Raw genomic sequence first — 54,969 nt, forward strand, 5'->3', positions numbered from 1 at the left:
ACGCTTAGGATCGGTGGAGAGGGTGGTCTTGCCGGTACCGGACAGGCCAAAGAACACCGCCACGTCGCCTTTCTCGCCCACGTTGGCCGAGCAGTGCATCGAGGCGATGCCTTTCAGCGGCAGCAGGTAGTTCATCATCGAGAACATGCCTTTCTTCATTTCGCCGCCGTACCAGGTGCCGCCGATCAGCTGCATGCGCTCGGTCAGGTTGAAGGCGACGAAGTTCTCCGAGTTCAGGCCTTGCTGCTGCCAGTTCGGATTGGTGCATTTGGCGCCGTTCATCACCACGAAGTCCGGCTCGAAGTCAGCCAGCTCGTCGTCGCTTGGGCGGATGAACATGTTTTTCACGAAGTGCGCCTGCCAGGCCACCTCGGTGATGAAGCGCACTTTCAGGCGCGAGTCGGCATTGGCGCCGCAGAAGGTATCCACCACGAACAGGCGTTTGCCGGAAAGCTGCTCGGTGACCAGGTGTTTCAGATCGGCCCACACTTCCGGGCTGAGGGGTTTGTTGTCGTTTTTGCCTTTGCCCTGATCGGCCCACCACACGGTATCGCGGGTGATGTCGTCGCGGACGATGTATTTGTCTTTCGGCGAACGGCCGGTGAAGATGCCGGTATCGACGGAGACGGCACCCAGCTTGGTGACTACCCCACGCTCAAAACCTTCCAGAGATGGGTCTGTTTCTTCCTTAAACAGCAGTTCATAGCTCGGGTTGTGAACGATTTCGCTAACGTCGTGAATGCCGTAAGCGGCCAGATCCTGAGGGGTTATACCTTTAACGCGCATGTTACTACTCCTTGGTCACAGAATTTCTGGCGGCAATTGTAGGGATCTAACGGTGCGTAACCGCGATGGGTATCAAATATTTAACGTTTTAGGCGGTATTTCGTTACGATCTGAGAGATAGCACACGGAAAAAAGCAAACGTGCAAACGGCGGGCGTTGGCGGGCGCTGGGCGCGCCCGCCGAGGGAGTGTAACTTAGTGCAACTGGTCGCTTTCGCCGGTATTACCCGCATACAAAGCGGCAACATCAACCGGGTCAAAGACATAGTGGCTGCCACAGTAGTCGCAGTGCATGTCGATATTACCGTCCTGCTCCAGCATGTCCGCCACTTCGTCGGTCGGCAGGGTCATCAGCGCGTCGGCGCAACGCTGGCGCGAACAGGTGCAACGGAACTGCACGTCCTGCGGTTCGTACAAGGTGACCTCTTCCTGATGGTACAGGCGGTACAACACTTCGTTGGCCGGCAGGCCGAACAGCTCTTCGCTTTTGACCGTGTTGGTCAGTTGCACCAGATGATCGAAATTATCGAGGTTGCCGTCCTGCGCCGGCAGCACTTGCAGCAGCATACCGGCTGCCGCGGCATTGCCTTGCGCTTCGCTGGTGCGGATGAATAGACGGGTTGGCAGCTGCTCGGACTGGCGGAAGTAGGCTTCCAGGCATTCGGCCAGGGTTTCACCTTCCAGGCCGACCACGCCCTGATAGCGCTCGCCTTCCGTCGGCGAAATGGTGATGACCATGACGCCGTTGCCGATCATCTGATGCAGGGTGCTGTCGTCGGCGATAGGCGCCTGGGTGCGCGCAACGCCACGCATCTCCTGGCGGTTGTTGCCGTTGATCACTGCCAGCTTCAGCGGGCCGTCGCCCTGCAGCTGCACGGTGATGTCGCCGTCGAACTTCAGGGTTGCGGTCAACAGGCTGGTGGCGACCAGCAGCTCGCCCAGCAGCTTTTGCACCGGCGCCGGGTAGTCGTGGTTATTCAGGATCTGCTGATAGGTTTCGCTGACGGTAACCAGCTCGCCGCGCACCGCGTAGTTTTCAAACAGGTAACGGTGCAATTGGTCATGGTTGGACATAATCTTCTCTCATTGCGGTGAGGGGTTATTCCGGCTCACCAAATTTAAATTTCATCAGGTCGCGCCGCTCCTTTTTGTCCGGACGGCGGTCCGGATGCGGCATGGTCAACGCGTTCATCTTGCGCGCCAGCGCCATTTTTTCGCGATTGGCGATGCTGGCTTCGGTTTCCTGATACATTTGCTGCGCCTCGTTGGCGCCGCGGCGTTGGCTGGTCAGCGCCAGCACGATCACCGTACGTTCTTCGTTGCCCTGCCGCAGCTTGAGCTCGGCGTTGAGTTCGACAATCTTGCTCGGCTTGCCGCGCTGGCCGTTGTAATGCACCTTGCCGCCGTCGATCATTTCGCGCGCCAGCGCGCGGGTCTTATAGAAGCGTGCGGCCCAGAGCCACTTATCCAGCCGGATCGCGTCGTCGCGCGTCGCTTTTTCCTTCATGCTTCCCCCTTGGCCAGCGCCGGTATCAGCAGGCGATAGTCGCGCATCGACGGATGGCGCTGGAAGCTTTTTTCCGCCGTGCTGGAGTCCGGGTTTTGCACGCCCAGGCAGTAACGAATGCCGAAAGTGCGCGCCGCGTCGAGGATCGGCTCACCGTCGTCGACAAACAGCGTGCGCTGCGGGTTGAACCCGGTGTGCTGTTGCACCGCCTGCCACAGACGCTGATCTTCTTTCGGATAACCAAATGTGTGGGTGGAAAACAATAAATCAAGGTGCCGATCGAGGCCGGTATGCTCGATTTTCACCGCCAGGCTGTGCGGATGGGCGTTGGTCAGCAAAATGGTTTGCAGACCGGCGTCGCGCAGCGCCCGTAAAAACGGCTCGGTGTCTTCGCGCAGCCGGGCGCGGCTGCCCACTTCGCTGGTCATGCGGTAGATATCCAGATCCAACCGCTCGCTCCAGTAATCGAAGCAATACCAGTTCATGGTGTGCTGCACCGCCTGATACTCCCGCTCAATGATATGACGGGCTTCGTCGAACGGAATGGCGCGCCTTTCGCTCAGCGCCTGCGGCACCAGGCTGAGCCAAAAGTGGCTGTCGAACTCCAGATCCAGCAAGGTGCCGTCCATATCCAGCAGCACGGTATCGATCTGCGGCCAATCAAACTCGGGAACCATAAAAACTCCACGGGCGGACCGACGGGCGGTCCGCAGATGAGAATAATAGCGTTAGCGTAGCATAAGCAGATGACAGGGCGGAGGCCCCGGCGTCAGGTTCAGGCCATCGGCCGCATCGACATCGGATTGAGCTGCGGATTGAAGCAGCTGTCGTAGTAACGCTGGATATCGGCAACGCGGTGCTGATTGATGCGCCGACGCTGCACCAGCCGCCAGGCGTTATAGCCCAGGCTGATGACGACCGCCAACAACAGCAGGCTGGTGCCGAGGTAACGCCAAAGGGTGATCATGTCCGGTTCGCTGTGCAGCGCCACATGGCGGGTGCCGTTGGCATCGACGCTGAGGCTGGTGATCACGCCCTGCGCCTGGAAGGGGGTATGCAGCAGCAGAGTGGAAAGGCGCTGCAACTCATTCCACTGGTCGAGGGCGTTGTATTCGCTCTGCGGCGCCGACGGCTGCGGATGGCTGACCAGCTGGCGGCCTTCGTCGCTGCTGATCAGGAAACCGCCCGGCGGCGGGCTGTTGAGCGCTGCGGCGGCCAAACGCGTTTCATTGAAGATGAACGACGACGTGGCCACTTTGGTCAGGCTTTCCAGCGACTCGGCGCTCACCGGGCGCAGCAGGACGTTGACGCCTTGCAGCGCGCCGGACCTGGCGCGTTTCACCAGGCCGCTCCAGTTTTTGGCGTTGCCCAGGTTGACCAGGGCGTTCTTCAACCGCACGCAGTCGTTTTCTGCCTGGCACAAATCCTGTGTTTTCAAAACGATATCAGAGAAGTCGTCCAACAGGATCATGCCGGATTTCTCGATGGCGCTGGCCAACTGAGGGTTGACCTTCTGATCGGCGCCGCTCGGATGCAGCTGGCTGTTGACCGTGGCCAGCAGGGCCGTCGCTTTGTCTATGACTTCCGATTCCGGCTGCGGCAGTGGGGCGGCGTTGTTCCAGTAGATGCCGGAGCAGTCGAACGGCGCAAAGTTGGCGCCGCCGGCGGCCGCCGGTGGGACATAACACATGCCGCTGCCGCGCACTTTCAGCGTGTCGCCGATGCGCAGCGGCGTGGCTTCCAGTGCCTGAACGCTGGTCACTTCCACTTTTTGCGCGCCCTGCAGCCAGGCCATGCTGAGGGTCAGCGGCAGGTTCAGCGGGATATAGATCAGCAGCAACAGCAGCACCAGCGCCGAGCTGGCGACCAGCACCGCGTTGCGGCCCCACTGCTGCAGCGGGAAGTTTTTCACTTCGTCATGCAGAGAGAGGAAGCGCCCCTGGCGCACCACCTGCCGATTGAGGTAAACGTCCACATTGGTGGTCTTGCCCAGGTCCTGCGTCAGGTAAGGCTGCCAATGCGGCGGGTAGATAAGATCGATGATGCCGAGTGAAATATTGCTGATCTGCCCCTGGCCGGATTCGCCGAACAGGCCCCAGCGTTTCGGCGTGCCGCGCAGACAATGGATCTCTTTCAGCTCGCGTGATGCCGGACGGCGAAACAGGTTCCAGCATCCCCAGGCGATCATCAGCACCGCCACGAAAATCATCCAGGGGATCACCAGCACCGGGCTTATCAGGCTGAAGAACAGCAGCAGCAGCGCGGCGGAGATGATGACGGCTTCACGGATGCCGTTCGGCCGGTTCAACGCATGCTCTTCCGGCGTTTCCTTGCGAATATTTATCAGCTCGACATGCTCGCTCTCTTCTTTGCGGATAGAGGCGTTTTTGGTCGGCGCGGCGGTCACCACCGGCGGCTGTGGCCGGTCGTGGATATGATCTTTCAGCGAGTGCCCGTTGAGCGAAATCACCAGCGGCAGCGTCTGGGTTCGAATCACTTCCACATGGTTGTCAGCGGTGATATAGGGTTCCCAAAACGGCGGCAGGTGAACCTCTTCGGCATCGAGGTAATAGCGCCATTTATTGGGATCGTCGCTGGCCAACCCGTAGCGCGTGATGGCGTGCGTGACGGGATAAACGTTATCGCTTTGCGGGGTGAGCGCCAGTTTGGCTGCAGGCAAGGTAGCGCCGCCGCCGGGCAACAGTTTGTTGCTCAGCTTGTTTTGCTGATTGAGATAGAACTCGACCGCGGCGCGTTCTTCGTCGGTCAGCTTGCGGTGGGCTGGTTTGATAAACGGCAATGCGTGCGCCAGCGCCGACGGGTTGCGCGCCTTGAGCCACAGGTACAGGCCGGCGGTAATCAGGCAGACAAGCACTAAGGCCAATATCAACACTATTGTGCTCATGCAATCCCCATCTCACACCCGTGAATTTCGCCAACCTGATGAAAAGGTGAATATTATACGGAGTAAACCGCCAGGAGGCACCCAGAACTAATGAGGGAACAAACAGATTCTCGCTCTGGATCTCATTCCTTCATGACGCAAGGCCATTTTATCACTGATTCTTGCCTGCGTGATACTAGCAACCGGCCTCTGCCGTCGATATCGGTATTATCCTATTTTCATGCGTGCTGTTTGCTGAATCAGTACGGAAAATCGCCCGCCGCTGGCTACGCTTGTTAAAAGAAAGTAAATTACTGCTCATGCTCGTTGCGGCGGAGCTTAGCCTTAACGCACAATGTGATCAGGATCGAATTTGGTCAGCGTTTGAGCGCCAACGAGCTGTGCGTTACGCCAATCATTATTTCGGTTGCCCCGTCCGCGCCTGGGTAACCTCTTTGAGGCAATCATGGATAAACACCTGCAAAAACCTAAAATTCTGAAAGTGGAAACCGTCGCGCGTTCGCGTTTGTTCAACGTCGAGTCGGTCGATTTGGAATTCAGCAACGGTGTGCGGCGGGTGTATGAGCGCATGCGGCCTTCGGATCGCGAAGCGGTGATGATTGTGCCGGTGATTGGCGATGACCTGCTGCTGATCCGCGAATATGCGGTAGGCACCGAATCCTATGAGCTGGGGTTCCCGAAAGGGCTGATCGATCCCGGTGAGGGGGTGCTGGAGGCCGCCAACCGCGAGCTGATGGAAGAGGTGGGATACGGGGCGAAGCGCTTTGATTTTCTTAGCAAGCTGACGATGGCACCCTCTTACTTTTCCAGCAAAATGAATATCGTGCTGGCGCACGATCTCTATCCGCAGAGCCTGGAAGGGGACGAACCGGAGCCCCTGCCGCAGGTGCGCTGGCCGATCGCCGATATGATGGCGCTGCTGGCGGAACCGGATTTTCGTGAGGCGCGCAACGTCAGCGCGCTGTTCCTCTCCGAGGCATTTTTGCGCGCTTCGCGCTGATACGCTTCGCGCCGAATAAAAAAGGGCCAGATTTCTCTGGCCCTTTTCGATCAGAACAGCTCGTGGCTTTCGCCGCCCGGATCGGTCAACGTGGTGCCGGTATCGCGCGATGGGTAGTCCGTCGGCTGAGTTCCTTCGATGAAGTACTCGGAACGGCTACCGCCGCCACCGCCAGAGAGCTTGCCGCTGCTCTTGTCGATGGTGACGCTGATGATACCCGGCGGCGGCGTGACTTTCTGCTCCGGAATGCCTTCCAGCGCGGTCTTCATGAAGTCGTCCCACGCCGGCTGGGCGCTTTTGGCACCGCCTTCGCCGCCGGAAATCTGATCCGGGATGGCGCCGGATACCGTCGAACGGCCCAGGTCGCGGCGGTGATCGTCGAAACCGATCCACACCGACGTCACGGTATCCGGGCCATAGCCGGAGAACCAGGCGTCTTTGGAACTGTTGGTGGTACCGGTTTTGCCGCCGATATCATGGCGTTTCAGATCGCGCCCGGCACGCCAGGCCGTGCCCATCCAACCCGGTTCGCCGAAGATGTTGCTGTTCAGCGCATCGTGGATCAGGAAGGCCAGCGGCGTGCTGATCACGTGCGGCGCATACTGTTGGTCGCCGTCTTGCTGCACCTGAGCCGGGGTAACCTGCTCCAGCTGCGGCATCGGCACCGTGCTATTGCTGCCTTCCTGCGAGGTGGCGACGTTTTCGATGTTGTCGTCGGACAGCACCGCCGAACGGTGGGTGTCGCCGTAGATCACCGGCAGGTTGCAGCTGCTGCACACCACTTTCGGTTTGGCTTCGAACACCGTATTGCCGTTGTCGTCTTCAATTTTGGTGATGAAGTACGGGTCAACCAGGTAACCGCCGTTAGCCAGCACCGCGTAGCCGCGTACCAGCTGCATCGGGGTGAAGGAGGCGGAACCCAGCGCCAGCGACTCGGTATGCACGATGTTCTGTGCCGGGAAGCCGAAGCGCTGCAGATATTCCGCCGCGTAGTCGACGCCCATCGCACGCATTGCGCGCACCATCACCACGTTCTTCGATTGCCCCAGCCCCTGACGCAGGCGAATCGGGCCGTCGTAGGTCGGCGGCGAGTTCTTCGGCCGCCAGTCGGTGCCGGCGCCGGCATCCCAACGGGTAATCGGTAAGTCGTTCAGGATGGTGGCCAGCGTCAGGCCTTTATCCATCGCAGCGGTGTACAGGAACGGTTTGATGTTCGACCCCACCTGGCGCAGCGCCTGCGTGACGCGGTTGAACTTGCTCTGGTTGAAATCGAAGCCGCCGACCAGCGCTTTCACCGCGCCGTCGTTCGGGTTGATCGAGACCAGCGCCGAGTTGACGTCCGGCACCTGCGACAGCCACCAGGCTTCGTTCACTTTACGCACCCACACCTGCTGGCCGGCCTGCACCACGTCGGTGACGCGTTTCGGCGTTGGGCCTTGCTGCGTGTCTGAACGGTATGGGCGCGCCCAGCGCATGGTCGCCATCGGCAGGGCAATGCTGCTGCCGTCGGCCAGCATCGCCGTCGCTTCCTGCGGGTTGGCGGCGGTGATGACCGCCGGCGCCAGCGGGCCGTAGCTCGGCAGGTTTTTCAGCGAATCGACAATCTGCTTGCGATCCCAGGCCGCTTCGCCGACTTTCCACAACACGTTGGACGGGCCGCGATAGCCGTGACGCATGTCATAGGCCAGCACGTTGTTGCGCACCGACTCCTGCGCCGCCAGCTGCAGCCGTTTGGTGACGGTGGTGTAAACCTTGTAACCGTCGGTATAGGCGTTTTCACCGTAGCGCTTGATCATCTCCTGGCGCACCATCTCGGAGAGATACGGCGCGGAGAAGCTGATTTCCGGCGCATGGTAGTTGGCGACCAGATCTTCGGCGCGCGCCTGATCGTACTGCGCCTGCGTGATGTAGTGTTCGTCCAGCATGCGCGACAGCACTACGTTGCGACGGGCAACGGCGCGATCGTGCGAATAGAGCGGGTTGAAGGTGGACGGCGCTTTCGGCAGGCCGGCGATGGTCGCCATTTCGCTCAGGGTCAGCTGGCTGACGTCTTTGCCGAAATAGACCTGCGCGGCGGCGCCCACGCCGTAGGCGCGGTAACCCAGATAGATTTTGTTCAGATACAGCTCAAGGATTTCATCCTTGGTGAGCATCTGCTCGATGCGCACCGCCAGGAAGGCCTCCTTGATTTTACGCATCAGGGTGCGTTCCGGGCTTAAGAAGAAGTTACGCGCCAGCTGTTGGGTAATGGTACTGGCCCCCTGCGAAGCGTGGCCGGAGACCAACGCGATGGAGGCGGCGCGGAAGATGCCGACTGGATCGACGCCGTGGTGATCATAGAAGCGGCTGTCTTCGGTAGCGATAAATGCGTGCACCATCACCGGCGGAATTTGATCCAGCTTCAGCGGAATGCGGCGCTTCTCGCCGTATTGGGCGATCAGTTCGCCATCGGCGCTGTAAACCTGCATCGGTATCTGCAGCCGTACATCTTTCAGCGTTGCGACGTCGGGCAGCTGCGGCTCGACATATTTGTACAAGCCGAAAATCGAGGCTGCTCCCAGCACGATGCAACATACTGCAAGGATTAGTAAATACTTTACGAACTTCACCTGAGATTTCCCATTTCTAAGTCATTTGGGCAGTTTATAAACAACCGCGCGGTAGTATAAAGGCAAGCCTGCGACATGGATATGTTCTTTTATCATCTGATGTTATGGAGGCTTGCGAAACATGTTCCCTCAAGCATGGCAGGTGGGGCTGGATATACAAATCGACTGCGTGCGGGCGGTGGCGGTTCAACGTCGCCGCAACGGCTGGCAGTTGCGTCACTGGTGGCAACAGACGCTGCCGCAGGCAGTTTTACGCGATGGCTGCCTGGAACCTTCCGAATTTCTGATCCGGGCGCTGCGGCAATGGCGCGTTCAACTTCCGCGACATATTTCCTTACGCATTGCCCTGCCGGCACAGCGCGTGTTGCAGCAACGTATGGCACAGCCGGACGCGCGGCTGCGCGAGCCGGAACGCAGCGACTATATCGATGGCCACGGCCTAAAACAGTTTCCACTCGATGGCCAGACGCTGGCGCTCGACTATCGCGCAGCGCCGGCGGATGAAGCGGCGCTGCTGTTGACCACCGCGCGGCGGCAGGAGCTGCAGCAATGGCTGCATTGCCTGCGTCAGGCTGGCTTGCATCCGCAAGCGGTCGATATCACCCCCTGCGCGCTGCGGACGATGGCGACGGCGGCGGACGTGCCGCCCGCCTCGGGGCTGATGCACCGTCTCGAACGAGAATGGCTGTGGGTAGCGCCGGCCGACGGCGCGTTCGCCTTTGGTCTGGTGCCGGGCGACGATGGCGCCCAGGCGCTGCGGGCGCTGCAAGCCCAGATGCCGGCGGGCGACGATCGGCCGGTCTATGCCGGCAGCGTGCTGGCGGGAGCCCTGCCCGCCGGTTGCCTTGCCTGGTCTCCGCTCAGCGCCTTTACGCAGCTGCGTCCGCCGTTGCCTGTGCATCCCTCGGCGTTCGCGCTGGCCGGTGGTCTGGCGCTGCGCGAGGAGGATCGCTGATGTATCAGGTCAACTTTCTGCCCTGGCGCCAGCGCCGCGATCGGCGACGCGCCTATTTCTGGCTGGGCATGCTGCTGCTGCAGGTAACGGCGCTGCTGCTGGCATTGTTCCTGGCCGCCGGCCAGTTGCGTCACCAACAGGCGCAGCGGCAGGCGCGGCTGGTGATGCTGGGTGAGGAGCTGGCGGCATTGACGTTGCTCGCCCGTGAGCAACAACAAGATCGGGCGCAGCGAGCGCTGCACAGCGCCCGCGCCGAACGGCAGGCGCGCAATGCCCAACATAACCGGCGTTATTTGCAGCTGCTGCAGCAGTTGTCCTCCTGCATGCCCCCACCGCTGTGGCTTATGGCGTTGGACAGCGATGCGGCGAACGGCCTGCGGCTGCGTGGATTGAGCCGCTCTCCTGCGGCCATCACGCAGTTCGAACGGCGACTGGCGGGGATGCCTGCGTTGCCAAGGCTGCGTTTGGCTGAGGTAGTGCAACGCGAAGACGGCCTGTACGCCTTTCACCTGGCGGCGCAGTGGGGGCGTGATGGATAGCCGTTTGCCATCCGTGCTGCGCTTTTGGCTGAGCTTGCCGGGCTGGCTATTGCTGGCGGCGCAAGGGCTGGGCATCGGCACGCTGGCGCTGTTGGGCGGCGGTTGGCTGCTGCAAGACGAATGGCGTCAGCGGGAAAACGCGGCGGAGCGGCAACAGCGCCTGTTGCAACAGATAGCCATGGTACAGCGACAACTGGACGAGGCGCCGGAAGCCCTTATGCCGCCGACGCCGATCGGCCCGACCACCGCCGGCGATCTGGCGAACGTGCTGCAACAGGCGGGGAGCGCCTTGTTGCGCTGGCAGCGGCAGGAAAAACCGCTGCGGCAAACGCTGAGTTTGCGCATTGACTACGCCGGTTTATTGGCGCTGCTGGAGGCGCTGCCCGCCGATTTACGTCTCGAACAATTGAGCGTGGAGACACCGCCGCAAGGCATGACGGCGCGGTTGGTTTTACAGGATGCCGCCGAGGAGCAGGCCGATGAGTAAAAGACTCGGCCGTTGGTGGTGGCTGCTATGGCCGTGGGCCTTGTGTGCTGAACCGCGCGATCCGTTTGCGCCGCCTCCGCTGCCTGCTTGTGCCCAAACGGCGGCATCGCCGGCGGGCTGGCGCCTGAAAGGCGTCATCGGGCAACCGACGCTGCGCTATGGCTGGGTGGTGACGCCGGCGGGGCAATGGCTGCGCCTGCGGCCGCAGCAGCGGGTACTGGCCGATCGCTGGCAGGTGGCGCAGGTGCAGGCGCGCAGCCTGACGTTAATGGCGCTGGCGGCCGAGCCGGATTGCCCGGCGAGTCAGGGCGACATCTCGCTGATGATGGACAACAAGGATGGCAAACCATGAAAGGACGCGCGGGATTGGCGGTGGCGCTGTGGTGTCTGACGCTCGGCATCGCACAGGCGCAGGATAAACAGGTTATTTCGCTGGAGTTTCAGGATGCGCCGGTCACGGTCATCCTGCAGGCGCTGGCGGATTATCGGCAACTAAACCTGATCGCAGCGCCCGGCGTGAGCGGCAACCTGACGCTGCGGCTGGAGAATGTGCCTTGGCCTCAGGCGCTGGCGCTGACTCTGCGCATGGGCAAGCTGACGATGACGCGGGAGGGGAGCGTGATGCTTATCGCCCCGGAGCCGGGCGCACAGGAAAAAAAGCAGCAGCGAGAGGCGCTGGCGCAGCGGCAACCTTTGCACAGCCTGACGCTGACAGTGCAAAACGGCGATGCGACGGAGATTGCCGAAAGCCTCAATGCCCAACGTGGCACGTTGCTCAGCGAGCGTGGCAGCGTGTTGGCGGATAAACGCACCAATACGCTGCTGCTCCGCGACACCGCGCCGATTCTGGCGCAGTTGAGAAAGCGGGTAACGGAAATGGATGCGCCGCTGGCACAGGTGCAACTGGCGGCGCATATCGTGACCATCAACAGCGAAAGCCTGCGCGAACTCGGCGTGCGTTGGGGATTGGCGCCGGACGACAGGCCGGCGCAGCCGCTGCGGCCGGGCAATCTTGGCGTCAACCTGCCGCTGGAGCGCAGCGCGGTAAATGCCGGTTTTCACCTCGCGCGCATCAGCGGGCGTTTGCTGAGCCTCGAGCTGACGGCGCTGGAACAGGAGAATCAGGTGGAGATCATTGCCAGCCCGCGCCTGCTGACGGCGCACCTGCAAACCGCCAGCATCAAGCAGGGAACCGAGATCCCTTACGAAGTGTCAAGCGGCGCCAGCGGTGCGACCGCCATTGAGTTCAAAGAGGCGGTGCTGGGCATGGAGGTGACGCCGAGAGTGTTGCCGGACGGGCGCATCACGCTGACGTTGCACATCAGTCAAAATATGCCGGGGCGCGCCATCAGCCGGGGCGCGGGTGAAGCGCTCACCATCGATAAACAGGAGATTAAAACGCAGATCACGGTGAAAAACGGTGAAACCCTGGTTCTCGGCGGTATTTTTCAACGGCATAGCGGCAAGACGGCGGACAAGGTGCCGGGATTGGGGGATGCGCCGTTATTGGGAGGTTTGTTCCGACAAAGCGGCACACAACAGAAAAAACGCGAGCTGGTGATCTTCATTACGCCGACTCTGATTAAGGGATAGGCGGCTGCCTGTCAGCCGGGCGGCAAATCTCCTAAAGTTGATGAGCAGATACACTTTTTTATCCCCTTGGGGGGATCTGCGTTTGACGCTGCGGCCGATTTAGCTTACAAGGGTTACCGAATTGAGCACCGAGGTTTTTTGTTAGCGCCAAGACGCCGTTAAAAACATATGGTTTCCCTCCCGCGGCGTGGATTGCGATTTAATCGGTTGCCAAACTACCAAGAGTGTTGAGATAATTTTTCGTCTGATCTCGCACTATCGCTCATGAGGTTTCAGTTTAGGTCCCGCCGCTAATTTGATTGGCGGGGCGGGTTAACATTAACGAATTGTCTTAGTAATACCGAAAAACATGGCAGAGAAACGCAATATCTTTCTGGTTGGGCCTATGGGTGCCGGCAAAAGCACTATTGGCCGTCAGTTAGCTCAGCAACTCAATATGGAGTTCTTCGACTCCGATCAAGAAATTGAGCGACGTACCGGAGCTGACGTGGGCTGGGTATTCGACGTGGAAGGGGAAGAAGGTTTCCGCGATCGTGAAGAAAAAGTCATTAATGAACTGACGGAAAAACAAGGGATTGTGTTGGCGACCGGCGGCGGTTCGGTGAAGTCGCGCGAAACGCGCAACCGTCTGTCCGCGCGTGGTGTGGTGGTCTATTTGGAAACCACGATTGAGAAGCAGTTGGCTCGCACTCAGCGTGATAAAAAACGTCCGCTGTTGCAGGTCGACTCTCCGCCGCGTGAAGTGTTGGAAGCTTTGGCGAAAGAGCGCAATCCGTTGTATGAAGAGATTGCTGATGTCACCATCCGCACCGACGATCAGAGCGCTAAAGTGGTTGCCAACCAGATCATCAACATGCTGGAAAGCAACTGATTGCCGATTTTCGCGTTCGCCGTCGGCTAATGCGGAAAACTGATTTGTGTTCCCCGCTGCTGCGGGGATCAACCACCGCCGCACCATACAGAGAACTGAGCGCGACATGGAGAGAATTACTGTAACGCTTGGGGAGCGCAGCTACCCGATTACCATCGCCGCCGGATTGTTTGACGATCCGGCTTCTTTTATGCCGTTAAAGGCAGGTGAGCAAGCGATGTTGGTCACCAACCAGACCCTGGCGCCGCTCTATCTGGAGCGTGTCCGGCAGGTGCTGGAGCAGGGCGGCGTCGTGGTGGATCAGGTGATTCTTCCCGATGGTGAGCAGTACAAATCTCTGGCGGTGCTGGAGCAGGTGTTTTCGGCGCTGCTGGAAAAACCGCACGGGCGCGATACCACGCTGATCGCACTCGGTGGTGGCGTTGTCGGCGATCTGACCGGCTTTGCCGCCGCGTGTTACCAACGTGGCGTGCGTTTCATCCAGGTTCCCACCACGCTGCTGTCGCAGGTGGATTCTTCCGTGGGCGGTAAGACCGCCGTCAACCACCCGCTCGGCAAAAACATGATCGGTGCTTTCTATCAACCCGTTTCGGTGGTGGTTGATCTGGATTGTCTGAAAACGCTGCCGACGCGTGAACTCTCTTCCGGCTTGGCCGAAGTCATCAAATACGGGATCATCCTCGATCGCGAGTTCTTCGTCTGGTTGGAAAATAACATCGATGCGCTGATGGCGTTGGATATGCAGGCGTTGGCCTACTGTATCCGCCGCTGCTGCGAACTGAAGGCCGAGGTGGTGGCTGCTGACGAACGCGAAAGCGGTCTGCGCGCCCTGCTGAATCTGGGCCATACTTACGGCCATGCTATCGAAGCCGAGATGGGCTACGGCGTGTGGCTGCACGGTGAAGCGGTGGCTGCAGGCATGGTGATGGCGGCGGAAACCGCGCACCGTCTCGGCCAGTTCTCTGTTGAAGACATCGAACGTATCAAAGCGCTGCTGTTGCGCGCCGGCTTGCCGGTCTGCGGGCCGCAGGAAATGACGCCGGAATCCTATCTGCCGCACATGTTGCGCGACAAGAAAGTGCTGGCGGGCGAACTGCGTCTGGTGCTGCCGACCGCGATCGGTGCGGCGGAAGTGCGCGGTGGCGTAGGGCATGAGCTGGTGCTGGCGTCGATCGCCGCCTGCTTGCCTGAGCAGCAGCGTAATTAAATCGGACTAAGTAACAGTGGCTTAGCCGCCATTTGCATCTATATTAATACAGTGAGCAGAGCACGACGGGTGTCGCTTTGCCATCATCGGGTTAATCTGCCCGTGCCACGGTAGGTCTACGGTGGTGGGCTTTTGCCTCTAGTTGGAGGGTTTCAGATGGACGAGTTTAAACCGGAAGACGATCTCAGACCTGATAGCAGCGATCGTCGTCCAACGCGTTCGCGCAAGCCGGCCGCCGCGCCGCGCTTCGCCGTTTCGCGCCAGCATTTGATGATTGGCATCGGCATTTTGGTGCTGTTGCTGCTGATTATCGGCATCGGTTCCGCCTTGAAGGCGCCGACCAAACATGAAGCGGCTCAGGAGAGCGGCGCGCAAAACGGCGCGGCCCGCGATATCAACCTGTCCGGTTCTTCGTCGCTGACCACTGCCAATAACGGCGTGCCGGGCGGCACGACGGATACCCACGATAATAACGGCGTGAGCGCAACTCAGCCGCAGCAACCGCAGAACGTCAGCGTTCCGCCGATCTCTGGCACGCCGACTGAAGCGCAAACGCAGCCTCAGCAGGGCGGTGCACAGCAGCGCGTCGATTTGCCGGGCAACATGGCGGATGCGCTGTCGCAGCAGCAGGGGCAGGTGGATGCCGCAACCCAGGGCATGACCGGTGCAGCGTCGACGTTGCCGACCGCACCGGCGACGGTGATGAGCGGCGCCGCGGCGCGCGAAGCGACGCGTCCTGTGCAGGGCACCGCGCCGCAACAGCATAAAACGCCGGCGAAAACCGCCGCCACCAAACCGACCGCGACGCAGCATAAATCACCGACCACGGTGTATACGCCGCCGGCCAAGCCGTCTTCCACCGCGAAAGCGGGAGCGGTCGCCAGCAGCGGCAGTTCACTGCAGTCTGCGCCGGGCAGCCACTATACCCTGCAGCTGAGCAGCGCTTCGCGTTCCGACACGCTGAACGCCTACGCCAAACAGCAGAAGCTGCAGAACTACCTGGTGTACGCCACCAAGCGTGACGGCAAGCCGTGGTACGTTCTGGTGAGCGGCAACTATGCGTCTTCTGCGGAAGCGAAGCGCGCCATTGCTTCGTTGCCGGCGGATGTGCAGGCGAAAAAACCGTGGGTCCGACCTGTACACCAAGTGCAGCAAGATCTTAAAAAATAAATCATTTAAATTTGTGCGCTGATGTGCTGTCTGAAACAGAGTACAATCCGCCGCTCTGAATTGTATAAGTAGCTAATTGACGGCATGAAGAAAAACCGCGCTTTTTTAAAATGGGCTGGTGGAAAATACCCGCTGGTAGATGAGATTCGTCGCCATCTGCCGGCGGGAGACTGCTTAATCGAGCCCTTCGTGGGTGCGGGATCCGTCTTTCTGAATACGGATTACGACGCCTACATTCTCGCCGACATCAATAGCGATCTTATCAACCTGTATAACATCGTTAAGCTGCGCACGGATGACTTCGTGCGCGATGCCCGCACGCTTTTCGCCGATGAATTCAATAACTCGGATCAGTTTTACCTGCTGCGAGAAGAGTTCAATACTAGCACCGAGCCTTACCGCCGGGCGCTGCTGTTCCTGTACCTGAACCGTCACTGCTATAACGGCCTGTGCCGCTATAACCTGCGCGGCGAGTTCAACGTGCCGTTTGGCCGGTACAAGAAACCGTACTTCCCGGAAGAAGAGCTCTACTGGTTTGCCGAAAAATCGCGCAATGCCACTTTTGTCTGCGAGCATTACCGCGATACCATGGCGAAGGCCGTGGCCGGCGCCGTGGTGTATTGCGATCCGCCTTATGCGCCGCTGTCGGCGACGGCGAATTTCACCGCTTACCACACCAACAGCTTCAGCATCGCCGATCAGCAGAGCCTGGCGCAACTGGCGCACCAGCTCTCGGTAGAGAACCAGGTACCGGTATTGATCTCCAATCACGATACCGAGCTGACGCGCGACTGGTACCAGAATGCTGCGCTGTATGTGGTGAAAGCGCGCCGCACGATCAGTCGCAATATTCTCGGCCGCAGCAAAGTGAACGAGCTTTTGGCGCTGTATCGCTAAGCCGGGGGCACCCCGGCGCATAACAACTCGACCCTACGTTTGGAGAAGCGGATGAAAAAGTTTTTGATTGCCCCGTCCATTCTGTCGGCAGATTTTGCCCGGTTAGGTGAAGATACCGCCAACGTGCTGGCCGCAGGCGGCGACGTGGTGCACTTCGACGTGATGGATAACCACTACGTGCCCAATCTGACCATCGGTCCGATGGTGTGCGAAGCGCTGCGCAACTACGGCATTACTGCGCCGATTGACGTACACCTGATGGTCAAACCGGTGGACCGCATCGTGCCTGATTTCGCCAAGGCCGGCGCGTCTTATATCTCTTTCCACCCCGAAGCTTCCGAGCATGTCGATCGCACCATTCAGCTAATCAAAGAGCACGGCTGTAAAGCCGGCCTGGTGTTCAACCCGGCGACGCCGCTGAGCTACCTCGATTACGTGATGGATAAAATCGACGTGATCCTGCTGATGTCGGTTAACCCGGGCTTCGGCGGCCAGTCGTTCATCCACGGCACGCTGGACAAACTGCGCCAGGTGCGCAAGCTGATCGACGACAGCGGTCGCGATATCCGCCTGGAAGTTGACGGTGGGGTGAAGGTGGACAACATCGCCGAAATCGCCGCCGCGGGTGCCGATATGTTCGTCGCTGGTTCTGCCATCTTTGGGCAGCCGGACTACCGTAAGGTGATCGACGAGATGCGCAGCGAGCTGGCGAAGGTTTCCCATGGCTGATTTCGGCGCGATCCGCGCATTGGCCTTCGATCTGGACGGCACGCTGGTCGACAGCGCGCCGGGTCTGGCGGCCGCTATCGATATGGCGCTGGAAGAAAGGGGCCTGCCGCAAGCGGGTGAAGAACGGGTCGGCACCTGGATCGGCAACGGCGCTGACGTGCTGGTGCAGCGCGCGCTGCGCTGGGCGGAAGCGGAAGGCACGCCGGAGCAGTGCGGCCGGCTGCGTGAACGCTTCGATCATTTCTATGCGCAGACCGTCGACAGCGGCAGCCGCCTGTTCCCGCAGGTGCAAGAGACGCTGGCCCGGCTGGCCGCGCACGGCTATCCGATGGCGCTGGTGACCAACAAGCCGACGCCGTTCGTGGCGCCGCTGCTGGCATCGTTGGGCATAGGCGACTATTTTTCGCTGGTGATCGGCGGCGACGACGTGACGGAAAAAAAACCTCATCCGGCGCCGCTGTACCTGGTGCTCGGCAAGCTTGGGCTGCGTGCACATGAACTGCTGTTCGTCGGCGATTCGCGCAACGATATTCAAGCCGCGCAGGGCGCCGGTTGCCCGAGCGTCGGCTTTACCTACGGTTATAACTACGGCGAATCGATCGCCCTGAGCCACCCCGATCGGGTGTTGGAGCGCTTTGCCGATTTGTTGCCCGCTCTTGGGCTGTCATCTTTAGAGAATCAGGAAATTTAAACATGAGTAAGCCCATCGTATTTAGCGGCGCGCAGCCGTCCGGCGAACTGACCATCGGCAACTACATGGGTGCGCTGCGTCAGTGGGTGCAGATGCAGGACGACTACGACTGCATCTACTGCATCGTCGATCTGCACGCCATCACCGTGCGCCAGGACGCCGAGAAGCTGCGCAAGGCCACGCTGGATACGCTGGCGCTGTACCTGGCCTGCGGCATCGACCCGGAAAAAAGCACCATCTTCGTGCAGTCGCACGTGCCTGAGCACACGCAGCTGAGCTGGGTGCTGAACTGCTACACCTATTTCGGCGAACTGAGCCGCATGACGCAGTTCAAGGACAAATCCGCGCGCTACGCCGAGAACATCAACGCTGGGCTGTTCAGCTATCCGGTGCTGATGGCGGCGGATATTCTGCTGTATCAAACCAACCAGGTGCCGGTGGGCGAAGACCAGAAACAGCACCTGGAGCTGAGCCGCGACGTGGGCCAGCGTTTCAACGCGCTGTACGGCGACGTGTTCAAAGTGCCGGAGCCGTTTATTCCTAAATCCGGCGCGCGCGTGATGTCGCTGCAGGAGCCGACCAAGAAGATGTCCAAGTCGGACGACAACCGCAACAACGTGATCGGCCTGCTGGAAGATCCGAAAGCGGTGACCAAGAAGATCAAACGCGCAATGACCGACTCGGAAGAGCCGCCTGTCGTGCGTTACGACGTGGTCAACAAGGCGGGCGTCTCCAACCTGTTGGATATTCTCGCCGGTGTGACCGGCAAAAGCATCGCGCAGCTGGAAGCCGAGTTCGAAGGCCAGATGTATGGCCACCTGAAAGGCGCGGTGGCGGAAGCCGTCTCCGGCATGCTGGGTGAGCTGCAGGAGCGCTATCACCGCTTCCGTAACGACGAAGCCTATCTGCAGCAGGTGATGCGCGACGGCGCCGCCAAGGCACGCGCACGCGCGCAGGAAACCCTGGCGAAGGTCTATCAGGCCGTCGGTTTCGTACCGCCGCAGGCGTAACGTCGGTGCAAATAAAAAAAAAGCGGCCATAGGCCGCTTTTTTTACGTCGGTATCACGCCATTTGCGCCAGGTCGGCGGGCGGTACCTCGCTGGCGAACCAGTTGAGCTTGCTGCGCAGGCTGACCACGCTGCCGACGATGATCAGGCTGGGGCTGGCGGCCTGCAATGACAGGGAGCCCAGTTGGCCGAGCTCGCCTTCAATCACCCGCTGGCGGCAGGAGGTGCCGTTTTCTACCAGCGCCACCGGCGTGGTGGCCGCCAATCCATTCGCTATCAGCTGGCGCTGGATCTCCGCCGCTTGCGCCAGCCCCATATAGAACACCAGCGTCTGTTGCCCGGCGGCCAGCGTCGCCCAGTCCAATCCGCCGTCGGCCTTGGCGTGGCCGGTCACCAGGCGCACGCTCTGCGCATGGTCGCGGTGGGTGAGCGGGATACCGCTGTAGGCGGAACAGCCGGAGGCGGCGGTGATACCCGGCACCACCGAGAACGGCACGTTGGCGTCTGCCAGCGTTTCCAGCTCTTCGCCGCCGCGGCCGAAGATAAAGGGATCGCCCCCCTTCAGGCGCACCACACGTTTGCCTTGCTGCGCCTGCTGCAGCAGGATTTGATTGATCTGCTCCTGCGGCACGCAGTGGTGGCCTGCGCGTTTGCCGACGAAGATACGCTCGGCGTCGCGGCGCACCAGCGTCATGATCTCTTCGGAGACCAGTCGGTCGTAAACCACCACGTCGGCCTGCTGGATCTGTTGCAGTCCTTTCAGCGTCAGCAAGCCGGCATCGCCCGGCCCGGCGCCCACCAGCACCACTTCACCGCGATCTTCTGGCTGTTCGCTGAACAGCTGCTCGAGCTGACGTGTGGCCAGCGTGGCGTCGTCGTTGGCCAGCGACTGCGCCAGCCGATCGTGGGCGAATAACCGTTCCCAGAAGCGACGGCGCGCGCCGAGGCTGCTGAAGCGTTGTTTTACCCGCTGCCGCAGCGAGCCGCCCAGCTGGGCCAACTTACCGAGGTGCTGCGGCAGCATCGCTTCCAGCTTCTCGCGCAGCAGGCGCGCCAGCACCGGCGCTTTGCCGCCGGAGGACACTGCCACCATGATCGGCGAACGATCGATGATCGACGGCATGATAAAGCTGGCGCGTTTCGGATCGTCCACCACGTTGCAGAACACCCGCTGCTGGTTGGCGCACTGATACACCCGTGCGTTGACTTCCAGCCGGTCGGTAGCGGCGATCACCAGCCATTTTTCCGCCAGCAGGGCCGGGCTGAATTCGCCTTCGGCCAGCGTCAACCGGCCTTCTTCCGCCCACAGGCGGAACTGTGGGGTGAAGTCTACGGCGTTGACGGTCAGCGCTGCGCCGGCGTCCAGCAGCAGGCGCGCCTTGCGTTCGGCGATCTCGCCGCCGCCGACCAGCAGGCAGGCTTTATGTTGCAGTTGGCAGAAAATCGGCAGGTAGTCCATCGGCACTCCTCGGGGGTAATCAGTGTGGGGGCGAAATGCGCCCCCGAAAAATCAGGCGGTCTGACGTGCGGCGGCTTTCGCCGCCTGCGGGCGTTCGGCGCGCGGCGTGGCGTACCAATACCCCAGGCCCATCAGCACCGAGCCGGACAGGATGTTGCCCAGCGTCACCCACAGCAGGTTGTGGCCGATGCCGGCGAGGGTGTAGGCCTCGCTGTGGTTGCCGAACCAGGAGAGGGCAAACAGCGTCATGTTGGCGACGGAGTGTTCGTAACCCGAGGCGATAAAGGCCAGCAGGCACCACCAAATGGCGATGAACTTGGCGGCGCCTTCTACGCGGATCGCCATCCAGATCGCCAGGCAAACCAGCCAGTTGCACAGCACGCCCTTGAAGAACAGCACTTCGGCAGGCGCGGTGGTTTTCGCCAACGCGGCGCTGTGCACCAGACTGGTATCCACCGGCAGCAGGCTGCCGCCGCCGTAGTAATACATCAGCGCCACCAGCACCGAGCCGAGCAGGTTGCCGAGCCAGGTTTGCGGCAGCACCGCCCACATCTGGCTTTGGCGGATGGTGCCGGCCTTGACGCCGAGTATCAGGAACATCGTATGGCCGGTGAACAGCTCGGAACCGGCGATGATCACCAGCGTCAGCGCGATGCCGAAGGTGGCGCCCATCACCAGCGGCCGCACGCTTGGGTCGACCAGGTTGCCGAGGGTGAAGATCAGGATGATGCCAAGGCCGACGTAGGCGCCCGCCATCGCCGAGCTGATCCAGAAGCCGAGCGGGCTCTCCTTCGCCAGGCGGACGATGCGCGCCGCGTTGGCGGCGCATTTGTTTATCGTGTCGGTAAACATGTTGCCTCCCGAAAGGTTATGCCGCGACTTGCACGATGCCGTCGACCACTCGGCTGGCGAAGCTGGCGACGGAACGGCTGTCATCTTCCAGACAGTGACCGTCGTACAGGCGGAAATGCTGTTTCTTCAGCGGGCTGGCGACCCACAGTTCGCCCTGATGCTCGGCGATCAGCCCGCGTGACAGCACGCTGGCCTGGGCGAACGGGTCGATATTGCTGATGGCGAACACCTGTTCGTCGGCATAGGGGCGGAACACCGCCACCTGCCGATCGCCGATCAGGGCACATACGCCGGTGCCGGGCAGAATGTCGGCGACGGGACAAACGGTAATCCACTGGCTCATGCGTGGCTCTCCTCGGTATCGATCAGGGTGACGGGAATGCGCTCGTCAGGGCGCGCCGGGCGGTGCTGGTCGCGTTCGGCCACCACCTGCACGTTCGGATCGCGCAGCGGGCTGTTGATGAAGTGGGCGAAGCGCAGCTGCGTTTCCGGATGCTCGACGGTCTCTTTCCACTCGCAGACCACCGCGTCGCGCAGGCGGGCGATCTCCGCTTCCAGTTGGTCGTTGATGCCGAGCTTGTCGTCGACGATCACCTTGCGCAGGTAATCGATGCCGCCTTCCAGGCTCTCCAGCCACACCGAGGTGCGCTGCAGCTTATCGGCGGTACGGATATAGAACATCATGAAGCGGTCGAGGTAGCGCACCAGGGTCTCGCGATCGAGATCGGCGGCCAGCAGGTCGGCGTGGCGCGGTTTCATGCCGCCGTTGCCGCAGACGTACAGGTTCCAGCCGTTCTCGGTGGCGATGATGCCGACGTCCTTGCCCTGCGCCTCGGCGCATTCACGGGTACAGCCCGAGACGCCGAACTTCATTTTGTGCGGGGTGCGGATGCCTTTGTAGCGATGTTCCAGCGTGACGCCGAAGCCGACGCTGTCGCCGACGCCATAGCGGCACCAGGTGCTGCCGACGCAGGTTTTCGCCATGCGCAGCGCCTTGGCATACGCGTGGCCGGTTTCAAAGCCGGCGGCGAGCAGCTTGCTCCAGATGGCCGGCAGATCGTCTTTCTGCGCACCGAACATGCCGATGCGCTGCGAGCCGGTCATTTTGGTGTAGAGGTTGTATTCCTTGGCGATCTGGCCGATGGCCAGCAGGCCGTCCGGGGTGATTTCGCCGCCGGCGGAACGCGGGATCACCGAGTAGGTGCCGTCTTTCTGGATATTGCCGAGGAAGTTGTCGTTGGTATCCTGCAGCGGCGTATGCTGTGGCTTGAGGATGTATTCGTTCCAGCACGAGGCCAGCAACGAGCCGACGGTTGGTTTACACACTTCGCAGCCGTAACCTTTGCCGTATTTGGCCAGCAATGCCTCGAACGACTTGATGCCTTCGACGCGGATCAGGTGGAACAGCTCCTGGCGTGAATAGGCGAAGTGTTCGCACAGGTGGTGGTTGACCTCGATGCCCTGTTTGCTCAGCTCGGCGTTCAACACCTGGGTGAGCAGCGGGATGCAGCCGCCGCAGCCGGTGCCGGCCTTGGTTCCGGCCTTCAGCGCCGCCACGGTGTGGCAGCCTTTGTTGACCGCCTGGATGATGTCGCCTTTGCTGACGTCGAAGCAGGAGCAGATCTGCGCGCTTTCCGGCAGCGAATCTACACCGATGGCCGGTTTGCTGCCCGCATGGGCCGGCAGGATCAGGCCGTCCGGGTTTTCCGGCAGCTCGATGCCGTTCAACGCCAGCTGCAGCAGGTTGCCATAATCGCTGGTGTCGCCTACCAGCACCGCGCCGAGCAGGGTTTTATTGTCGGCGCTGACCACGATACGTTTGTAGACTTCTTTGCTTTCATCCAGATAAACGTAGCTGCGGGCGCCTTCGGTGCGGCCATGGGCATCGCCGATGCCGCCGACGTCCACGCCCAGCAGCTTCAGCTTGGCGCTCATGTCGGCGCCCTGGAAGCCGTTTTCGCGGCCCAGCAGATGATCGGCGGCCACCTGCGCCATTTTGTATCCCGGCGCCACCAGGCCAAAGGTGCGATCGCGCCAGGCGGCGCACTCACCGATGGCGTACACGTCCGGATCAGACGTTTGGCAGCTGTCGTTGATGGCGATGCCGCCGCGGCGGCCAACCTCCAGCCCGCACTGACGCGCCAGCTTGTCCTGGGCGCGGATGCCGGTGGAGAACACGATGAAATCCACTTCCAGCAGGCTACCGTCGGCGAAATGCATGGTTTTGCGCGCCGTGCCGCCGCCGTTGACGATCTCCTGGGTATTTTTGCCGGTGTGAACCTTGACGCCCATGCGCTCGATCTTGCGGCGCAGCTGGTCACCGCCCATCGGGTCGAGCTGTTCGGCCATCAGTACCGGAGCGAACTCGATCACGTGTGTTTCCACCCCCAGGCTTTTCAGCGCGCCGGCGGCTTCCAGCCCTAACAGCCCGCCGCCGACTACCGCACCGCGTTTGCTGCGGCGCGCGCAGGCTTCGATGGCGTTCAGGTCTTCGATGGTGCGGTAAACGAAGCAGTCCTGGCTATCCGAGCCCTTAATCGGCGGGATCCACGGATAGGAGCCGGTGGCCATGATCAGCTTGTCGTAATAGACGGTGCGGCCGGTGTTGGAGTGGATGACCTTCTCGTCGCGATTGATGGTGATAGCGCGTTCGCCGACCAGTACCTTTACGCCGTGTTTTTCGTAAAAGCCTTCGCGCACCAGCGACAGCTCTTCGGCGGTGTGGTGCGAGAAGTAGGAGGAAAGGTGCACGCGATCGTAAGCGATGCGTGGCTCTTCGCAAAAGACGGTGATTTCGAACTGGTCTTTGTCTGCTTTATCCAACAGATCTTCGATGAACCGGTGGCCGACCATGCCATTGCCGACGACGGCAAGTTTGACTCTGCTCATTATTGCCTCAAAATTCTGGTTTCCTAGGCTTACCTTATCTCTCCCGATGAGCAATTTATTGATGCAAATCAATCACACCCCTATATACCTCTAACGTGGTATATGAATGATTTTTCACGTTTTTTGATAAGTTGCGGATTTTATTCATCTTTAGCTGAAGCGAGTCAGTTTGCATGTAAATTACCCCTCAGGGAGTAAACGCAGGGGGTAGGCAGACAACGGCGACTTTGTCAGCGCGATCCGCTGCCAGTATGATGAAGAAAACCAGCGCAACGGCAGAGGTGAAGGATGGCGAAACGTCCATTGAAATTTATCGACAACCTGCGTTTAAGCGGGCATGAGGGATTGTGGCAACTGGCGATCGAGCAGGGGCGCATTGCGCATCTGGTACCGCAGCCGGAGGGGCAGGAGTGGCGCGGCGACGTGTTGGATGCGCAGGGCGGGCTGGCGTTGCCGGCGTTCGTCGAACCGCATATCCACCTGGATACCACGCAGACCGCCGGTCAGCCGGCCTGGAACCAGTCCGGCACGCTGTTCGAGGGCATTGAGCGCTGGGCCGAACGCAAAGCGCTGCTGACTCATGAAGACGTCAAACAGCGCGCCTGGCAAACGCTTAAGTGGCAGATCGCTAACGGCGTGCAGTATGTGCGCACCCACGTCGACGTTTCCGATCCCACGCTGACCGCGCTGCGTGCCATGCTGGAGGTGAAGCAGGAGGTGGCGCCCTGGGTGACGCTGCAGATCGTCGCCTTCCCGCAGGAGGGGATCCTTTCCTACCCCAACGGCGAAGCGCTGCTTGAAGAGGCGCTGCGGCTGGGCGCCGACGTGGTGGGCGCCATTCCGCACTTCGAATTCACCCGCGAGTACGGCGTGGAGTCGCTGCATAAGGCGTTCGCGCTGGCGCAAAAATACGATCGGCTGGTGGACGTGCACTGCGATGAAATCGACGACGAGCAATCGCGCTTCGTCGAGACCGTGGCGGCGCTGGCGCTGAAGCTGGAGATGGGGGCGAAAGTCACCGCCAGCCACACCACGGCGATGCACTCTTACAATGGCGCTTACGCCTCGCGGCTGTTCCGCCTGTTGAAAATGTCCGGCATCAACTTCGTCGCCAATCCGCTGGTGAACATTCACCTGCAGGGGCGTTTCGACAGTTACCCGAAACGGCGCGGCGTGACGCGGGTGAAGGAGATGCTGGAGGCGGAGATCAACGTCTGCTTCGGCCATGACGACGTGTTCGATCCCTGGTACCCGCTCGGCACCGCCAACATGCTGCAGGTGCTGCATATGGGGCTGCACGTGTGCCAGCTGATGGGCTATGGCCAGATCGACGATGGGCTGAAGTTGATCACCCACCACAGCGCACGCACCCTTAACCTGAGCGACTACGGCCTGGCGGCCGGCAACAGCGCCAACCTGGTGATCCTGCCGGCGGAAAGCGGCTTCGACGCGGTGCGCCGCCAGACGCCGGTGCGTTATTCGATTCGCCAGGGGGCAGTGATCGCCGAAACGCGGCCGGCGGAAACTACGCTGCATTTACAGCAGGATGAGACGGTGGATTTTCGGCGTTAGTCGATGATTGCCTGAAGCCGCGCCAGCGCGTCGGCGATGACTTCGCCAGGGGCACGTTCAATGAATTGCGCGCTGCGCCCGGCCAGATCCATCATGCGAACCTGGTTGATCAAGATGACGCCCTGCGTTGCGGTGCCGCTCCCGCTCAGGCTGACGGTGAAACCCGCTGTACGGGCAAAATTAGCCCCTTGCGAAATAGGGGCGACCAGCACCATGCCCAGCGCATTAAACTCACGGGGAGAGAGCACCAGTGCCGGACGAAAGTCGCCTTGCTGCTCACGGCTAACCACGGGATTCAGGCTGACCCGGATAAGATCTCCGCGCTGAAAAACGGGGCGCTTCACCATACTTCTTTCCCCGCCGGCGGCATGTGTTCCCAGTTGTCGTCTGCGGCGGCCGGCGCTTCACCGTCGCAGCCATCGAGCAATTGCTGCAGTGAATAGCGTTTCTTAACCGGCTTAATGACCAACGCTCCATCGATGACCTGCATGTCCATTTCCTGACCTACCTGTAGTTCCAGCTCGTTCATTAGCGCTGAGGGCACCAGCATTCCCGCGCTGTTGCCCCATTTTTTGATAAAGACTTTCATGAGCAATCCCTCTCCATTGTTCATGTATAAACAATGTATAATTAAGTGTGAAAAATGTACATAAAAAAGGGCGCCTTGCGGGCGCCCTTGATGTATTTGATGCGAAGAAATCAGTGCGTCACGTGACCGTGGCTGCGGTGCTTGGTCACGAAGCCCAGCAGCAGACACATCACAAACACCGCCAGGTACAGGCCGTTGGCGGTGGTCAGCGCCGCATGCGCGCCGCCTTTCGCCACGATAGGACCGGTGACCACGAAGGTCAGCATGGTGCCGATGGTGCCGCAGGTCAGGATAAAGTTGACCAGTTTCGGCGAGGAAGCCTTGGTCTGCAGCGAGCCGAGGGTGATCAGCGTGGTGTAGATGGCGCTGGAAACGAAGCCCAGGGCCATGATGTAGTAGCCGAGGTGCTCCGGATTGTCGGTGCTGACGAACAGGTACATCGCGCCGGTAGCCAGTGCGGCCAGCACGGTAACGATGCGCTGCAGATCGAAGAAGCGCAGGATGAAGCTGAACACCCACATGCCGACCATATAAGAGGTCCAGAAGTCGCTCACCAGCTTACCGGCCTGGCCGATGTCCATATTGAACGACTTGGTGGCGTACTCCGGCACCCACTGAATGAAGCCCAGCTGGCCGAGGATGTAGCACAGCGCGGCGATCGACAGGAACAGCACGCCGATGCCCCATTTTTCTTTCTCGACCGGCTGACCGGCGTCGGCGCCTTTCTTGCCCAGCACCGGGAATTCGGAGCACAGGGTCAGCACGAAGATCCCCACGTACAGCAGGCCGATGCAGGCATAAACCCAGTACCAGCCGATATGGCGGGCCAGCAGCATCGCAGCGACGATCGGGAAGATCATCCCGGCCATGCTGAAGAAGGAGTCGGTGAACAACAGGCGTGAACCGCGCTGGCGGCCGGCATACATGTGGGTGATCAGGAAGGTGCCGATCGACATGGTGATACCGCTCACCACGCCGAGGATAAACATGCACAGCGAGAACATGGTCAGGCTCTTGCCGAGCATCAGCCCTGCGACCGCCAGCACCATCAGGACAAAGCCGAAGATCAGCTGACGCTTCAGCGGGATGATTTCCATCAGCCAGGCATTGAGGAAGATCGAAATCAAAATACCGGCGTTGAGGAAAGTAAAGGTGTTACTCATGCTGGAAACCGGCAGATTAAAGTACTCTGCAATGTTTCCCATCACCATCCCTGTGACGATCACTAAAGCACCGGTCAGCGCGTAAGAAAAGAAGCTGATCCAGGTAAGCCGTATGCGGTTACTGTCATTCATTGTATAGGCCTGAATATGTCTGTTAGAGGTTTTTATAGCTGGCATAAGGCCCGCTGGCTTTTCCTGGCAAACGCAGAAAAAAGTCCCGATCAGGCCACCAGGAGGCGGATCCTAGCACAGACAACGGGATTTTTTGTGATGGTTGTCGATTTTTTGATGTAACCCATGAAGGGGTGGTGCGCATTAGTGTGATCTATTTGCGTGCCGTCACAATGGAATCGCGGTGGACGATCGTCGGCTCAAACCGGTGCGCCGGGGTGGCGGGATCGATCAACCTGCGCGCCGCGTATTGGGCCATCTCGCTGATGGGAAAGTGTACGCTGCTCAACGCCGGGCGCACGAAAGGCGCGCGTTCGCCGCTGTCGTAGCAGATCAAGGAGATATCCTGCGGCACCCGCAGGCGGTGCTCATTGATTGCCAGCAGGGCGCCGATCGCCATCTCTTCGTTGCAGCAGTAGATGGCGCTGGGCCGCACGGCTTGCCGCAGCAGCCGATCGGCACAGCGGTAACCGCTTTCCAGATCGTAGACGCCCTCCAGGCAGGCCACCGGCTCGATATTCGCCGCCTGCATTGCCTCTTCAAACCCTTGCAGCCGCAGGCGGCTCGACGGGCGCTCGCGCGGGCCACTGATGCAGGCGATGCGCCGGTGCCCGGCATCGAGCAACTGCTGCGTCGCCATGCGGCTGGCGAGCGGGTGATCGAAGGTGACGCAGCGGTCTTCCAACCCCGGCACCAGACGATCGAGCAACACGAAATCACGTTGCTCCGCCGCCAGCTGGCGCAGCCGATCGTCGCTGAGAAAACGCACGTGCAGGATCACGCCGTCGCAGCGCAGGCTGAACAGCCTCTGCACCGCCTGCCATTCGTTTTCGGCGCTGTTGCGGCCCTGGGTCACCAGCAGCTGCTTGCCGTGGGATTCGGCCTCGGTCTGCACGAAGTCCATCAGCGCGCCGAAGAAGCCGCCGCGGTATGACGTGGTGACCAGCCCAAGGGTATTGCTGTGGCTGGAGGCGAGCGCGCGGGCCGCCGGGTTGGGGGTATAACCGAGCTGGGCGACGGCGCGTTCAACCTTCTCGCGGGTCGGCGCCTTGACGTTGCTGTCGCCGTTCACCACGCGCGATACGGTGGCGCGCGAAACGCCCGCCAGCGCCGCGACATCTTCCAGTGTCACCATCGTCCCACTCCTGAATTACGGCTAAAAAAATGGGTTCGGCGCGCCGAACCCCTGTCTGGCTGCGTATAGCCGTTTACCTGAACTGCGGCAAATACGGCGCGTTTATCGTCAACACCTCGTCCAGCAGCGGCTGCGCCAGGTTGGCGTTGCCCACTAACGGGTTGGCGATCAGCGCCAGCAATCCGCTGCGGCGATCGCCGTGCACTGCGGTTTCGATGGTCAGACGTTCGTAGGCTTTCACCTGCTGCGTCAGGGCCTGCATCGGCTCCGGCAGCGGGCCGAAGGTCAGCGGGTGTGCGCCCTGAGCATCGACGATACAGTTGATTTCTATCACAGCATCGTCCGGCAGGCCATGGATTGCGCCGCGGTTTGCGGTGTTGACCACTAATTGCGTGCCGAGATTATTATGGATAGCACGAATCAGCTCCAGCGCAACTTCGGAATAGAAAGAACCGCCGCGGAAGCTGAGTTGCTCCGGCTTACTGTTCAGCTGCGGATCGGCATACAGCTCGAACAGCTCTTTTTCTACCTGCATCACCTGCTCGGCGCGGGTGCCGCGCTCGCCGGCAGCGGCCATCTCCTCCGCCAGCATCTCGCGGGTCTGGTAAAAATAGCGGTGGTACGGGCAGGGGATCGCGCCGAGCGCGCGCAGGAAGTCCGGCTGCCAGGGCTCTTCCTTGATGTTGTTCATGGTCAGCGCCGCGCCGTCGCACAGCATGTCGATCACCTTAGCGGTGACGTCGCGCCCCTGCTGCGTGACCTGATGCACCCAGACCATGTGGTTCAGGCCGGCGAACTGCAGCTGCACGTCGGCGTAAGGCGCCTGCAGCATGTTGGCGATCATGTGATGCATGCTGATCGGTACGTTGCACAGGCCGATGATTTTCGCTTTGGTAAAACGGGATACCGCCTCGGTGACGATGCCGGCCGGGTTGGTGAAGTTGATGATCCAGGCGTCCGGCGCCAGCTTTTCCACCCGACGGGCGATATCCAGCATCACCGGGATGGTGCGCAGCGCCTTGGCGAAGCCGCCGACGCCGGTGGTTTCCTGGCCGAGCAACTGGTATTTCAGGCCCAGCCGTTCATCAGCGGCGCGCGCCGGCAGTTGCCCGACGCGGAACTGGGTCAGCACGAAGGCGGCGCCGCGAATGGCGTCGTCCAGCGCGAAGTGCACGCTGACCTTCACCTGCTCCAGCCCGTGGCGCGCCAGCATGCGGCGGGTCAGGGCGGCGATGGTCTCCACTTTTTGCCGGCCCGGCTCGACGTCCACCAGCGCCAGTTCGGTGACCGGCAGCTCCTCGATGCGCTGGATCAGCCCATCGACCAATTCGGGAGTGTAGCTGCTGCCGCCGCCGATCACGGCGATTTTGAGCGTGCTCATGGTCGGCCCTCCGTCTGCGACTGACGGCGATAGAGCTCGATCATGTCGTCGGCCAGATCCTGGATCACCATGGCGTTCATCAGATGATCCTGCGCATGCACGGTGATCAGGTTGATCGCCAGCTTGCCGCAGCCTTCGTCCAGGCCGATCAGCTCAGTCTGGATCAGGTGCGCCTTCTTCACCCACTCTTTGGACTCGGCCATGTGTTTGGCCGCCGCGGCGAAGTCGCCGGCACGCGCTTGCCGCAACGCCATCAACGCATTGCTGCGCGCGCTGCCGGAGAACACCAGCAGTTCCATGATGGTGCTTTCAAACTCGGGGCTGATTTCAGTCATCAATTCACTCACGTCATTTCTCCAGGGGTTGCGCGGCGATGCCGCCGTGGGATGCCTCAGTATCCGTTCTTTTTATAATGAGAGCGCTCTCATTTATATAGAGTAACGGCAATGTATGTGCAAACTGGGAGGCAGATCGCAAAAACCGACCCAGGGCGGCGCGGGGCAAAAAATGCGTGATGCGGTTGGCAAAAAAGCCTTCTGCGCCCATACTTTCCGCAGCAAAATTCAGGGCCGCCTAGGATATGTCCCGTAATTGGGTAAATATAGGTAAATGGCTGGCACTTGCCGATACAGCTCTTTAGAATCAAAGCGCTTTTCCGTAGTTTGTCTCTCAGAGAAAGGACCCGTTAATGTTCAAACGTACTTTAGTGACCTTCGTCGCGCTGTGTTCCCTGACCGCAGTGGCGCCAGCCGCACTCGCCGCCGGTGAGACCCACGTCATGCTGACGACCTCGGCGGGGAATATCGAGTTGGCGCTCGACAGCAAGAAGGCACCGGTTTCCACCCAGAACTTCGTCGATTACGTGAACAGCGGGTACTACAACAACACCATCTTCCACCGCGTGATCCCGGGTTTTATGGTGCAGGGCGGCGGTTTCACCGCTGACATGCAGCAAAAATCCACCAAGGCGCCGATCAAGAACGAAGCCGATAACGGCTTGCGTAACCTGCGCGGCACCATCTCAATGGCGCGCACCGCCGACAAGGACAGCGCCACCAGCCAGTTCTTCCTGAACGTGGCGGATAACGCCTTCCTGGATCACGGCCAGCGTGACTTCGGCTACGCGGTGTTCGGCAAAGTGGTGAAAGGCATGGACGTGGTGGACAAAATTGCCCAGGTGCCGACCGGCAACGTCGGCCCTTACCAGAATGTGCCGACCAAACCGGTGGTGATTCTGTCAGCCAAGGTGCTGCCGTAAGTTTTTGGCCGATCCCGTCGGGGTCGGCCGCTCCTTCCTCCCGAAGCCTTGCCTTCATCACTGTTTTCTCCCGCGCCCCATGCTCTAATCGGCAGACAATAATCAGACCGGAAATCCGGCGTTCGCCCTTTGTTGTCTCTGGATGAGTTGCTGCCATGTATGAATTTAACCAGGTGCTGTTGCTGTTGCAGCAGATGTGCGTCTATCTCGTTATCGCCTATCTGCTGAGCAAAACCCCGCTGTTCATCCCGCTGATGCAGGTGACCATTCGCCTGCCGCATAAGCTGCTGTGCTACGTGATCTTCTCCGTGTTCTGCATCATGGGCACCTACTTCGGGCTGCACATTCAGGATTCGATCGCCAACACCCGCGCGATAGGCGCGGTTTTGGGCGGGTTGCTGGGCGGGCCGTCGGTGGGTTTTCTGGTCGGGCTGACCGGCGGCCTGCACCGGTATACGCTCGGCGGCATGACCGACGTGGCCTGCGCGATTTCCACGGTGTCCGAAGGCCTGGTCGGCGGCATCGTACACAGCATCGCCATGCGCCGGGGGCGCATCGAGCTGCTGTTCAATCCGCTGTTCGTCGGCGGCGTGGCGCTGGTGGCGGAAGTGCTGCAGATGGCGATCATCCTGGCGGTGGCGCGCCCTTACGGCGAAGCGTTGCAGCTGGTGGAGCATATCGCGCTGCCGATGATGATCGCCAATACCGTCGGCGCGGCGATGTTCATGCAAATCCTGCTGGATCGGCGCGCGATGTTCGAAAAATACACCAGTGCCTTCTCTTCCAAGGCGCTGAAGATCGCCGAGCGCACCGAGGGCATCCTGCGGCAGGGGTTCGATCAGGAGAACAGTATGAAGGTCGCCCGGGTGATCTATCAGGAGCTGGGCATCGGCGCGGTGGCGATCACCGATCGCGACAAATTGCTGGCGTTTATCGGCATCGGCGACGATCACCACCTGCCGGGCACGCCGATCGCCTCGGTGCATTCGCATCGCGCCATCGACAACAACGAGGTGGTGTACGCCGACGGTAATCAGCTCTCTTATTGCTGCTCGATCAACCCGGCCTGCAAGCTGGGTTCGACGCTGGTGATCCCGCTGCGCGGCGAAAACCAGCGGGTGATCGGCACCATCAAGCTGTACGAACCGAAAAGCCAGCTGTTCAGCACCATCAACCGTACGTTGGGCGAAGGCATCGCCAGCCTGCTGTCGGCGCAGATCATGGCCGGACAGTACGAGCGCCACAAGCAGCTGCTGGCGCAGTCGGAGATCAAGCTGCTGCATGCGCAGGTCAATCCGCATTTCCTGTTCAATGCCTTGAATACCCTGGTGGCGGTGATCCGCCGCGATGGCGAGCGCGCCTGCGATCTGGTGCAGTCCCTCTCGACCTTCTTTCGTAAAAACCTAAAACGTTCGGATGACGAAGTCAGCCTGGCGGACGAGATTGAACACGTGAACGCCTACCTGCAGATCGAGAAAGCGCGCTTCGCCGATCGGCTGGAGATCGCGGTGTCGCTGCCGGAGGCGCTGTTGGCGGTGCGGCTGCCGGCGTTCTCGCTGCAGCCGATCGTCGAAAACGCCATCAAGCATGGCACCTCGCATCTGTTGGGCGTGGGCCGTATCGAAATTGGCGCCTGCTGCGAAGGCGAGCATCTGCTGCTGCAGGTGACGGACAACGCCGGGCTGTTCCAGCCGAAACCGAACTGCAGCGGGCTGGGGATGAATCTGGTGGATAAACGCATTCGCGTGCGCTACGGCGAAGGCTATGGCGTGCAGGTGGATTGCCGGCCGGACGCCTACACCCGCATTACGCTCAATGTTCCCATGGAGAGGGCCGCCTGATGTTAAACGCACTGATTGTTGACGATGAACCTTCCGCGCGCGACAACCTGCGTCATCTGCTGGAGGCCGAGGCGGAGATCGCGATCATCGGCGAATGCGCCAATGCCATCGAAGCCATCAGCCAGATCCACCGGCTGCAGCCGGACGTGGTGTTTCTCGATATCCAGATGCCGCGCATCAGCGGGCTGGAAATGGTCGGCATGTTGGATCCTAACCGCATGCCGCACATCGTGTTTCTGACCGCCTACGACGAATACGCGGTGCAGGCGTTCGAGGAGCATGCCTTCGACTATCTGCTGAAGCCGGCGGAGCCGAAGCGGCTGAGCAAGACGCTGCAACGCCTGCGGCAGCGCAGTGCGCCGCAGGACGTGACGGCGCTGGATGAGAGCGCCGGTTACCTGAAATACATTCCCTGCACCGGCCACAGCCGCATCTATCTGTTGCGGTTCGACGAAGTGCTGGCGATCCGTTCCAAGCTGAGCGGGGTGTTCGTGGTGCGCAGCGATGGCATGGAGTGTTTCACCGAGCTGACGCTGCGCACGCTGGAAAGCCGTACGCCGCTGGTGCGCTGCCATCGGCAGTATCTGGTCAACCTGGAGCAGGTGCGCGAGATCCGTTTCGAAGAGGGCGGCGCGGCGGAGATGATCATGTCGGCCGGCGATCCGGTGCCGGTCAGCCGGCGCTATTTGAAGGCGTTGAAGGAGCAACTGGGGCTGCGGGGGTGACTATGCCGGCGGCCACCGGCGGCGAGTATGCACGATGGCCAATACGATGATACGTTGAGGCGCCCATTCATAGACCAGCAGATAGGACGGGGAGATGACCAGCTCGCGCGTGCCGGCTATCCGACCCGTTTTCCCGCTGGCGGGATGATGCACGAGGCGTGCCGCCGCGTCAGCGATTTTTGCATCATTCTCTGCGGCGGCGGCCGGGTTTTTAAGTTCCAACCATTCATAAATCGCCAGACGATCGGCGATGGCGGGTTCCGTCCATGTCAGTTTCACAAAAGTCCTTTTGTGTTTTATTGCGTTGATTTAGCTCTGCGTTCGGCGAAATAAGCGGCCACCTCTTCATCGTCGGCGAACTTGCCTTCACGCCACGCCTTGCGGCTCACCTCGACCTTTTCCTTTAACCACTGGTCGTACTCTTCCTGCTGTGCCTGGCGGCTGACAAACTCGCGCATGAAATCGCGCAGCAGTTGCGAAGCCGTGCGATCGGCGGCCTTTGCCGCGCTGGCGAAAGCGGTTTTTAACTCTTCATCCACGCGGATTACCACGGTAGATTCAGACATGGTATTTACCTCGTATATACAGCGTAATGATCACTATAGCACTGGTGCTTTATTGTTCAAGCAAAGACGTGCTGGCGCTAAGCGCAATCTGAATTCATCAGGCTCCGACGGCGCCCATTTTGTTTGTCCTTGACGGGGTTACGCGGCGCTTATAGCTTTATTGCATCAACAGGCGCGTTTCGCGACGCGTCAGCGTCAAAGGAACAGAAAATGAGTGAACCACGGATTATCGCCAAAGCGATGAAAGACGGAAAACCGGAGCAGGATCTGGTGATTTTGCCGGCGTTGGCCAACCGCCACGGGCTGATCACCGGGGCAACCGGCACCGGTAAGACGGTGACGCTGCAAAAAATGGCCGAGCAGTTCTCGCGCATTGGCGTGCCGGTGTTCCTGTCGGACGTGAAAGGCGATTTGTCCGGCATCGGCGCCGAGGGCGTGCCTTCCGAGAAATTGCAGGCGCGCCTGGCGGCGATTGGCGTCACCGACTGGCAGCCGCAGGCCTGCACCATTATCCCGTGGGATATTTACGGCGAGAAGGGCCACCCGATCCGCGCCACGATTTCCGATCTCGGGCCGCTGCTGCTGGGGCGCCTGTTGGATCTGAACGAGGTGCAAAGCGGCGTGCTGCAGCTGGTGTTCAAAATTGCCGATGACAACGCGCTGCTGTTGCTGGACATGAAAGACCTGCGCGCCATGGTGCAGTTCGTCGGCGACAACGCCAAACAATTCCAGACCCAGTACGGCAATATCTCTACCGCGTCGATCGGTGCCATCCAGCGTGGGTTGTTGACGCTGGAAGAGCAGGGCGCCAACCAGTTCTTCGGCGAGCCGATGCTGGACATCAACGATCTGATGAAAACTGACGCCAACGGCCATGGCGTGATCAACCTGCTGGCGGCTGACAAGCTGATCAATCAGCCGAAGCTGTATTCGGTGTTCCTGCTGTGGCTGCTGGCCGAGCTGTTTGAGCACCTGCCGGAAGTGGGCGATCCCGAACAGCCGAAGCTGGTGTTCTTCTTCGATGAGGCGCACCTGTTGTTCAACGATGCGCCAGCGGCGCTGCTGACCAAGATTGAACAGGTGGTGCGTCTGATCCGTTCCAAAGGCGTCGGCATTTACTTTGTCACCCAGAACCCGCTGGACATCCCGGACAGCGTGCTCGGCCAACTGGGCAACCGCGTGCAGCATGCGCTGCGCGCCTTTACCCCGCGCGATCAGAAGGCGGTGAAGACGGCGGCGCAAACCCTGCGCGCCAATCCGGCCTTCGATGCCGAAACGGCGATCACCGAGCTGGGCGTGGGCGAAGCGCTGGTGTCATTCCTCGACGAGAAGGGCCGCCCGAACGTGGTGGAGCGGGCGATGGTCATTGCGCCGGAGTCCAAAATGGGCATGCTCGGTGCGGAAGGGCTGAACAGCGCGATCAACAAATCGCCGCTGTATGGTCGCTATGAGGATATGATCGACCGCGAGTCCGCCTACGAGAAGCTGTCGTCGGGCGGCTTCGCCACCGTCGGCACCCCGCAGCAAGGGCAGCAACCGCAAGCGCAGCAACAGCAGGCGGGCGGCGGCCTGATGGACGGTTTGAACGAGCTGCTGTTCGGCTCTACTGGCCCGCGCGGCGGCAAGCGCGACGGTATTGTCCAGACCGCCGCCAAGAGCATGGCGCGCGATCTCGGCCGCCAGATCCTGCGCGGCGTGCTGGGGTCGATCACCGGCGGCCGCAAAAAGTAAGCGGAAATTATCGTCGGCAGCGGCGGGTTAAATCAGTACACTGTGGCGGCGTTTTTCTCTGCCGGATCTAACATGCTGCTGCTGATCGATAACTACGACTCCTTTACCTATAACCTTTACCAGTATTTCTGCGAATTGGGCGCCGAGGTGCTGGTGAAGCGCAACGATGAGCTGCAGCTGGCCGATATCGAGCGGCTGGCGCCGCAGCATCTGGTGATTTCCCCTGGCCCCTGTACCCCGAACGAAGCGGGTATCTCGCTGGCCGCCATTCGTCATTTCGCCGGCAAGCTGCCGATCCTCGGCGTGTGCCTGGGGCACCAAGCGCTGGGGCAGGCGTTCGGCGCCGAGGTGGTGCGCGCCCGCGCGGTGATGCACGGCAAAACCTCAGCGATCCGTCACCTGGGCGTCGGCGTGTTTCGCGGCCTGAGCGATCCGTTGACCGTGACCCGCTATCACTCGCTGGTGCTGAAAGCTGATACGCTGCCGGATTGCTTTGAAGTGACCGCCTGGAGTGAACGCGACGGCGTGCGCGACGAGATCATGGGCATCCGCCACCGCACTTTGGCGCTGGAAGGCGTGCAGTTCCATCCGGAAAGCGTGCTCAGCGAGCAGGGCCACCAGCTGCTGGATAATTTCCTCAAGCGTTAATTCCGGTGCGTTTTTTTCGCCCGTCAGGCGTTTTGCGTTTGCGCTTGATTGGTTTTTTATGCATATTTCGTGATTATGTTTTCAATCTGATATTACGATAGCGCTGAAAAACTTTCAGGGTGGAGCCGAAAATGACTGAAAAATCCGCAGTGAGCCGCAGTACCTTTGACCAGGTGATCCTGCCTGTTTATGCGCCTGCCCAGTTTGTGCCGGTGCGCGGCCAAGGCAGCCGGGTCTGGGATCAGCAGGGAAAAGAGTACATCGATTTTTCCGGCGGCATCGCGGTGACGGCGCTGGGGCACTGTCATCCGGCGCTGGTCGAGGCGCTCAAACGCCAGGGCGAAACCCTGTGGCATACCAGCAACGTCTTCACCAATGAGCCCGCGCTGCGCCTGGCAAGCAAACTGATCGACGCCACCTTCGCCGATCGGGTGTTCTTCGCCAACTCCGGCGCAGAGGCCAACGAGGCGGCGTTCAAACTGGCGCGCCATTACGCCATTACCCGTCACAGTCCGTACAAAACCAAAATCATCGCTTTCTATAACGCGTTTCACGGCCGCACGCTGTTCACCGTGTCGGTGGGCGGGCAGGCCAAATACTCCGACGGATTCGGGCCGAAGCCGGCCGACATCGTGCACGTGCCGTTCAACGATCTGGCGGCGGTGAAAGCGGTGATGGACAACCACACCTGCGCAGTGGTGATGGAGCCGATTCAGGGCGAGGGCGGCATTACGCCGGTCGACGCCGACTTCCTCAAAGGCGTGCGCAAACTGTGCGACCAACACCAGGCGCTGCTGGTGTTCGACGAAGTGCAAAGCGGCATGGGGCGCAGCGGCAAGCTGTTCGCCTATATGCATTATGGCGTGACGCCGGACATTCTCACCACCGCCAAGGCGCTGGGCGGCGGTTTCCCGGTCAGCGCCATGCTGACTACCGAAGAGATTGCGTCGGTGATGCAGGTGGGCACTCACGGCACCACCTACGGCGGCAACCCGCTGGCCTGCGCGGTGGCGGAGGCGGCGTTGGATGTGATCAATACGCCGGAAGTGCTGAGCGGCATTGAACAGCGTCACGCGTTGTATGTGCAGGCTTTGCAGGATATCGGCGATAAATACGGTGTTTTCACCGCCATTCGCGGCATGGGGTTGCTGATCGGCGCCGAACTGACGCCGCATTATCATGGCAGAGCACGCGATTTTCTCACCGCCGCCGCTGCGCGTGGGCTGATGATCCTCAACGCCGGGCCGAACGTGATCCGTTTCGCGCCGTCGCTGGTGGTGGAGCTGCAGGACATCGAGGCCGGCATGGCGCTGTTCGAGCTGGCGGTGCAGGATGTGATCAACGCCTGAAGCCCGTGCGGCGAATAACGGGGCGCGGCATGCCGCGCCCTTATTGATCGCGCAGTTTGCGCTTGAGCCAAATGCCGTGGTGCGGGCGCTGGCGCCAGGCCAGCGACGAAATGGTGTGCATCACGCTCAGGTGCGACAAAATGCGCCGCAGATGGCGCTCCATCTCGGTGACGGGCATCTCCGGATGCAGATCCGGCGGCTGCATGATGCCGCTGTTGCCGCTGCTCGGCCCGTCGTATTCCAACCGCTGCTGGCAGCTTTGCAGCGCGATTTCACAGGTCTGCAGATACTCTTCCGCCAGCTTCGGCGTCAGCATGTAGTGCTCGCGCGCCAGAATGGTCATGGCGTTCAGGTGTTCGACGATGAACTGGCTGTGAGTGACCCACAGCCGCATGTCCGCCAGATAGTTCGACGCGAACCCCGGCTCCTGCATCGCCTGATTGAGCGAGGTGAACAGCGCGTTGTGCGCTTGGTTGACCTGCATGCGGGTATAGGCCAGCGCAGTGGCGTCCGGTTCCGGTTGCTTCAGCATCAGCCGCAGCGCGGCTTGATCGTTCTCCAGCGCCTGATGGGCATTCTTGCGCAGCAGCCCGCTTTGCCACTGCGGCCATAGCCAAATGGTGCCGCCGAACGCCAGTACGCAGCCGATCAGCGTATCGATCAGGCGCGGTACCAGAAAATGCGAGCCGTTCAGCGCCAGCAGCTGCAGGGTGTAAACCGCCGTGACCGTAAAGCCAATCACCGACAGCCCGTAGTTCTTGCGCGAAACCAGGTAGGCCAGCAGCGTGATCACCAACATGATGCTCAGCGTTTCTCCTTCCGGCAACTGCAGCTGCAACAGCCCGGCCGCCAGCAGCAGCCCGGCAATCGTGCCCAGCGCACGGTGCTGAATACGCACCCGGGTAGCGTTATACCCGTTTTGGCTCACCAGCATGATGGTGAGCAGGATCCAGTAAGGTTTCGGCAGGTTGAACACCGCACCCAGACTGCTGCCGACCGCCAGCGTCACGCCCAGCCGCGCGGCGTTGCGCAGGGCGGTGGATTTGAACGACAGGTAGCTGACCAGCGCCGGCCAAAACGGCAGGCGGTGCTGGCCGGGCATCAGGTCGCGGCGGTACAGCGGATGCTGGGTACGTAGCAGGCGGGCGATGCGGCTGAAGTGGTAGTAACAAAATTGGCCGACCGGGTTATCGGGATGCTGCGCCGCCATTTTTTCCAGCGCTGCCAGCTCATGGGTCATGGAGAAGCGCTTCGAATGTTGATGGTAGAGAATATCGTGCGCCACCACGCGCAGCCGGCCGGCGATCACCTGAGCATTGCGGCGAATGATCGCTTCGGCCTGGCTCTGCTCCACCAGTTTTTGCACCTCTTCCGGCAGGTGCAGGCTGACGGTGATGTGCTCCTGCAGGTCCATCGCCACCTGAAAGGCGCGCTGCAGGCGTTTTTGCTCGAGGTTGTTGGCGTGCGGCAGGAAATTAAGCTGTTGGTACAACAGGCTGATCAGATCCATCACCTTTTGCTGGCGCACCAGCAGCGGCGGCAGCGCGGTTTGCGGATCGGTGTGCTGGGTCAGCAGCGAGTATTTGGCTTCGAAATAGTCCGCCAGTTCCAGGTAGAGTTGGCTCAGCGTTTCGCGCATCGGCTGTTCTTTCCACAGCTTGAACCAGAACCAGGTGAATAAGCCGTACCAGGCAGTGCCGATCGCGTAAAGCAGCGGCGCCTGCCAGATGGGTACCGTACCGGTCGTGCTGAGGGCGAAGATGGCGGCCACCAGCGCCGCCGGCAACAGCCGGGCGTGCAGCGGGCTGATTTCACCGGTGACGCCGAGCAGCAGCGCCAGGCCCAGCATCAGCGCCGGCAGCGGCACGTGCCACAGCAGTGCCTGTTGCAGCAGCACGCTGCTGAAGGCGAACAGCGAACCGCCGACGATCAGCCGTTTAAAGAAGCGCTTATGCGGCGTGTCCAGACCGGCGATATTGCAGCAGGCGGGCACCAGAGAGAACATCAGGCCGAGCTGTAACTGGCCTATCAACAGGCCGAACAGCACCGGCAGACACAACACCAGCGTTTGTCGCAGTGCGTAGTTGATTTCCGGGTGGTAGATCAGGCGGCGCCACATGGCAGAGAGCAGACAAAAAAACGGCGCAGATTGCGCCGTTTCTTCAGGGATTAACGGGTGCCGTAGACGACAATGGTTTTGCCGTGGGCGGAAATCAGGTTTTGATCTTCCAGCATTTTCAGAATACGGCCAACGGTTTCACGCGAGCAGCCGACGATCTGGCCGATCTCCTGGCGGGTAATTTTGATCTGCATGCCGTCCGGGTGAGTCATGGCGTCGGGTTGTTTCGCCAGATTCAGCAGGGTTTGCGCGATGCGGCCGGTAACGTCCAGGAAGGCGAGGTTGCCCACTTTTTCGGAGGTGACCTGCAGGCGGCTCGCCATTTGGGCGGACAGACGCATCAGGATGTCCGGGTTCACCTGGATCAGCTGGCGGAATTTCTTGTAGGAAATTTCGGCCACTTCACAGGCGGTTTTCGCGCGAACCCAGGCGCTGCGCTCCTGGCCTTCTTCGAACAATCCGAGCTCGCCGATGAAATCCCCCTGGTTGAGGTAGGACAGAATCATCTCTTTACCTTCTTCATCCTTGATCAGCACCGCGACGGAGCCTTTCACGATGTAGTAAAGCGTTTCGGCCTTTTCACCTTGGTGAATCAGCGTACTCTTCGATGGATATTTGTGGATATGGCAATGAGACAGGAACCATTCGAGAGTAGGGTCTGTTTGCGGTTTGCCGAGAACCATTCGCTGTTATCCTCTGTTGTTATCGCTGCCTTGTGTCACAGGGGTCAGAGTTCCCTGTAAAACCCACCTGTAGCCGCAGTTATGAGCGAGGGCTACCGGCAAGTTTTGAGGCGTGTCATAAAAATACGCTGTCGCTCTAGCATATTAACTTGCCGTAAGCGCTGCAAGCTACATTCTGTTAACATACCGGTAAAGGAGCCTTTCTCTGGGCGTTTCCCTGAATACAGTGTCCCGGAAAGATTTATTGCGGCTCTGTTTGTAGCACAGAGTAAGGCGGGTGTCTCGTGTTGTCTCGCTTCAGCATGATTAGCATCAGGTTACGTTGCCTGTTTCTATGCGAAAGCGTACTCTGATTTTAAGAAATCAACCGGAGTGACCAGAATGCAGGCAAGAGTTAAGTGGGTGGAAGGGTTAACGTTTTTGGGTGAATCGGCCTCCGGCCACCAGGTGCTGATGGACGGCAACGCCGGTGATAAAGCGCCCAGCCCGATGGAGATGGTGCTGATGTCGGTGGGCGGCTGCAGCGCGATCGACGTGGTATCCATCCTGCAAAAGGGGCGCAACGACGTGCGCGACTGCGAGGTGAAGCTGACCTCCGAGCGCCGCGAAGAAGCCCCGCGGCTGTTCACCCATATCAATCTGCACTTCATCGTTACCGGCCAGGACCTGACCGACAAGATCGTCGAGCGTGCGGTGAACCTGTCAGCGGAGAAATACTGCTCGGTGGCGCTGATGCTCAACAAGGCCGCCACGGTGACCCACAGCTTCGAGATCCGCCAACCGGCGTAATCGAAACGGAGCGCGGCCCGGCGCCGCGCTCAACGCATTTATTCGATCTTCTTGCCTTCCAGCAACCGCTGCACCAGCGGCGCCATGATCAGCTCCATCGCCAGCCCCATCTTGCCACCCGGCACCACTAACGTATTGATATGCGAGATAAACGAGCCCTGCAGCATCGCCAGCAAATAGGGGAAATCTATCTGATCCAGCCCGCGGAAGTGGATCACCACGAAGCTTTCATCCAGTGAGGGAATGGCCTTGGCGGCGAACGGGTTGGAGGTGTCCACCGTCGGCACGCGCTGGAAGTTGATGTGGGTGCGCGAGAACTGCGGCGTGATGTAGTTGATGTAATCTTCCATCGAACGCACCACTGAATCCATTACCGCTTCGCGAGAGTGGCCGCGCTCGCCGGTATCGCGGATCAGTTTCTGTATCCACTCCAGGTTGACGATCGGCACCACGCCGACCAGCAGATCGACGTGGTTGGCCACGTCATGGTGCTCGGTGACCACGCCGCCGTGCAACCCCTCGTAGAACAGCACGTCGGTCGGCGCCGGCAGCGGTTCCCACGGGGTGAAGGTACCCGGCACCTGATTGTAGGGCACCGCTTCGTCGTAGGTGTGCAGATACTTGCGCGAGCGCCCGGTGCCGTTCTTGCCGTAGTCGATAAAGCTCTGCTGCAGCAGACCGAAGTCGTTGGCCTCGGGGCCGAAATAGCTGATGTGTCTGCCCAGATCGCGCGCTTTGCGGATCGCCGCGTCCATTTCCGGCCGGGTGTAGCGATGGAAGCTGTCGCCCTCCAGCTCGGCGGCGCGGATGTTGAGCTGCTGGAAGATCTTACGGAACGCCACGCTGGTGGTGGTAGTGCCGGCGCCGCTGGAACCGGTCACCGCGATAACGGGATGTTTGGCAGACATGGTGGTTGTCACTCCGTGTTGAATGCGCCGGCGTCAGGGGGGTATTGTGGCTCTTGTTGACGCTCTCTATCTCAGGGAAAAAATGGCGCGCGCTAGTTTGCAATGCCCCATTGTTACCTGATTTTTTCCGTCAGTCATAGAACCGTGCGCCACTAAATTTCTTCCTGCCCGGCGCGGAACTGACCGCGCGGCATGATGTTGACGCTCTCGTGCAGTTCCGACCACACCAGCACCACTTCGCCGTTTTTCAGCTGGCGGCGCACGTCCTCCACCTTCTGTTCCAGCGAGCGTTCGTGTTCGCCGTAATCGGTGCCTTCGCGCAGTACAAAGGATTCGATCAGGCTGTTCAGGGTGTCGGTTGCCAGTTCTTGCCAGGGAATGATCACGTCGGGATGTCCAGATAAGGGGAAAGCCAGGCCGGAATGCGATGTTCCAGCCACATGTGCGGTTTTTTCAGCGTGCCACCGACGAAGCCGACGTGGCCGCCGTACTCGGTCAGCTGATATTCAATATTGCGCGGCAGGCCGGCGACGTCGGGGATCACCTCATGGGTCATGAAGGGATCGTCCTTCGCATGGATGATCAGCAGCGGCGTCTGGACAGCCGGCAACAGCGGCAGGGCGCTGCAGCGGCGATAATAGTCGGTAGCGTCGCTGAAGCCGTGAATGCGCGAGGTGATGGCGTCGTCGAATTCGCGGATGCGCCGCAACCCGTTCAGCTGTGACAGTTTGAGCGGCAGGGTGTCCGGGTAGTGCAACAGCTTGCGGGTGGCGTTTTGTTTCAGCTGCCCCAGCAGGTAGCGCTGATAAACGCGGGAGAAACCTTGCTCCATGCGGTAGGCGCAAGGCTCCAGCATCAGCGGCGCCGAGACCACCACCGCCGCCTGCAGCAGGCTGTCGGCGCCTTGCTGTGCCAGATAGCAGGCCAGCATGTTGCCGCCGAGCGAAACGCCTACCGCCGCGGTCGGCACCTCGCCGTAGCGGTCGCGCAGCCAGCGCAGGAAGATGCGCGCTTCTTCGGTTTCACCGGAGTGGTAGATGCGCTGCTTGCGGTTGGGCACGCCGCTGCAGCCGCGAAAGTGCATCACCACGCCGAGCCAGCCGCGCTCACGCCAGGCGTTGAGCAGGCCATGCGCGTAGGGGCTGTAGAAGCTGCCTTCCAGGCCGTGGAACAGCACCGCGCGCGGTTTGTCGCGCGCCTGCGCCGGATCTTCGCTCCAGGCGAGATCGACGAAATCACCGTCGGGCAATTCCAGCCGTTGCCAATGCGGTTTCAATAACACGCGGCGGCGCACCAACCGCGGCAACAGCGTTTGCAGGTGCGGGTTACTGGCCCCGGTCAGAGGGCGAAAGACGTCATGCATAGGCTGAGTAAAAATGTTGTGGGCGGCTATTGTGAGATCCCTAGCGCACTGTTAGCTTCAATACCAAGAACTAACAATGATACTGCAAAAAAGCGCCTTGGGTGAGGAGCACCCGTGCCATGGAACCGAGTTTATTCCTTTCGATGCTGGGCTTCCTGTGGGTCGCCGCCATCACGCCTGGCCCCAATAACCTGCTGTTGACCACCTCCGGCGCTAACTTCGGCTTTATGCGATCGCTGTGGCTGATGGTCGGTATCATGCTCGGCATGCAAAGCATTTTGCTGCTGGTGGCCTTCGGCGTCGGCAGCCTGATCCTGATCTACCCGTCGCTGCACCTGATCCTGAAAATCCTCGGCAGTCTGTACCTGCTGTGGCTGGCGTGGAAAGTCGCCACCGCCGCCTATGAAAAACTGGAAACCGACGTGGCGCCGCCGCAGCCGGTGCGGCTGTATCAGGGCTGGCTGCTGCAGTTCCTCAACCCGAAAGCCTGGCTGATGGCGCTGGGGGCGGTGGCCAGCTTCAGCCTGGCGGGCGATAAGTACAACGGTTCCATTGCGGCGATCGCGCTGGGCATTTTTGTGGTCAACATTGTCGCAGGCATTATCTGGCTGGCGTTCGGCACCGTGATCGGCCGCCTGCTGCGCAGCAAAAAGGCTTGGGTTATCTTCAACGTTTCCATGGGGTTGTTGACCGCAGCCTGTGTGTTACTGATCTGGCATTAAGGAGCGAACGATGGCGGAAAATTATTATCATGTGGTTGCCTTTACCGGCAAAGGGCTGCGCGGCAACCCGGCCGGGGTTTGCCTGCTGACGAAGCCGCTGCCGGCGGAGCGGCTGCAGGCGATCGCCAACGAGATCGGCCTGCCGGAAACCAGCTTTGTCTGGGATGACGGCGACATGACCGCTATCCGCTGGTTTACCCCGGAACGCGAGGTCGATCTTTGCGGCCACGGCACCCTGGCGGCAGCGCATGTGATGTTCAGCGCGATCAATCCGGCGCTGCAGGATATCCGCTTCCGTTCGGCCGGCGGCGAGCTGTTCGTCAAGCGCGATGCGCAGGACGGGGAACGGCTGGTGCTCGACTTCCCCGCGCGGCCGCCACAGAAGGTGGCTGAACCGGCGGGCCTTGCGGCGCTGCTGGGCGTACAGCCGCAGGAGGTGTGGCAGGCGAAAGCGCTGATGGTGGTGCTGGAAAACGAGGCGCAGGTACGCGCGCTGCGGCCGGACATCCCGGCGCTGATCGCGCTGGCCGGGTGTGCGGTAATCGTTACCGCGCCGGGTGACACCGTGGACTTCGTTTCGCGCTATTTCACGCTCGACGGCGGTGAAGATCCGGTCACCGGCTCCGCGCACTGCACGCTGATGCCTTACTGGACGGCGCGTCTCGGCCACCATCGGCTGCATGCGCAGCAGATCTCGGCACGCGGCGGCGAACTGTTCTGCGAACTGCAAGGGGATCGCACGCTGCTCGGCGGCTATGCTCATGTGTTCCTGCGCGGAAGTATCGCGCTGTAATCTGCAGTTATATTACTCAAGGTAATAAAGAAGACTTTTTTATTCTTTTATCGCCCGTCATCGCTCAGATAAAACTGTCAGCAACTGAACAGATTTTTATCAACGGAGCGGAACATGGCGGGCAAACTCTTTTCCTTACGCAACGCGGCGCTGTTGGCGCTGTCGCTCAGCGCAGCCAGCGCCTACGCGGTGGACGTGACCGTGGCGTACCAGACGTCGGCAGAACCGGCCAAGGTGGCGCAGGCGGAGAACAGCTTCGCCAAACAGTCCGGCGCGACGGTCGACTGGCGTAAGTTCGACAGCGGTTCCAGCGTGCTGCGTGCGCTGGCCTCCGGCGACGTGCAGATCGGCAATATCGGCTCCAGCCCACTGGCGGTGGCCGCCAGCCAGAAACTCCCCATCGAAGTGTTCCTCATCGCCTCGCAGCTCGGCAGCTCCGAAGCGCTGGTGGTGAAGAATGACATCAAAAGTCCGCAGGATCTGATCGGCAAGCGCATTGCGGTGCCGTTTATTTCCACCACCCATTACAGCCTGCTGGCCTCGCTCAAGCATTGGGGCATCAAACCTGAGCAGGTGAAGATCCTCAATCTGCAGCCGCCGGCCATCGCCGCCGCCTGGCAGCGCGGCGACATCGACGGCGCTTACGTCTGGGCGCCGGTGGTCAACGAACTGGCCAAACAGGGCAAGGTGCTGACTGACTCCGCGCAGGTGGGCGAATGGGGTTCGCCGACGCTGGACGTGTGGGTGGTGCGTAAAGACTTTGCCGAGAAACATCCCGACGTAGTGACCGCCTTTGCCGCCAGCGCCCTGCAGGCGCAAAAGGCCTACCTGGCGGCGCCGGAGCAGTGGCTGAAAGATCCGAGCCATCTCAGCACGCTGGCGCGCCTGAGCGGCGTGCCGCAAACGCAGGTGCCGGAGCTGGTGAAGGGGAACCGTTATCTGCCGGTGGCCGATCAGGTTGCCCAGCTCGGCCAGCCGGTGGACAAGGCGATCCGCGATACCGCCGAATTCCTCAAGCAGCAGGGCAAGATCCCGCAGGTCGACAGCGACTACAGCGCTTACGTGACCGACCGTTTTGTGAAACAGGTGCAGGCTGCGCCGCAGTCGTAAGGAAGCAGGATGCTAAACGTCAATCATCTTTCAGCAGAGTATCAGGGGCGGCCCGCGCTGCGTGACGTGTCGTTCCAGATCGCCGCCGGGCAACTGGTGGTGGTGCTCGGCCCGTCAGGCTGTGGCAAGACCACGCTGCTGAATTTGATCGCCGGGTTTATCGAGCCTTCAGCTGGCAGCATCACGCTGGATGGAACGCCCGTTCACGGCCCGGGCGCCGAACGGGGCGTGGTGTTCCAGCATGAGGGCTTACTGCCGTGGCGCAACGTGGTGGACAACGTCGAGTTCGGCCTGCAGCTGGCCGGCGTCGGCAAGGCGCAGCGCCGCCAGGTGGCGGAGCAGATGTTGCAGCGCGTGGGACTGGCGGGTTATGAACAGCACTTTATCTGGCAGCTTTCCGGCGGCATGCGCCAACGCGTCGGCATCGCCCGCGCTCTGGCCGCCGATCCGCAGCTGTTGTTGTTGGATGAGCCGTTTGGCGCCCTGGATGCATTCACTCGCGAGCAGATGCAGGAGCTGTTGCTGACCATTTGGCGTGATACCGGCAAGCAGGTGCTGCTGATCACCCACGATATCGAAGAGGCGGTGTTCCTCGCCAGCGAACTGCTGCTGTTGTCGCCGGGGCCGGGGCAGGTGGTGGAGCGGCTGTCGCTGAACTTCGGCCAACGCTATGCCGACGGCGAGGCCTGCCGCGCCATCAAGTCCGATCCTGAATTTATCGCGCAGCGCGAATACGTGCTGGGCAAAGTTTTCCAACAGCGCGAGGCCTTGTTATGAGCCTGCATTCCACTCTGAAGGCCGCGGCGCAGCCGCAGGGCAAAGCGGCGCGCCGTTTCAGCGTGCCGCGCAACGTTTGGCTGAGCGGCGCCACGCTGTTGACGGTGTTGATCGTCTGGTGGGGCGTGACGGCGCTGCAGCTGATCAGCCCGCTGTTTTTGCCGGCGCCGCAGCAGGTGCTGCACCAGCTGATTACCATCGCCAGCCCGCAAGGCTTTATGGACGCCACGCTGTGGCAGCATCTGGCGGCCAGCCTGGGGCGCATTCTGGTAGCGCTGTTGGCGGCGGTGATCGTCGGCATTCCGGTGGGCATCGCCATGGGGCTGAACGACACGGTACGCGGCATTCTCGATCCGTTGATTGAGATCTATCGCCCGGTGCCACCGCTGGCCTATCTGCCGCTGATGGTGATTTGGTTCGGCATCGGCGAAACCTCGAAGATCTTGCTGATTTATCTGGCGATCTTTGCGCCGGTGACGCTGTCTGCCGTGGCCGGCGTGCGCAGCGTGGCGCAGGTGCGGGTGCGCGCCGCCCGCGCGTTGGGCGCCACGCGTTGGCAGGTGCTGCGTTTCGTGGTGCTGCCGAGCGCGCTGCCGGAGATCCTGACCGGCATCCGCATCGGGCTGGGCGTCGGCTGGTCGACGCTGGTGGCCGCCGAACTGATCGCCGCCACGCGCGGCCTGGGATTTATGGTGCAATCCGCCGGTGAGTTTCTGGCGACCGACGTGGTGTTGGCCGGCATCGGCGTGATTGCGGTGATTGCATTTGGGCTGGAGCTGGGGCTGCGTGCCCTGCAGCGCCGATTGACCCCGTGGCATGGAGTACAGCAATGAACGAACGTCTGAATATCACCCCGCTGGGGCCTTACATCGGGGCGCTGGTGGAAAACGTCGAGTTGGCCCGGCCGCTGGGCGACGGCCAGTTTGAACAGCTTTATCATGCCTTGCTGAAGCATCAGGTGCTGTTCTTCCGTAATCAGCCGATCACGCCGCTGCAGCAGCGCGATCTGGCCGGCCGCTTCGGCGATCTGCATATCCACCCGGTCTATCCGCATGCCACCGACGTGGAAGAGATTATCGTGCTCGATACCCATGACGACAACCCGCCGGACAACGATAACTGGCACACCGACGTGACCTTTATCGAAAACCCGCCGCTGGGGGCGATCCTGGCGGCCAAGACCTTGCCTTCCACCGGCGGCGATACGCTGTGGGCCAGCGGGATCGCGGCCTACGAGGCGCTGTCGGCGCCGTTCAGAACGCTGCTCGCGGGGTTGCGCGCGGAGCATGACTTCACCAAGTCGTTCCCGGAGTACAAGCATCGCGGTAGCGAAGAAGAACACCAGCGCTGGCAACGGGCGGTGCAGAAAAACCCGCCGTTGCTGCATCCGGTGGTGCGTACTCACCCGGTCAGCGGCCGGCAGGCGCTGTTCGTCAATGAAGGGTTCACCACGCGGATCGTGGATGTGGCGCCGAAGGAGAGCGACGCTTTGCTGAACTTCCTGTTTGCTCACATCACCAAACCGGAGTTTCAGGTGCGCTGGCGCTGGCAGGAAAATGACGTGGCGATCTGGGATAACCGCGTGACGCAGCACTACGCCAACGCGGATTATCTGCCGCAGCGGCGCATCATGCACCGCGCGACCATTCTGGGGGATAGGCCTTTTTACAAGGCCTGAGACTTAGGCTTCGAACGCCTGCGTTAACTGTTCCAGCTGTTCTTGTGCATCCAGCCAGGTCATTTCCGTCTCTTCCAGCGCGGATTTGGCCTGGCTTTGCTTTTGCAGGCAGTCGGTCAACTCGGCCTTGCGGCTGATGTCGTACAGTGCGGAATCTGCCAGCTGTTCCTCCACCGCCGCCAGTTCAGCGCCCAGTTTTTCCATCTGCTGTTCCAACTTGGCGATCTGCTTGCGCAGCGGTTGGGTCTGCGTACGGAACTCCGCCTCGCGGCGTTTTTGATCCTTGCGCGCCTGCGCGCTGTTGCCGCCGCTCTCTTTTTCCGGTGCGTCCTGCTGGCTTTCCTGGCGCTGCAGGTCGACAAGCCACTGCTGGTAGTCGTCGAGATCGCCCTCGAAAGGCTCGACCTGGCCGTCGTGCACCAGGTACAGATCGTCGGTGGTGGAGCGCAGCAGGTGACGGTCGTGCGAGACCACCACCAACGCGCCTTCGAAATCGATCAGCGCCTCGGTCAGCGCCTGACGCATGTCGAGATCCAGGTGGTTGGTCGGTTCATCGAGCAGCAGCAGGTTAGGGCGCTGCCAAACGATCAGTGCCAGCACCAGCCGCGCCTTCTCGCCGCCGGAGAAACGTTCGGTCACTTCGCTGACCTTGTCGCCCTGGAAACCGAAACCACCCAGATAGTCGCGCAGCTGCTGCTCCAGCACCCGTGGTGCGATGCGGCTCAGGTGCTGCAGCGGCGATTCGTCGGCGCGCAGGAATTCCAGCTGGTGCTGGGCGAAGTAACCCAGCTTGATGCCTTTCGCCAGGCCGATCTCGCCGCTCAGCGGTTCCAGGGTGCCGGCCAGCAGTTTGATCAGCGTCGATTTACCGGCGCCGTTGCGGCCGAGCAGGCCAATGCGCGAGCCGGGCACCAGGTTCAGCTTGATTGACTTCAGGATCACTTTATCGCCATACCCGGCGCTGACTTTGTCCATGCGCAGCAGAGGGTTCGGCAGGCTTTCCGGCGGACGGAAGCTGAAGGTGAACGGGTTGTCGACGTGCGCCGGGGCGATCAGCTCCATGCGCTCCAGCATCTTGATGCGGCTCTGCGCCTGCTTGGCTTTGGTGGCCTGCGCGCGGAAACGGTCGATATAGCTTTGCAGGTGCGCCACTTTCTCTTGCTGGTGCTGATATAGCGACTGCTGCTGCGCCAGCTTGGTGGCGCGCTGGCGTTCGAACGACGAATAGTTACCGGTGTATTCATTCATCGTCTGCTGTTCGATATGCAGGATCTTGTCGACGATCGGATCGAGGAAGTCGCGGTCGTGCGAGATCAGTACCAGCGTGCCGGGATAGCTTTTCAGCCAGCGCTCCAGCCAGATCACCGCATCGAGATCCAGGTGGTTGGTCGGTTCGTCGAGCAGCAGCAGGTCGGAACGGCACACCAGCGCCTGCGCCAGGTTGAGGCGCATGCGCCAGCCGCCGGAAAAGTCGCGCACCGGGCTTTGCAGCTGTTCGTTGGAGAAGCCGAGGCCGTGCAGCAGGCTGGCGGCGCGGGAACGGATGGTCCAGGCGTCGATGGCGTCCAGCTTGCCGTGCAGGGTGGCGATGGCGTGGCCGTCGTTACGGTCGTTGGCCGTCTGCAATTCGGCTTCGAGTTGGCGAAACTCGCGGTCGCCGTCGATAACATACTCAATGGCCGGCACGTCCAGCGCCGGCGTCTCCTGGTTGACCCAGGCCAGCGCCCAGTTGCCGGGGAAGGTGAAGCTGCCGCCGTCCGCCGCGATCTCGCCCTTCAGCAGCGACAGCAGCGTGGACTTGCCGCAGCCGTTTTTGCCCACCAGGCCGACCTTCTGACCTGGATTAACCGTCGCCGTGGCGTTGTCCAGCAGGACGCGGATGCCGCGTCGGATTTGTAGCGAGGAGAATACAATCATAAAGCGCCGTATGTTCAGAGTATGTTAAATTATCATTAAGGTAACAGAACGCGTACCGCGCGCTGTTTTTGTCTTTGCGATGCATGGTAACGGAAAACCGCTACCCTGACGACGCTTTGGAGGGGAATGATGTCGCAGCCGCCCAAGGTCTTGCTGCTGTATGCCCATCCGGAATCCCATGACTCGGTGGCGAATCGGGTTTTGCTTCGACCGGCGCAGCAGTTGGAACATGTCACCGTGCACGATCTCTACGCGCACTACCCTGATTTTTTTATCGATATCCATCACGAACAACAGCTGCTGCGTGAGCATCAGGTCATCGTGTTTCAACACCCCCTGTATACCTACAGCTGCCCGGCGCTGCTGAAGGAGTGGCTGGATCGCGTGCTGTCGCGCGGCTTCGCCAGCGGCGTGGGCGGCAATGCGCTGGCGGGCAAATACTGGCGTTCGGTGATCACCACCGGTGAGCCGGAAGGCGCCTACCGCACCGGCGGTTATAACCACTACCCGATGGAAGATATTCTGCGGCCGTTCGAGCTGACCGCCGGGATGTGCCATATGCATTGGCTGACGCCGTTCGTGGTGTATTGGGCGCGGCGGCAAAAGCCGGAGGTGCTGCGCAGCCATGCGGACGCCTACGGCGAGTGGCTGAGCCACCCGCTGCCACGTGGAGGGCGATGAGCATGGAAGGATCGACCTTACTGACCGCCATTTTACTGTTCCTGTTCGCCGCGGTGGTGACGGTGCCGATCGCCCGTCGCCTGGGGATCGGCGCGGTGTTGGGCTATCTGATCGCCGGCATCGCCATCGGCCCCTGGGGATTGGGTTTCATTCGCGACGTCGACGAGATCCTGCACTTCTCCGAGCTGGGCGTGGTGTTCCTGATGTTCATCATCGGCCTGGAGCTGAACCCCAGCAAACTGTGGGAGCTGCGGCGCTCGATCTTCGGCGCCGGCGCCGGCCAGGTGCTGATCACCGCGGCGGTGCTGGGCGCGCTGCTGTACCTGACGCATTTCGCCTGGCAGGCGGCGGTGATCGGGGGCGTCGGCCTGGCGATGTCTTCCACCGCCATGGCGCTGCAGCTGATGCGCGAGAAGGGCATGAACCGCAACGAAGGGGGGCAGCTCGGCTTCTCGGTGCTGCTGTTCCAGGATATGGCGGTGATCCCGGCGTTGGCGCTGATTCCGATTCTGGCCGGCGCCGGCGGCACCAGCGACGACTGGGCGAAGATCGCGCTTAAGGTGGCGGCGTTCGGCGGCATGCTGATCGGCGGCCGCTTCCTGCTGCGGCCGCTGTTCCGCTATATCGCCGCTTCGGGGGTGCGCGAGATCTTCACCGCCGCGGCGCTGTTGCTGGTGCTCGGCTCGGCGCTGTTTATGGAAGCGCTCGGCCTGTCGATGGCGCTTGGCACCTTCATTGCCGGGGTGCTGCTGGCGGAGAGCGAATACCGCCATGAGCTGGAGATTTCCATCGAGCCGTTTAAAGGGCTGCTGCTGGGGTTGTTCTTTATCTCGGTGGGCATGGCGTTGAATATCGGCGTGCTCTACACCCATCTGGCCGAGGTGTTGATCGGCGTGCTGGTGCTGGTGGCGGTTAAATCTGGCGTGCTCTACGGCGTATCGCGCCTGTTCGGCCTGCGCAGTTCGGTGCGGCTGCAGTTTGCCGGGGTGCTCAGCCAGGGCGGTGAGTTCGCCTTCGTGCTGTTTTCTGCCGCGGGCGCCCAGAAGGTGCTTCAGCCGGATCAACTCTCTTTGCTGCTGGTGGTGGTGACGCTGTCGATGATGACCACGCCGCTGCTGATGCAGGCCATCGACCGCATTTTGGCGCGCCGCTATAACGCCAAAGACGAAGACGAGGAGACGCCGTACGTGGAAGATGACGATCCGCAGGTGATCATCGTCGGCTTCGGGCGTTTCGGCCAGGTGATCGGCCGCCTGTTGATGGCCAACAAAATGCGCATTACCGTACTGGAGCGCGACGTCAGCGCCGTTGGCGTACTGCGGCGCTACGGTTACAAGGTTTATTACGGTGATGCCACCGAGCTGGAGCTGCTGCGCGCGGCGGGCGCCGAGAAGGCCAAGTCGATCGTGATCACCTGTAACGAGCCGGAAGACACCATGGAGATCGTGCGGCTGTGTCAGCAACACTTCCCGAACCTGAGCATTCTGGCGCGGGCGCGCGGCCGCGTGGAGGCGCATGAGTTGCTGCAGGCGGGGGTGAAACAGTTCAGCCGCGAAACCTTCTCCAGCGCGCTGGAACTGGGGCGCAAGGCGCTGATGGAGTTGGGCATGCACCCGCATCAGGCCTTCCGCGCCCAGCAGCATTTCCGCCGCCTGGATATGCGCATGCTGCGTGAACTGATGCCGCCGCATCAGGGCGACGTGGCGCAAATTTCCCGCGTGAAAGAGGCGCGGCGCGAGCTGGAAGAGCTGTTCCATCGAGAAATGCAAAAAGAAAGTCGCCAGTTCGACGGCTGGGACGAATACGAATAAGCGGGAGCATAACGATGTCTGCAACACGCAAGAGATTTATCGCCGGGGCGGTGTGCCCGAGCTGTAGCGCCATGGATACGCTGGCGGTGTGGCGGGAGGATCAGGTGGAGGTGGTGGAGTGCGTCAAGTGCGGCCACCATCAGCGCCAGACCGAACAACAGGTGGAAAAACACGTTCGCCCGCAGGAGCAGGTGATCGGCATTTTCCAGCCGAAGTAGCGTTTTTTTATCCCGGAGGGTACAGCGAGGCAGATTTCCGTTACAATCTGTCCGGAAAAGGCGCGCATCCCGATAACGGTGTGCGTCCTAGTAGCCAACGGTAGGAGATATCATGAAAGTAGCAAAAGACTTGGTGGTCAGCCTGGCTTACCAAGTACGTACAGAAGACGGTGTTTTGGTTGATGAGTCTCCGGTGAGCGCACCGCTGGACTATCTGCACGGGCATGGTTCTCTGATCGCAGGTCTGGAAAAAGCACTCGAAGGCCACGACGTTGGCGATCGTTTTGACGTTCACGTCGGCGCGAACGATGCGTACGGCAACTACGACGAAAACCTGGTGCAGCGCGTACCGAAAGACGTCTTCATGGGCGTTGACGAACTGCAGGTCGGCATGCGTTTCCTGGCTGACACCGATCAGGGCCCGGTACCGGTTGAAATCACCGAAGTTGACGGCGACCACGTCGTGGTTGACGGCAACCACATGCTGGCCGGCCAAAACCTGAACTTCAACGTGGAAGTTGTTGCGATCCGCGAAGCGACCGCAGAAGAGCTGGCGCACGGTCACGTACACGGCGAGCACGACCATCACCACGAACACGGTGAAGGCTGCTGCGGCGGTCACGGCCACGATCATGGCCACAGCCACGATCACGACCATGGTCACGACCACGGTAAAGGCGGTTGCGGTAACGGCGGTTGCGGCTGCCACTAAGCAGAGCGCAATCACGAGACAAGAGGGCGGCCATCGGCTGCCCTTTTTTATGCGCGGCGCTCCAGGATGGTTACGCGGTGGCCCTCAATAGTGCGGCGGAGGCGTTTCTTCCGATTGCGAAGCGATCATTGAGGTTTGGGTTGAGCGCAGCTTGTCGGTCAGCATGCGCAGGTGTTCGCGCATCTTCAGCATTTCCATTTGATGCTGGGTAACAGTCTGGTTGAGCTCTTCGATGGTGAGCTCTTGGAAAGCCTGACGGCTTTCAAGTTCTTCAAGCCGCTGTAGCAGGCGTTGAATGTCGGTGTTGTGCATGAGGCTACCTCTGACGCGATAAAATCCTGATTCGGCGCTATGGTAACAGCTGGCGCCGGGTTTGCTCGCGCTATTTCTCCAGACGGCGCTCAAC

General features: G+C 60.9%; 56 protein-coding genes. 31 read left to right on the forward strand and 25 right to left on the reverse strand.

All coding sequences use genetic code 11. The features are described 5' to 3' along the window. The 5 genes from FUU19_RS04855 to FUU19_RS04875 all read right to left on the reverse strand — a co-directional run. Nucleotides 1–786: phosphoenolpyruvate carboxykinase (ATP) (locus FUU19_RS04855; RefSeq protein WP_230507082.1), on the reverse strand; the 786-nt coding region annotated here is incomplete at its 3' end. A gap of 194 nt (nt 787–980) precedes the next feature. Next, complete coding sequence (hslO, locus tag FUU19_RS04860; RefSeq protein WP_141972141.1) at nt 981–1,859, reverse strand: Hsp33 family molecular chaperone HslO; 879 nt, start codon at nt 1,857–1,859, stop codon at nt 981–983. Nucleotides 1,860–1,884: 25 nt separating this feature from the next. Beyond that, the gene (gene hslR, locus FUU19_RS04865; RefSeq protein WP_141972143.1) at nt 1,885–2,292 is read right to left on the reverse strand and encodes a ribosome-associated heat shock protein Hsp15; all 408 of its coding nucleotides are present in this window, start codon (nt 2,290–2,292) and stop codon (nt 1,885–1,887) included. After that, complete coding sequence (gene yrfG / locus FUU19_RS04870; protein WP_025304546.1) at nt 2,289–2,969, reverse strand: GMP/IMP nucleotidase; 681 nt, start codon at nt 2,967–2,969, stop codon at nt 2,289–2,291. The genes hslR and yrfG overlap by 4 nt, the downstream gene beginning before the upstream one ends. Nucleotides 2,970–3,067: 98 nt before the next feature. Beyond that, on the reverse strand, nt 3,068–5,197 hold the full coding sequence (locus tag FUU19_RS04875) for an intracellular growth attenuator family protein (RefSeq protein ID WP_230507083.1): 2,130 nt from the start codon (nt 5,195–5,197) through the stop codon (nt 3,068–3,070). Between the two features lie 445 nt (nt 5,198–5,642). On the opposite strand from FUU19_RS04875, the gene nudE reads away from it, so the two are divergent. Beyond that, nucleotides 5,643–6,197 carry an ADP compounds hydrolase NudE gene (nudE, locus tag FUU19_RS04880; RefSeq protein ID WP_038878156.1) on the forward strand — a complete coding sequence of 185 codons (555 nt, stop codon included), beginning with the start codon at nt 5,643–5,645 and terminating at the stop codon, nt 6,195–6,197. 50 nt (nt 6,198–6,247) lie between these two features. Here the strand turns inward: nudE and mrcA are convergent, their stop codons facing one another. Further along, on the reverse strand, nt 6,248–8,806 hold the full coding sequence (gene mrcA, locus FUU19_RS04885; protein ID WP_141972145.1) for a peptidoglycan glycosyltransferase/peptidoglycan DD-transpeptidase MrcA: 2,559 nt from the start codon (nt 8,804–8,806) through the stop codon (nt 6,248–6,250). A gap of 121 nt (nt 8,807–8,927) precedes the next feature. On the opposite strand from mrcA, the gene pilM reads away from it, so the two are divergent. The 12 genes from pilM (at nt 8,928) to trpS (ending at nt 18,955) form a co-directional block, all read left to right on the forward strand. Further along, nucleotides 8,928–9,761 (forward strand): pilus assembly protein PilM, encoded by an 834-nt coding sequence (gene pilM / locus FUU19_RS04890; RefSeq protein ID WP_141972146.1) that lies wholly within the window; start codon nt 8,928–8,930, stop codon nt 9,759–9,761. Further along, on the forward strand, nt 9,761–10,300 hold the full coding sequence (locus FUU19_RS04895) for a PilN domain-containing protein (RefSeq protein WP_230489993.1): 540 nt from the start codon (nt 9,761–9,763) through the stop codon (nt 10,298–10,300). Before pilM ends, FUU19_RS04895 begins: the two co-directional genes overlap by 1 nt. Beyond that, on the forward strand, nt 10,293–10,787 hold the full coding sequence (locus FUU19_RS04900; RefSeq protein ID WP_230489994.1) for a hypothetical protein: 495 nt from the start codon (nt 10,293–10,295) through the stop codon (nt 10,785–10,787). Before FUU19_RS04895 ends, FUU19_RS04900 begins: the two co-directional genes overlap by 8 nt. Beyond that, nucleotides 10,780–11,139, forward strand: a complete 360-nt coding sequence (locus FUU19_RS04905) for a HofP DNA utilization family protein (protein WP_141972149.1) — start codon at nt 10,780–10,782, stop codon at nt 11,137–11,139. The genes FUU19_RS04900 and FUU19_RS04905 overlap by 8 nt, the downstream gene beginning before the upstream one ends. Then, nucleotides 11,136–12,380, forward strand: coding sequence for a DNA uptake porin HofQ (gene hofQ / locus FUU19_RS04910; RefSeq protein ID WP_141972150.1), 1,245 nt, complete (start codon nt 11,136–11,138; stop codon nt 12,378–12,380). Before FUU19_RS04905 ends, hofQ begins: the two co-directional genes overlap by 4 nt. 349 nt (nt 12,381–12,729) lie before the next feature. After that, on the forward strand, nt 12,730–13,251 hold the full coding sequence (aroK, locus tag FUU19_RS04915; protein ID WP_004391482.1) for a shikimate kinase AroK: 522 nt from the start codon (nt 12,730–12,732) through the stop codon (nt 13,249–13,251). A 106-nt stretch (nt 13,252–13,357) separates the two neighbouring features. After that, entirely contained in the window at nt 13,358–14,458 is a 1,101-nt protein-coding gene (aroB, locus tag FUU19_RS04920) for a 3-dehydroquinate synthase (protein ID WP_202670410.1), read from the forward strand. Nucleotides 14,459–14,614: 156 nt separating this feature from the next. Then, nucleotides 14,615–15,628, forward strand: coding sequence for an SPOR domain-containing protein (locus FUU19_RS04925; RefSeq protein ID WP_049206049.1), 1,014 nt, complete (start codon nt 14,615–14,617; stop codon nt 15,626–15,628). An 84-nt stretch (nt 15,629–15,712) separates the two neighbouring features. Next, nucleotides 15,713–16,525 carry an adenine-specific DNA-methyltransferase gene (gene dam, locus FUU19_RS04930; RefSeq protein WP_141972157.1) on the forward strand — a complete coding sequence of 271 codons (813 nt, stop codon included), beginning with the start codon at nt 15,713–15,715 and terminating at the stop codon, nt 16,523–16,525. 51 nt (nt 16,526–16,576) lie between these two features. Further along, nucleotides 16,577–17,254 carry a ribulose-phosphate 3-epimerase gene (gene rpe / locus FUU19_RS04935; protein WP_019456160.1) on the forward strand — a complete coding sequence of 226 codons (678 nt, stop codon included), beginning with the start codon at nt 16,577–16,579 and terminating at the stop codon, nt 17,252–17,254. Then, the gene (locus FUU19_RS04940; protein ID WP_025304535.1) at nt 17,247–17,945 is read left to right on the forward strand and encodes a phosphoglycolate phosphatase; all 699 of its coding nucleotides are present in this window, start codon (nt 17,247–17,249) and stop codon (nt 17,943–17,945) included. Before rpe ends, FUU19_RS04940 begins: the two co-directional genes overlap by 8 nt. Before the next feature lie 2 nt (nt 17,946–17,947). Then, nucleotides 17,948–18,955: a tryptophan--tRNA ligase gene (trpS, locus tag FUU19_RS04945; protein ID WP_025304534.1), complete on the forward strand. Its 1,008-nt coding sequence runs from the start codon at nt 17,948–17,950 to the stop codon at nt 18,953–18,955. A 53-nt stretch (nt 18,956–19,008) separates the two neighbouring features. Here the strand turns inward: trpS and cysG are convergent, their stop codons facing one another. From cysG to nirB, 4 genes are read right to left on the reverse strand one after another with little or no spacing between them, the layout of a single operon-like run. After that, the gene (cysG, locus tag FUU19_RS04950; protein ID WP_230489996.1) at nt 19,009–20,412 is read right to left on the reverse strand and encodes a siroheme synthase CysG; all 1,404 of its coding nucleotides are present in this window, start codon (nt 20,410–20,412) and stop codon (nt 19,009–19,011) included. A 51-nt stretch (nt 20,413–20,463) separates the two neighbouring features. After that, nucleotides 20,464–21,264: a nitrite transporter NirC gene (gene nirC, locus FUU19_RS04955; protein ID WP_197834537.1), complete on the reverse strand. Its 801-nt coding sequence runs from the start codon at nt 21,262–21,264 to the stop codon at nt 20,464–20,466. Between the two features lie 16 nt (nt 21,265–21,280). Continuing rightward, complete coding sequence (nirD, locus tag FUU19_RS04960) at nt 21,281–21,607, reverse strand: nitrite reductase small subunit NirD (RefSeq protein ID WP_019456155.1); 327 nt, start codon at nt 21,605–21,607, stop codon at nt 21,281–21,283. Then, the gene (nirB, locus tag FUU19_RS04965; protein WP_230489997.1) at nt 21,604–24,153 is read right to left on the reverse strand and encodes a nitrite reductase large subunit NirB; all 2,550 of its coding nucleotides are present in this window, start codon (nt 24,151–24,153) and stop codon (nt 21,604–21,606) included. Before nirB ends, nirD begins: the two co-directional genes overlap by 4 nt. A 288-nt stretch (nt 24,154–24,441) precedes the next feature. On the opposite strand from nirB, the gene FUU19_RS04970 reads away from it, so the two are divergent. Next, on the forward strand, nt 24,442–25,725 hold the full coding sequence (locus FUU19_RS04970) for a cytosine deaminase (protein ID WP_197834538.1): 1,284 nt from the start codon (nt 24,442–24,444) through the stop codon (nt 25,723–25,725). Here the strand turns inward: FUU19_RS04970 and FUU19_RS04975 are convergent. The 6 genes from FUU19_RS04975 to FUU19_RS05000 all read right to left on the reverse strand — a co-directional run bounded on the left by FUU19_RS04975 (nt 25,722) and on the right by FUU19_RS05000 (nt 30,499). Continuing rightward, nucleotides 25,722–26,072: a type II toxin-antitoxin system ChpB family toxin gene (locus FUU19_RS04975; protein ID WP_202670407.1), complete on the reverse strand. Its 351-nt coding sequence runs from the start codon at nt 26,070–26,072 to the stop codon at nt 25,722–25,724. The genes FUU19_RS04970 and FUU19_RS04975 overlap by 4 nt on opposite strands. After that, the gene (locus FUU19_RS04980) at nt 26,066–26,314 is read right to left on the reverse strand and encodes an AbrB/MazE/SpoVT family DNA-binding domain-containing protein (protein WP_049300713.1); all 249 of its coding nucleotides are present in this window, start codon (nt 26,312–26,314) and stop codon (nt 26,066–26,068) included. Before FUU19_RS04980 ends, FUU19_RS04975 begins: the two co-directional genes overlap by 7 nt. A gap of 110 nt (nt 26,315–26,424) precedes the next feature. Further along, nucleotides 26,425–27,609, reverse strand: coding sequence for an MFS transporter TsgA (gene tsgA / locus FUU19_RS04985; RefSeq protein ID WP_149559737.1), 1,185 nt, complete (start codon nt 27,607–27,609; stop codon nt 26,425–26,427). A 193-nt stretch (nt 27,610–27,802) separates the two neighbouring features. Further along, on the reverse strand, nt 27,803–28,783 hold the full coding sequence (locus FUU19_RS04990) for a LacI family DNA-binding transcriptional regulator (protein WP_141972169.1): 981 nt from the start codon (nt 28,781–28,783) through the stop codon (nt 27,803–27,805). Between the two features lie 73 nt (nt 28,784–28,856). Next, the gene (locus FUU19_RS04995) at nt 28,857–30,164 is read right to left on the reverse strand and encodes a 6-phospho-beta-glucosidase (RefSeq protein WP_141972171.1); all 1,308 of its coding nucleotides are present in this window, start codon (nt 30,162–30,164) and stop codon (nt 28,857–28,859) included. Then, nucleotides 30,161–30,499, reverse strand: coding sequence for a PTS lactose/cellobiose transporter subunit IIA (locus tag FUU19_RS05000; RefSeq protein ID WP_197834545.1), 339 nt, complete (start codon nt 30,497–30,499; stop codon nt 30,161–30,163). Before FUU19_RS05000 ends, FUU19_RS04995 begins: the two co-directional genes overlap by 4 nt. Before the next feature lie 353 nt (nt 30,500–30,852). Here FUU19_RS05000 and ppiA point away from each other — a divergent pair, with 353 nt between their 5' ends. The 3 genes from ppiA (at nt 30,853) to btsR (ending at nt 33,988) form a co-directional block, all read left to right on the forward strand. Beyond that, the gene (ppiA, locus tag FUU19_RS05005; protein ID WP_141972176.1) at nt 30,853–31,422 is read left to right on the forward strand and encodes a peptidylprolyl isomerase A; all 570 of its coding nucleotides are present in this window, start codon (nt 30,853–30,855) and stop codon (nt 31,420–31,422) included. 155 nt (nt 31,423–31,577) lie between these two features. After that, complete coding sequence (locus FUU19_RS05010; RefSeq protein ID WP_141972178.1) at nt 31,578–33,263, forward strand: sensor histidine kinase; 1,686 nt, start codon at nt 31,578–31,580, stop codon at nt 33,261–33,263. Next, on the forward strand, nt 33,263–33,988 hold the full coding sequence (gene btsR / locus FUU19_RS05015; protein WP_107227959.1) for a two-component system response regulator BtsR: 726 nt from the start codon (nt 33,263–33,265) through the stop codon (nt 33,986–33,988). Before FUU19_RS05010 ends, btsR begins: the two co-directional genes overlap by 1 nt. On the opposite strand, the gene FUU19_RS05020 is transcribed toward btsR, so the two are convergent. Together FUU19_RS05020 and FUU19_RS05025 are read right to left on the reverse strand one after the other, a co-directional pair. Continuing rightward, a complete protein-coding gene (locus tag FUU19_RS05020; RefSeq protein WP_141972182.1) occupies nt 33,989–34,267 on the reverse strand; it encodes a type II toxin-antitoxin system RelE/ParE family toxin in 279 nt (92 codons plus the stop codon). A gap of 17 nt (nt 34,268–34,284) precedes the next feature. Continuing rightward, the gene (locus tag FUU19_RS05025; RefSeq protein ID WP_141972204.1) at nt 34,285–34,554 is read right to left on the reverse strand and encodes a hypothetical protein; all 270 of its coding nucleotides are present in this window, start codon (nt 34,552–34,554) and stop codon (nt 34,285–34,287) included. A gap of 210 nt (nt 34,555–34,764) precedes the next feature. Here FUU19_RS05025 and FUU19_RS05030 point away from each other — a divergent pair, with 210 nt between their 5' ends. The 3 genes from FUU19_RS05030 (at nt 34,765) to argD (ending at nt 38,282) form a co-directional block, all read left to right on the forward strand. Beyond that, nucleotides 34,765–36,285 carry a helicase HerA-like domain-containing protein gene (locus tag FUU19_RS05030; RefSeq protein WP_202670406.1) on the forward strand — a complete coding sequence of 507 codons (1,521 nt, stop codon included), beginning with the start codon at nt 34,765–34,767 and terminating at the stop codon, nt 36,283–36,285. Nucleotides 36,286–36,357: 72 nt separating this feature from the next. Beyond that, nucleotides 36,358–36,933, forward strand: coding sequence for an aminodeoxychorismate synthase component II (locus FUU19_RS05035; RefSeq protein ID WP_049198366.1), 576 nt, complete (start codon nt 36,358–36,360; stop codon nt 36,931–36,933). A 131-nt stretch (nt 36,934–37,064) separates the two neighbouring features. Beyond that, on the forward strand, nt 37,065–38,282 hold the full coding sequence (gene argD, locus FUU19_RS05040) for a bifunctional acetylornithine/succinyldiaminopimelate transaminase (RefSeq protein WP_202670405.1): 1,218 nt from the start codon (nt 37,065–37,067) through the stop codon (nt 38,280–38,282). A gap of 40 nt (nt 38,283–38,322) precedes the next feature. Here argD and FUU19_RS05045 read toward each other — a convergent pair whose 3' ends face one another. Next, nucleotides 38,323–40,401 carry a YccS/YhfK family putative transporter gene (locus tag FUU19_RS05045; protein ID WP_141972212.1) on the reverse strand — a complete coding sequence of 693 codons (2,079 nt, stop codon included), beginning with the start codon at nt 40,399–40,401 and terminating at the stop codon, nt 38,323–38,325. 50 nt (nt 40,402–40,451) lie between these two features. Next, nucleotides 40,452–41,084, reverse strand: a complete 633-nt coding sequence (gene crp / locus FUU19_RS05050; protein ID WP_004090925.1) for a cAMP-activated global transcriptional regulator CRP — start codon at nt 41,082–41,084, stop codon at nt 40,452–40,454. A 381-nt stretch (nt 41,085–41,465) separates the two neighbouring features. On the opposite strand from crp, the gene FUU19_RS05055 reads away from it, so the two are divergent. Continuing rightward, nucleotides 41,466–41,873, forward strand: a complete 408-nt coding sequence (locus FUU19_RS05055) for an OsmC family protein (protein ID WP_004930372.1) — start codon at nt 41,466–41,468, stop codon at nt 41,871–41,873. Nucleotides 41,874–41,911: 38 nt separating this feature from the next. Here the strand turns inward: FUU19_RS05055 and FUU19_RS05060 are convergent, their stop codons facing one another. The 3 genes from FUU19_RS05060 to FUU19_RS05070 all read right to left on the reverse strand — a co-directional run bounded on the left by FUU19_RS05060 (nt 41,912) and on the right by FUU19_RS05070 (nt 44,144). Beyond that, nucleotides 41,912–42,781 carry a phosphoribulokinase gene (locus FUU19_RS05060; protein WP_033636275.1) on the reverse strand — a complete coding sequence of 290 codons (870 nt, stop codon included), beginning with the start codon at nt 42,779–42,781 and terminating at the stop codon, nt 41,912–41,914. A gap of 152 nt (nt 42,782–42,933) precedes the next feature. Then, nucleotides 42,934–43,167: a YheU family protein gene (locus tag FUU19_RS05065; protein WP_004930376.1), complete on the reverse strand. Its 234-nt coding sequence runs from the start codon at nt 43,165–43,167 to the stop codon at nt 42,934–42,936. Then, complete coding sequence (locus FUU19_RS05070) at nt 43,164–44,144, reverse strand: hydrolase (RefSeq protein ID WP_230507084.1); 981 nt, start codon at nt 44,142–44,144, stop codon at nt 43,164–43,166. Before FUU19_RS05070 ends, FUU19_RS05065 begins: the two co-directional genes overlap by 4 nt. A gap of 119 nt (nt 44,145–44,263) precedes the next feature. On the opposite strand from FUU19_RS05070, the gene FUU19_RS05075 reads away from it, so the two are divergent. The 6 genes from FUU19_RS05075 (at nt 44,264) to tauD (ending at nt 49,224) form a co-directional block, all read left to right on the forward strand. Further along, on the forward strand, nt 44,264–44,866 hold the full coding sequence (locus FUU19_RS05075; protein WP_202670404.1) for a LysE family translocator: 603 nt from the start codon (nt 44,264–44,266) through the stop codon (nt 44,864–44,866). A 10-nt stretch (nt 44,867–44,876) separates the two neighbouring features. After that, nucleotides 44,877–45,659, forward strand: coding sequence for a PhzF family phenazine biosynthesis protein (locus FUU19_RS05080; RefSeq protein WP_089181405.1), 783 nt, complete (start codon nt 44,877–44,879; stop codon nt 45,657–45,659). Nucleotides 45,660–45,773: 114 nt separating this feature from the next. Next, nucleotides 45,774–46,769 carry a taurine ABC transporter substrate-binding protein gene (tauA, locus tag FUU19_RS05085; RefSeq protein ID WP_141972218.1) on the forward strand — a complete coding sequence of 332 codons (996 nt, stop codon included), beginning with the start codon at nt 45,774–45,776 and terminating at the stop codon, nt 46,767–46,769. A 9-nt stretch (nt 46,770–46,778) separates the two neighbouring features. Further along, the gene (gene tauB, locus FUU19_RS05090; RefSeq protein ID WP_197834541.1) at nt 46,779–47,546 is read left to right on the forward strand and encodes a taurine ABC transporter ATP-binding subunit; all 768 of its coding nucleotides are present in this window, start codon (nt 46,779–46,781) and stop codon (nt 47,544–47,546) included. After that, nucleotides 47,543–48,379 (forward strand): taurine ABC transporter permease TauC, encoded by an 837-nt coding sequence (tauC, locus tag FUU19_RS05095; protein ID WP_033631937.1) that lies wholly within the window; start codon nt 47,543–47,545, stop codon nt 48,377–48,379. The genes tauB and tauC overlap by 4 nt, the downstream gene beginning before the upstream one ends. Next, nucleotides 48,376–49,224 (forward strand): taurine dioxygenase, encoded by an 849-nt coding sequence (gene tauD / locus FUU19_RS05100; RefSeq protein WP_230507085.1) that lies wholly within the window; start codon nt 48,376–48,378, stop codon nt 49,222–49,224. The genes tauC and tauD overlap by 4 nt, the downstream gene beginning before the upstream one ends. Before the next feature lie 3 nt (nt 49,225–49,227). Here tauD and FUU19_RS05105 read toward each other — a convergent pair whose 3' ends face one another. Beyond that, entirely contained in the window at nt 49,228–51,141 is a 1,914-nt protein-coding gene (locus tag FUU19_RS05105) for an ABC transporter ATP-binding protein (RefSeq protein ID WP_202670402.1), read from the reverse strand. Nucleotides 51,142–51,270: 129 nt separating this feature from the next. Between FUU19_RS05105 and kefG the strand changes: the two genes are divergently transcribed. The 4 genes from kefG to slyD all read left to right on the forward strand — a co-directional run bounded on the left by kefG (nt 51,271) and on the right by slyD (nt 54,563). Further along, complete coding sequence (gene kefG, locus FUU19_RS05110) at nt 51,271–51,822, forward strand: glutathione-regulated potassium-efflux system ancillary protein KefG (protein ID WP_033645385.1); 552 nt, start codon at nt 51,271–51,273, stop codon at nt 51,820–51,822. A gap of 2 nt (nt 51,823–51,824) precedes the next feature. After that, the gene (gene kefB / locus FUU19_RS05115) at nt 51,825–53,633 is read left to right on the forward strand and encodes a glutathione-regulated potassium-efflux system protein KefB (protein WP_202670401.1); all 1,809 of its coding nucleotides are present in this window, start codon (nt 51,825–51,827) and stop codon (nt 53,631–53,633) included. A gap of 14 nt (nt 53,634–53,647) precedes the next feature. Further along, nucleotides 53,648–53,851 (forward strand): YheV family putative zinc ribbon protein, encoded by a 204-nt coding sequence (locus FUU19_RS05120; RefSeq protein ID WP_015379274.1) that lies wholly within the window; start codon nt 53,648–53,650, stop codon nt 53,849–53,851. Nucleotides 53,852–53,963: 112 nt separating this feature from the next. Further along, nucleotides 53,964–54,563: a peptidylprolyl isomerase gene (slyD, locus tag FUU19_RS05125; protein WP_141972223.1), complete on the forward strand. Its 600-nt coding sequence runs from the start codon at nt 53,964–53,966 to the stop codon at nt 54,561–54,563. 84 nt (nt 54,564–54,647) lie between these two features. On the opposite strand, the gene FUU19_RS05130 is transcribed toward slyD, so the two are convergent. Further along, entirely contained in the window at nt 54,648–54,875 is a 228-nt protein-coding gene (locus FUU19_RS05130) for a SlyX family protein (protein ID WP_089181399.1), read from the reverse strand. Nucleotides 54,876–54,969 lie beyond the last annotated feature (94 nt).

The sequence above is a fragment of the Serratia montpellierensis genome (assembly GCF_020858655.1).
Taxonomy (GTDB): Bacteria; Pseudomonadota; Gammaproteobacteria; order Enterobacterales; family Enterobacteriaceae; genus Serratia; species Serratia montpellierensis.

What these genes read in the sequence shown, in the direction of transcription:
- FUU19_RS04975 (WP_202670407.1), bottom strand. Translation starts at nt 26,072, where the DNA reads ATGGTGAAGCGCCCCGTTTTTCAGCGCGGAGATCTTATCCGGGTCAGC.
- dam (WP_141972157.1), top strand. Translation starts at nt 15,713, where the DNA reads ATGAAGAAAAACCGCGCTTTTTTAAAATGGGCTGGTGGAAAATACCCG.
- FUU19_RS04895 (WP_230489993.1), top strand. Translation starts at nt 9,761, where the DNA reads ATGTATCAGGTCAACTTTCTGCCCTGGCGCCAGCGCCGCGATCGGCGA.
- pilM (WP_141972146.1), top strand. Translation starts at nt 8,928, where the DNA reads ATGTTCCCTCAAGCATGGCAGGTGGGGCTGGATATACAAATCGACTGC.
- nudE (WP_038878156.1), top strand. Translation starts at nt 5,643, where the DNA reads ATGGATAAACACCTGCAAAAACCTAAAATTCTGAAAGTGGAAACCGTC.
- yrfG (WP_025304546.1), bottom strand. Translation starts at nt 2,969, where the DNA reads ATGGTTCCCGAGTTTGATTGGCCGCAGATCGATACCGTGCTGCTGGAT.
- rpe (WP_019456160.1), top strand. Translation starts at nt 16,577, where the DNA reads ATGAAAAAGTTTTTGATTGCCCCGTCCATTCTGTCGGCAGATTTTGCC.
- FUU19_RS04925 (WP_049206049.1), top strand. Translation starts at nt 14,615, where the DNA reads ATGGACGAGTTTAAACCGGAAGACGATCTCAGACCTGATAGCAGCGAT.
- nirB (WP_230489997.1), bottom strand. Translation starts at nt 24,153, where the DNA reads ATGAGCAGAGTCAAACTTGCCGTCGTCGGCAATGGCATGGTCGGCCAC.
- FUU19_RS05010 (WP_141972178.1), top strand. Translation starts at nt 31,578, where the DNA reads ATGTATGAATTTAACCAGGTGCTGTTGCTGTTGCAGCAGATGTGCGTC.
- FUU19_RS05105 (WP_202670402.1), bottom strand. Translation starts at nt 51,141, where the DNA reads ATGATTGTATTCTCCTCGCTACAAATCCGACGCGGCATCCGCGTCCTG.
- crp (WP_004090925.1), bottom strand. Translation starts at nt 41,084, where the DNA reads ATGGTTCTCGGCAAACCGCAAACAGACCCTACTCTCGAATGGTTCCTG.
- FUU19_RS04940 (WP_025304535.1), top strand. Translation starts at nt 17,247, where the DNA reads ATGGCTGATTTCGGCGCGATCCGCGCATTGGCCTTCGATCTGGACGGC.
- ppiA (WP_141972176.1), top strand. Translation starts at nt 30,853, where the DNA reads ATGTTCAAACGTACTTTAGTGACCTTCGTCGCGCTGTGTTCCCTGACC.
- aroK (WP_004391482.1), top strand. Translation starts at nt 12,730, where the DNA reads ATGGCAGAGAAACGCAATATCTTTCTGGTTGGGCCTATGGGTGCCGGC.
- nirC (WP_197834537.1), bottom strand. Translation starts at nt 21,264, where the DNA reads ATGTTTACCGACACGATAAACAAATGCGCCGCCAACGCGGCGCGCATC.
- FUU19_RS04875 (WP_230507083.1), bottom strand. Translation starts at nt 5,197, where the DNA reads ATGAGCACAATAGTGTTGATATTGGCCTTAGTGCTTGTCTGCCTGATT.
- tsgA (WP_149559737.1), bottom strand. Translation starts at nt 27,609, where the DNA reads ATGAATGACAGTAACCGCATACGGCTTACCTGGATCAGCTTCTTTTCT.
- hslR (WP_141972143.1), bottom strand. Translation starts at nt 2,292, where the DNA reads ATGAAGGAAAAAGCGACGCGCGACGACGCGATCCGGCTGGATAAGTGG.
- FUU19_RS05080 (WP_089181405.1), top strand. Translation starts at nt 44,877, where the DNA reads ATGGCGGAAAATTATTATCATGTGGTTGCCTTTACCGGCAAAGGGCTG.
- FUU19_RS04970 (WP_197834538.1), top strand. Translation starts at nt 24,442, where the DNA reads ATGGCGAAACGTCCATTGAAATTTATCGACAACCTGCGTTTAAGCGGG.
- argD (WP_202670405.1), top strand. Translation starts at nt 37,065, where the DNA reads ATGACTGAAAAATCCGCAGTGAGCCGCAGTACCTTTGACCAGGTGATC.
- FUU19_RS05045 (WP_141972212.1), bottom strand. Translation starts at nt 40,401, where the DNA reads ATGTGGCGCCGCCTGATCTACCACCCGGAAATCAACTACGCACTGCGA.
- FUU19_RS04980 (WP_049300713.1), bottom strand. Translation starts at nt 26,314, where the DNA reads ATGAAAGTCTTTATCAAAAAATGGGGCAACAGCGCGGGAATGCTGGTG.
- FUU19_RS05130 (WP_089181399.1), bottom strand. Translation starts at nt 54,875, where the DNA reads ATGCACAACACCGACATTCAACGCCTGCTACAGCGGCTTGAAGAACTT.
- kefG (WP_033645385.1), top strand. Translation starts at nt 51,271, where the DNA reads ATGTCGCAGCCGCCCAAGGTCTTGCTGCTGTATGCCCATCCGGAATCC.
- kefB (WP_202670401.1), top strand. Translation starts at nt 51,825, where the DNA reads ATGGAAGGATCGACCTTACTGACCGCCATTTTACTGTTCCTGTTCGCC.
- FUU19_RS05070 (WP_230507084.1), bottom strand. Translation starts at nt 44,144, where the DNA reads ATGCATGACGTCTTTCGCCCTCTGACCGGGGCCAGTAACCCGCACCTG.
- FUU19_RS04905 (WP_141972149.1), top strand. Translation starts at nt 10,780, where the DNA reads ATGAGTAAAAGACTCGGCCGTTGGTGGTGGCTGCTATGGCCGTGGGCC.
- FUU19_RS04900 (WP_230489994.1), top strand. Translation starts at nt 10,293, where the DNA reads ATGGATAGCCGTTTGCCATCCGTGCTGCGCTTTTGGCTGAGCTTGCCG.
- FUU19_RS05025 (WP_141972204.1), bottom strand. Translation starts at nt 34,554, where the DNA reads ATGTCTGAATCTACCGTGGTAATCCGCGTGGATGAAGAGTTAAAAACC.
- slyD (WP_141972223.1), top strand. Translation starts at nt 53,964, where the DNA reads ATGAAAGTAGCAAAAGACTTGGTGGTCAGCCTGGCTTACCAAGTACGT.
- trpS (WP_025304534.1), top strand. Translation starts at nt 17,948, where the DNA reads ATGAGTAAGCCCATCGTATTTAGCGGCGCGCAGCCGTCCGGCGAACTG.
- hslO (WP_141972141.1), bottom strand. Translation starts at nt 1,859, where the DNA reads ATGTCCAACCATGACCAATTGCACCGTTACCTGTTTGAAAACTACGCG.
- btsR (WP_107227959.1), top strand. Translation starts at nt 33,263, where the DNA reads ATGTTAAACGCACTGATTGTTGACGATGAACCTTCCGCGCGCGACAAC.
- FUU19_RS05000 (WP_197834545.1), bottom strand. Translation starts at nt 30,499, where the DNA reads ATGACTGAAATCAGCCCCGAGTTTGAAAGCACCATCATGGAACTGCTG.
- cysG (WP_230489996.1), bottom strand. Translation starts at nt 20,412, where the DNA reads ATGGACTACCTGCCGATTTTCTGCCAACTGCAACATAAAGCCTGCCTG.
- tauB (WP_197834541.1), top strand. Translation starts at nt 46,779, where the DNA reads ATGCTAAACGTCAATCATCTTTCAGCAGAGTATCAGGGGCGGCCCGCG.
- nirD (WP_019456155.1), bottom strand. Translation starts at nt 21,607, where the DNA reads ATGAGCCAGTGGATTACCGTTTGTCCCGTCGCCGACATTCTGCCCGGC.
- FUU19_RS05030 (WP_202670406.1), top strand. Translation starts at nt 34,765, where the DNA reads ATGAGTGAACCACGGATTATCGCCAAAGCGATGAAAGACGGAAAACCG.
- FUU19_RS05055 (WP_004930372.1), top strand. Translation starts at nt 41,466, where the DNA reads ATGCAGGCAAGAGTTAAGTGGGTGGAAGGGTTAACGTTTTTGGGTGAA.
- FUU19_RS05035 (WP_049198366.1), top strand. Translation starts at nt 36,358, where the DNA reads ATGCTGCTGCTGATCGATAACTACGACTCCTTTACCTATAACCTTTAC.
- tauA (WP_141972218.1), top strand. Translation starts at nt 45,774, where the DNA reads ATGGCGGGCAAACTCTTTTCCTTACGCAACGCGGCGCTGTTGGCGCTG.
- tauD (WP_230507085.1), top strand. Translation starts at nt 48,376, where the DNA reads ATGAACGAACGTCTGAATATCACCCCGCTGGGGCCTTACATCGGGGCG.
- FUU19_RS05120 (WP_015379274.1), top strand. Translation starts at nt 53,648, where the DNA reads ATGTCTGCAACACGCAAGAGATTTATCGCCGGGGCGGTGTGCCCGAGC.
- FUU19_RS05060 (WP_033636275.1), bottom strand. Translation starts at nt 42,781, where the DNA reads ATGTCTGCCAAACATCCCGTTATCGCGGTGACCGGTTCCAGCGGCGCC.
- FUU19_RS05075 (WP_202670404.1), top strand. Translation starts at nt 44,264, where the DNA reads ATGGAACCGAGTTTATTCCTTTCGATGCTGGGCTTCCTGTGGGTCGCC.
- tauC (WP_033631937.1), top strand. Translation starts at nt 47,543, where the DNA reads ATGAGCCTGCATTCCACTCTGAAGGCCGCGGCGCAGCCGCAGGGCAAA.
- hofQ (WP_141972150.1), top strand. Translation starts at nt 11,136, where the DNA reads ATGAAAGGACGCGCGGGATTGGCGGTGGCGCTGTGGTGTCTGACGCTC.
- aroB (WP_202670410.1), top strand. Translation starts at nt 13,358, where the DNA reads ATGGAGAGAATTACTGTAACGCTTGGGGAGCGCAGCTACCCGATTACC.
- FUU19_RS04995 (WP_141972171.1), bottom strand. Translation starts at nt 30,164, where the DNA reads ATGAGCACGCTCAAAATCGCCGTGATCGGCGGCGGCAGCAGCTACACT.
- FUU19_RS04990 (WP_141972169.1), bottom strand. Translation starts at nt 28,783, where the DNA reads ATGGTGACACTGGAAGATGTCGCGGCGCTGGCGGGCGTTTCGCGCGCC.